The following is a 57671-nucleotide window of genomic DNA, read 5'->3' as shown; positions in this document are numbered from 1 at the left end:
GCCCTACGCGGCAAAAGACAGTAACGAATCTGACATTAAACGTAATAATTTTCTGGCGCTGGTTTTTTGTCTCATGATGGGAACCGCCGCCCTGCCACATGTATTGATACGCTACTACACGACACCCTCAGTACGTGAAAGTCGTGAGTCGGTATTCTGGTCGCTGTTTTTTATTATGCTCTTGTACATCACGATTCCTGCACTGGCTATTCTGGTGAAATACGACATCTATAACTCGCTCGTCGGAATGGAATTCTCTAAGCTTCCGTCATGGGTCACCTACTGGGCCAGTATCGATAAAATTAATCCGCTGGTCAATATCACTGACATCAATCATGACGGCATTGTTCAGCTGGCAGAGATTGCGATTGATGGCGATATCGTGGTGCTGGCGACACCGGAAATCGCTGGTCTGCCTTATGTAATCTCCGACCTCGTTGCCGCTGGTGGGCTGGCCGCGGCCTTGTCCACAGCGGATGGTTTGTTACTGACGATTTCCAATTCTTTATCTCACGATATTTATTACAAGATTGTTGACCCAAGCGCGTCGACACAAAAAAGAGTCACGATTTCAAAACTCTTGTTACTAGTGGTTGCGCTGGTGGCCGCCTATGTCGCCTCCTTAAAACCCGCCGACATATTGTCGTTGGTCGGTGCCGCATTTTCTCTTGCGGCGTCGGCGCTATTCCCTGCACTGGTATTGGGCATATTTTGGAAGCGGGCGAATCACCAAGGAGCAATCACCGGAATGATCGCGGGGTTTATCGTTTGTGTGTTTTATATGCTCAACACACATCCGTTATTCGGTGGTAGTGTTGCTAATCAGTGGTGGCATATTGCGCCGATTTCTGCTGGTGTATTTGGCGTACCGGCGGGTCTGATCAGTATGGCGGTCGTCAGTCTGATGACGCCTAAACCCGACCCGCATACGCTGGACCTGATTGATTTTATTCGCGCGCCATAGCCGCTGTCAGACCGCTTTTGATCACGCTGGCATGCTTCTTGATAGTACGTACTCAAACAACAGCGAACTAACATCATGGCAAAATTTTTCAATGAAATGACTGCTGATGGCATCGATGCAGCAGGTAATATCCGTGAACACTATCGTGAGTTCAGTACCTGGTTAAAGCAGCAATCGCCAGAGACCATACAGCGTAAGCGCGCTGAAGCTGATCTGACTTTTCGCCGCGTCGGCATTACCTTTGCCGTCTATGGTGACGATGCTGGTACTGAACGCCTGATCCCCTTTGATATTATTCCCCGCATTATTCCTGCATCGGAATGGGCGCAATTGCAGACTGGTCTGGTACAGCGAGTTAAAGCGCTGAATATGTTTATTCATGACATTTACCATGATCAAAACATCATCAAGGCAGGGATTATTCCAGCCGAGCAGATTTATAAAAATGCGCAATACCGGCCGGAGATGCAAGGGATCTCTGTCGCATCGGATATCTACGCCCATATCGCCGGTGTCGATATCGTCCGCGCCGGCGCCGGTGAGTTTTACGTGCTGGAAGACAATCTGCGCGTACCGTCCGGCGTGTCCTACATGCTGGAAGATCGCAAGATGATGATGCGTTTGTTCCCCGACTTATTTGCGCGCAATAAGATTGCGCCGGTCGACCATTACCCTGACATGCTGCTAGACAATTTACGCTCAGTTGCCCCGATGGGTGTCAATGATCCGACCATCGTCGTGATGACACCGGGAATGTATAACTCAGCCTATTTTGAACACGCATTTCTAGCACAGCAAATGGGTGTCGAGCTGGTTGAAGGCAAGGACTTGTTCGTCAATGACAACGCCGTGTATATGCGCACCACACGCGGTCCTAAGCGGGTCGATGTTATTTATCGCCGGATTGACGATGACTTCATGGATCCCCTTGCATTCCGTCCTGATTCTTCCCTAGGCGTCCCTGGCTTATTGTCCGTCTATCGTGCTGGCAGAGTTACATTGGCGAATGCAATTGGTACCGGTGTTGCGGATGATAAGTCGATCTATCCTTTTGTTCCGGACATGATCAAGTTCTACCTGACGGAAGAGCCGATACTGAATAACGTGCCAACCTATCAGTGCCGCAAACCCGAAGACCTTGCTTATACACTGGCGCATTTACCTGAACTGGTCGTTAAGGAAGTTCATGGAGCCGGTGGCTACGGCATGCTGGTGGGTCCGGCATCGACCAAGGCACAGATCGAGGATTTCCGGCAAAGACTGATTGCCAAACCGGATGGCTATATTGCCCAGCCGACGCTGGCATTGTCCGCCTGCCCTACCTATGTCGAAAGCGGTATTGCCCCTCGCCATATTGATTTAAGACCATTCGTACTGTCAGGCAAAACTATCTCAATGGTGCCGGGCGGACTCACCCGTGTGGCGCTGCAAGAAGGATCACTGGTAGTCAACTCATCCCAAGGCGGCGGCACCAAAGATACGTGGATACTCGAAAAATAAGGGTATGCGAGCGGATCGCCGGATCCCACCGTTTTTGAAAATAATCATGGCATTGCGCAGGAGAAGAACTCATGTTGAGCCGCACCGCAGATCACTTATTCTGGATGGCACGTTACACCGAACGTGCTGAAAATACCGCCCGCATGCTTGATGTCAACGTGCAGACATCGATGCTGCCTCAATCCGCTGAAGATGCGGAACAAGGCTGGCGCGCCATGCTTGGCATCTCAGAACTACAAAGCGCATTTGATCATAAGTATGGCTTGCTGAATGCAAAAGACGTGCTCGATTTCATGGTGCGCGATCCGGACAATCCATCGTCCATCGCCGCCTGCCTGACCGAAGCCCGCGAAAACGCACGTGCCGTGCGGGGCACGCTGACAACCGAAGTATGGGAAACCCAGAACGCTACCTGGCTCGATATGCAAGAGCGACTGAGTAGCGGCTTGCTTGAAACTGATCCGAGCCAATTTTTTGAGTGGGTCAAATACCGGTCGCATTTATCACGCGGCGTGACACTAGGCACGATGCTCAAAGATGAGGCGGTGCATTTCATACGGCTAGGTACTTTCCTGGAGCGCGCCGATAATACTGCCCGGATTCTGGACGTAAAATTCCACGCGGCAAAAGATATCAACAGTACCGACGAAGCCGTACAACGTGATTTCTATTACTGGGCTGCGTTATTACGCTCGGTATCGGGCTTTGAAATTTACCGCAAAGTGTATCGTGACGTCATCACACCAGAGCGCGTGGCCGAACTCCTGATGCTGCGTGGCGATATGCCAAGATCCTTACTCGCCTGCATGGATGAAGTCGTCCATAACCTCAAGGAAGTACGCAATGATGTGTCCTCAGACACAGAGCGCTTCGCGGGCAAACTGCACGCAGAATTACAGTTCGGGCGTATCGAAGATATTCTGGCAGCAGGCTTGCACGATACGCTGACGGAGTTTTTGGAGCGCATCTTTGCACTAGGCAACCGCGTCAGCCGCGACTTCCTGGTACCACTTGCCGCATGATGTACCAACTGACAATAGCAGCATACTCCCGCTCAGTATTTTTATATCGCGTAGTATAGATTAGCGGATTCAACCTGTTTTAATGGAAAAGGGTGGGAGTATATAAATTATGCAACTATCAATACGGCACGAAACCACATATCGCTATACGACTCCGCTGGCATATACGATCCAGCAATTGCGCCTGACGCCACGCGTAGAGTCGCAACAGCGCAGCCTTTCATGGCAAATCGAGACAAGTGGCAATCGCCACGCCTACACCGATGCCTATGGCAATCTCTCGCACATGCTCACCATCAATGGTCAACTGGAAACGCTGAGCATCGTCGCACAAGGCGTGGTGGAAACCGTCTTCCCTTATCAAGGCAGGTTAAATTTAATTGAAACCTTATCGCCGTGGATTTTCACGGTACCGACACCGCTGACAGAGCCGACACCGAGTATCGTCGCCTTTTCTGCCAACTGTCTACCAGCCAGGCCCGAACAAACCCAGACCAAGCATCTCATGAAAATGGCAGAGCACATCTTTGGTGCAGTAGCGTACCGAAGTGGTGCAACCCTTGTCACAACCACGGCAAATGATGCTCTGATGCTAGGGTTGGGCGTATGTCAGGATCACGCCCATTTGTTCCTCGCCTGCTGCCATGCGCATGGGATTCCGGCACGCTATGTCAGCGGCTATATTGATCCGGGCTCGACCGACCATGCTGCCAGTCATGCCTGGGTTGATGTCTGGGTAGAAGACAGCGACTTCTCCGGCTGGGTCAGCATCGATGTCACGCATGCGCGACTGATGACCGATGCCTATTGCCGCTTGGCGATTGGTCGCGACTACGATTCCGCCGCCCCTATTCGCGGCGTCAGGCGCGGTGGCGGTGATGAAATTCTGGATGTCAAAGTACAGGTTGTACCGATTTATGAGAACTAGGATCGGCTGGTGCCCCGTAGTTACGAGGCGTAAATTGCTTAAATAATTTAGCCTTAGGGTAAAATAAGGCTTTTATAAAAGACTCTTGCAACAATGACATATTGTGTTGGCATGCGCCTCGATGCGGGGCTGGTTTTTCTCTCCGACTCCCGTACCAATGCGGGCGTTGATCAGGTCGGCACTTTCAGAAAAATGAGCGTGTTTGAAAATCCTGGCGACCGTATGATGGTCCTGATGACCGCCGGAAATCTCTCTATTTCACAATCAATTCGCCAACTCGTCTCTGAGCACGTATGCGCCGATGGCAGCACAATCTGGAATGCGCCGAATATGTATGAGGCTGCCCGCATTCTCGGCGAGGCCGTGCGTACAGTGCACAAACGAGATGCTGCCTCTTTGTCGGAATTTGGTATCGACTTCAATGTCAGTATTATTTTTGGCGGTCAGATCAAAGGCGAGCGTTGCCGCCTGTTCCAAATTTATGCCGCTGGCAATTTCATAGAATCGCATAACGAAAATACCTATTTTCAGATTGGTGAAGCCAAATATGGCAAGCCGATTATTGACCGCGTAGTTACGACAGCGACACCGTTGGATGAAGCGGCAAAGTGTGCACTGATTTCTATGGATTCAACCTTAAAATCCAATGTATCGGTAGGCCTGCCACTGGACTTGCTGGTGTATGAAAATAATAGTCTGGCAGTTACCCGCTTTGTAACGATAGACGAAAAAAATCAATACTTTCAGATGATACGCAGCACCTGGGGACGTCAGTTGAAGAGCGTGTTTGAAGGTATCGATGACCCAGTATGGGACGCGGCACCCGATGCGACGAGCAATGTCCTGTCATCGACAAACATGAACAGCAAACCTGTCCGTGTAGCGATACCAAGTCATGTCAGTGCGACAGGCATGGATAAAGCTCCTCTGCAAAGTCTGGCCCAGCAATTTAATAGCAAGCAACAATGATGTGCTGAGACGGATTGCGCAGGTAGCATCATTAAAAAAATGGCACGAAATTCGTGCCATTTTTCTTTTTAAGCGACGCGACAAAATCAGTCCTTAAGATTAGCCCTAAACTTAGTCGCTAGGTACGCCAGGCACAATCTACAGCATGATCCTGCACCATGCCAATTCCCTGCATATACGCATAAACAATCGTCGATCCAACAAACTTAAATCCGCGCTTACTCAGGTCTTTCGATATACGGTCAGACAATTCCGTTTTAATAATCCGGTCGCCATTATTACGAATCGGCTTGCCATTTATATGCCCCCATAAATAAGCATCTAACCCTCCAAGTTCATCACATAAACGCAAATATGCCTGCGCATTAGTGATCGCCGCTGCAACCTTAAGCCGGTTCCGCACGATGCCTGGATTGGCTAATAACTGCGCAACTTTCTCCGCATCATATACCGCGATTTTCTTTGCATCCCAATGATCAAAAGCGATGCGATAATTTTCACGCTTGTTGAGTATCGTTTCCCAGCTCAGCCCCGCCTGCGCGCCTTCAAGATTTAGCATCTCGAACAAAAGTACCTCATCATGACAAGGCACACCCCACTCATGATCATGGTAATGAAGATAAAGAGGATTCGATGGATTAGCCCAGGAACAGCGTTGCGTAGACATGGAATTTTTCATTTAAAAACATGATGAGACAGGCATTCTCACACACAATCTCACGATCTTAAAACATCACTACGCGCCCCAGTAGTTTTTTGATTATTCATGTCAGCTCCCCAAAAAACGCAGGAGATACCTGCGCTTTTAAAAACAACATTCCAAGAAAAACTCAAGACTTGGGCAATATCTCATGCAGTTCGTAACTCATCAAAGCAAGGAAAGCGACCAAACCCAGATACAGCGCGCCATAGTTGATACGTGTATTCGTCGGAACCTGATAATAATCTGCAGGCAAACCCTCAGGAGCTTCTTTGGAAAATGCTTGCTTTAACTGCGGATACGCCAGAATCGCAATCAAAATCAGCATAGGACTTGGATTGTAGAAAAATAAGGCAATCAGCAATGGAATACCTGCCAGCCAGACTTTGGGAGAAATGATGGCGGTGATGCGGCCACCATCTAGTGGCGAAATCGGGATGAGATTAAACAAGTTAATCATAAATCCCGAATAGGCTAGCGCTAGCATCAAATTACTTTCATAATTTCTACCCACCCAATAACATGCTAACGCTCCCATACTCCCAGCGATCGGTCCGGCAAATCCGATATACGCTTCTGTCTCTACATCATGTGGCAATTCTTTAAGCTGTATCCAGGCGCCGACAAAGGGGATAAACGTCGGTGCACCAACGTCTAGTCCCCGCTGACGAGCTGCGATGAAATGCCCCATTTCATGAATAAAAATGAGTAAAACAAAACCTACTGCATAACGCCACCCAAAAATCCATGAGTAGACAATCATGGAGATGAGCATCGTGCCGCCCGTCGTCAGCAACTTCCCCAGCTTGCCAACAGCGAATAGCCACGTCAACAACTTAACCATCCTGAAATCCTCTAATCAGTTTTTGTTTTAAATGTGCAGTAATCGCGCCCACATCTATACTCACGCTTGCCCTGCATCGCCATCCTTCTTTTTACCAAACAGCTTGGCAATCCCGGCGCCAGCAGCGGCAAGGCCTACTAAGAGTAATTTTTTAAAAGCCAGCAACATCGCAAAAATTTTACCGAAAAAACCTAATTTGGCAGCGACTCCGCCAGCCACCAGAGCGGCTAAGCCGTACTCGGCAACCTTATCACTTTTCGCATCAAAGTCAGCATAACGATTGCCGTCTGCGAACTCAGTAAAAGCAACAACGTTTTGCATTTCTTTTTTCACTTCCGTGATTTGCTCCATGCCTGCTACAGCATTCAACACCAGCACGCCCTTGCGACCAAGAACACGGATGTTGTAATTCAATGAATTTTCTCCGGCCTTGCTGCCAGCGAATTCCTTCGCCCAATAAAATTTGTGGCTCGTTTTGTCATAGCTTGGCTTTTCCGCCCAGCCGACCAGCGTCATAGGAGAATAACCCGCTTTTTTACGCTCTTCATTCGCGGCGACATTTGCCTCCTTCATATCCTTGAGCAAGTCATCGTAGTTAATACTGTCCGCATCATCATCCTTGACATGACCGTCTTCATCATAGGTCACAACCACACCCCAGCTTGCCGAACTGAGGGGACTGACATTCGAAGGAAAAATCATACCCAAGGTTTTTGCGCCTGGCGGATTACCCCAGGCATCGACCAATACTTTTTCCGTATCTTCTGGGGACAAATAGCGAAACGATGGTGACAAATTCAAATTTGCGATGCCGTTTGGCAGCGATATTTTGCCCTGCTGGAATTTCAACGACGCCACGAATTCTTCAGCTGTCATTTTCTTTTCTGGCGCATCGGCAGCTTGTATCGCCGGCGTCAACAGCATTGAAAAAGCAATGGTGGCAATCATTCCTAATTTTTTAAACATGGTTTCCCTTTGTGGTTTTATGATTTTGCGGACAGTTGATCTGCCCTCATCGAGATAAACGACAGATATTATCAAATTAACCACACCAATAGCGCCCTTGACGGAAATATATTTGCTGAATTTTGTAAGCTTGTGCGCTTATTGCAGACTAATCTGAAATATATAGCTGAAGCCATTCTTTTATCTTCAATTTATTTCTGATTCATAAAGCAACGAAGTCAAACACGCGCAAGGACACATCATGAACCGACGACATTTCATCCAGAACCTGGCGATCTCAGGCTTTTCCATGGCAAGTTCTGGTGTCATGGCACAAAATAACAAAGAGCCCGCCAGATATACGATGCTGGGCACAGATATGAATGGTAAAAAATTTGATCTGAACGATCTATCCGGCCAGACTGTACTTGTCAGCTTTTTCACTGGTGGCTGTAATCTTTGTACCCGCGACTTGAAATTAATGCGTGAATTTTATGTCGGCAATTCGAGACGAAAATTCGTCTTGCTCGCCGTGAATATTGATCAGGATAAAAAAGATTTTGATACCTATAACCAGTTCGTTTCACTGGCGATTCCAAAAGAGCAGCGCTTCCCCACCATATGGCGAAATGCGCCTGGCCACAAAGACAATTTCGGCAGCATCGTCCGCGAACCTACGCATTTTGTGTTGAACCAAAAAAGCGAATTGGTATTTAAACGCGAAGGGACTTTTCAACCAGATGACTGGGACAATCTTTGGCTCTCTCTTAGTTAATTTTTCCCAAAAAAATATACGCAAAGTAGTACCCAATTCTTCTGGTACTCTTTATATTTTCTACGTATTTCCTTGTTTATTCCGCTACTAAATTCGCAGTACTTAGGTCTAGGGGGTAATATGAATCGAAGAGATTTCATTCAGTTGACGAGCATTGCTGGCTTGATGTTGTCGTCACCAATCGTATCAGGGCAGCCAAAAATTGAGTCACTTAAATACACGCTGCATGGTACAGATATCACGGGGAAAATAATCGATCTCAAGGACTTTGCAGGTCGTACGGTATTGGTCAGTTTCTTTACCTTCGATTGTGAACTCTGTAGCCATGATCTGAAATTGATGCGAGAGTTTTACGTCAGTAATTCGAAGAAAAAATTCGTACTGCTGGGTGTAAATATCGATCAAAACAAAAAAGACCTGGATGAATACAACGACATCACCACGCATGCCTATCCCAAAGATCAGCGTTTTCCTACCGTATGGCGCAATGCGTCCGGCCACAAAGATAATTTTGGTAACATCGTGACGCAACCAACTCACTTTGTTCTCAACCCACAACACCAACTAGTATTTAAACGTGAAGGTACGTTTCAGCCCGGCGACTGGGATAAGCTCTGGCTGTCATTGGAATAGTCCTCAAAAAGTCACCTTACCTGCACTGACGACTGCTACATCAAAGTCTAATCTGTATTCAGTCAGAGTTCGTCAAGGCGAGCACGTAACAGTGCTGCTCGATCGGTAAAACCTTGGACAGCATCTGCGTCCATTTTCTCTAACTGGCGGTACACCATGCCAATACGCGGATTGTTTGCCAGACGGTCTGCATTACGATAAAAGAAGTCCCAGTACAGCGCGTTATAGGGGCAAGCCCGTTCGCCGAGACGGGCTTTTTTGTCGTAATGACAGCCCTTGCAATAATCACTCATTCTGTCGATGTAAGCAGCACTCGATACATAAGGTTTGGTTGCCAGAAGTCCGCCATCAGCAAATTGACTCATGCCCAGAGTGTTCGGCATCTCCACCCACTCAAACGCATCGATATAGACGCCGAGATACCAGCAATGCACGGCATGCGGATCCAGTCCGGCTAACAGCGCAAAATTACCGATCACCATCAATCGCTGTATATGATGAGCATGCGCCTGTTCCAGGGATTGTCCTATTGCATGAGACAGGCAACGCATCTTGGTTTGCCCTGTCCAAAACCAGGCGGGCAAGACAGTTGAGTGACCGAACACATTATGATGACCGTAATCCGGCATATTCGTCCAATACACACCGCGCACGTATTCACGCCATCCCAGAATTTGGCGGATAAATCCTTCCGCCGCTGCTAACGATGCATGACCTTGTTGATATGCGGCCTCTGCTTTATCGACGACTTCACGCGGATTCAGCATTTTGACATTCAATGCGAATGATAATAGTGAGTGGAATAAGCGCCAGGCATTGCTGCTCATTGCGTCCTGAAAATCGCCAAAATGTGGCAAGGCATGATCGATAAAAGTATCGAGTTGTTGCAATGCTTCAGCACGGTTCAGAGCCCATGCCAACTGATCTGCCTTAGGGTTGCCAAAACTTTTTACACCTGCAGCGACTATCGCATTCCAAAGGACAGAATGATCGTGACAGCGGCGTTGATCGACAGGCTCCTCCGGCGTACCACGCCAAGGTTTGCGATTGTCATGATCATAGTTCCATTGACCACCGACGGGCTTCTTCGCGTCTTCCATCAGGATCTGATGTTTGACTCGCATTTGCCGGTAAAAATACTCCATCAGCCATTGACGGCGGCCCGTGAAAATATCGGCGGCTTCTGAGCGTGTTGTATAGAAATGCTCGCTGTCGACCATCACCCAAGCGACTGGCGAACGCCGTCCATGTTCATATAATTGCTGATCAAGCCGCCATTCATCAGGCGCCTGATATTCAAAACTGCTCGCCTGATAATGCGCAATAAGATGATCAATATTGGCAGGTAATGATTGCAGATTAGTGGCATCATCAATCGTCAGATAATGTACACGTTGGCCCTGCTCTTTTAACTGGCGCGCCATATCGCGCATTGCTGCAAAGATGGCCAGAATTTTTTGTGCGTGATGTAAAACATAGTCGGTTTCCTGACGTACCTCCATGAAGACATACACAATATCGTCCGCTGATTCGGAGAACCAGCGATGCCGGAGATTCAGTTGATCGCCAAGAATTAATCGTAATATTGTCATAGAGGTGCCAGGTATGCTGTGGGAGATGCGCTAACACCATGTCAACGCACTGTTGAAACTGATTAAAACTGGTTAATACTGTTAGAGAGAAATCAGAGGCTCAGCCAGCGCCGGCGATAACTGCCATCCGCATCATGATCCCGTGTTTGCTTTTGCGGGTTAAAACGTCGCCCGTTACGCGGATCCGTACCCCGCCCAGAAATATATAACCAGTTGCCTTGATTGCTGTAGACGTCATAGTCAATCAATTGCGACTCAAACCAGGCCGCTCCAGCCCGCCAGTCGCAAGCGAGATTATGGATCAGGTAGCTGGCAACAACTTGCCGCAACCGGTTCGACAAATAACCTGTCATGGCTAATTCGCGCATTCCGGCATCCACTAGTTCCTCGCCCGTTTCTCCTTTGCACCAGCGTACAAAGGCCTCGTCATCATGAGGTGGCGCAGGCAACTCCGATAAGCCGCGAGCAGCATATAAACGCCGTCCGTATTTGAGATGAAGAAAACGGAAATAATCCCGCCACAACAGTTCGAACCATATCCAGTAACTGCCGTCATTGGCGCCCTGCTCCTGCTCAAAGGTTTTCAGCTCTGCATAAATGGATCGGGCGGACAGCGCACCTGAGGCCAGCCATGGTGAGAACTTGGTGGAGTAATCCGTGCCCGTCAAGCCATTGCGGGTGAGTTTGTAGGTATGCGGCAGTTTTCTCGCGAGATACTGACGCAGATGCGCATTCGCTGCGCTCGCGCCGCCCAAAAATTCTGTCTTATTGTAAGGAAATGAGGAGCGGTCATCTCCAATGTGACTGGCGCAAACAGTAATGGATGTGGCCCGACGTTGCTCAATCAGAGCCATCTGCTCAGGCAAGGGCGGCACAGATAGCGGTACGCCAAGCGGACGTGGCGGCTTCATACCAGCGGCCTCAATCGCCGTGCGGAACTGCGTGAATACGTCAGGCAGTTCCTGCTCAGCAAATGGCAGATCGTCAGGATCCAGCAAACTCGATTGCCAGCTCGCGATCACTTGCACGCCCTCATGCCGCAAGGCGTGTAGCGCTGCCTCTTCTTCGGGTGCTGCAATCGCCTCACAGAAAACGGCTGCTGCATCATATTTACGAATTAAGTCCGGCAAAACCTGGCGAGCTTCACCATGAAGCTCTAGCAAGGTGCTGCCATAAGATTGCAGATGCGTATGGAGGTCATTTAAGTTCGCGGATAAAAATTGTTGCCGGTGTGCTCCCATCCGATCAAAACCCCAGATCGTTTTTTCCGATACATCAGGGTCATGACAAAAAACCGGAATCAATCTGTCCGCCCGGCTGCAAGCACTTAAAAATGCCGCATTATCCGCAAGGCGCAAATCGTGACGGAACCAGTAAATTAATGTGGTCATGTGGTACTCCGGCTATCGCGACGGCAGCGTTCTGAGCAATATTTGACGTCATCCCATACTTTTTCCCATTTCTTGCGCCAGCTAAACGGTCGCTGGCATTGCGTGCAGGTTTTGCAAGGTAAATCGGATTTTTTACGCATTTTCATTCAGAACTCCCAGCTCAGTTGCGGTGATTTTTTCGTACTGGTTTGTTTGCGCTTTGAGTGAGGCTGGCTTTTTTTCCTTGACCCATGTTTTTCAACAATCGCTGCTTTCGCCGACTTCACCGCAGGCTGGCCTCGCAGAGCAAAGAGACGCGCCTTGGCTGCTCTTGTCGCCTGCTCCAGGTCCACCACTGGCACAGGAATATCCTCGCCAACCGTAACACCACAGTTCGCCTGCATCTCGGGGGGCATACGCCAGGGCTCAAACAACCAAGAGTCTGGAACGCGGCGCATGGCTGGCAACCAATGACGGACAAAACGTCCTTGCGGATCATGGTCCATCGCCTGTTTGATTGGATTGTAAATACGCGGGATATTAATGCCCGTCGTACCCGATTGCATTTGCATCTGACTCCAGTGTATGCCCGGCTCATAGTCCAGAAATTGACGCGCCAGCCAATGGCCTACCGGCCGCCAGTCCAGCCATAAAGGATAAGCAGCCACTGACACGAGCATGGCGCGCATACGAAAATTTAGCCAGCCGGTTTCACGTAACATGACGACACACGCGTCAACCAGTGGCCAGCCCGTGCGTGCTGTGGTTAAGGCCGTGAAATGATCCGGGTTCCAGTCATGCTCACGCAGACCGTCGTAGCCGCGATGCAGGTTGCGGTATTCCAGCTCTGGCTCGCTCTCTAACTTTTGGATGAAATGACAGTGCCAATACAAACGACTGATGAATGCGCTCAATCCTTGTTTTTGACGCAATGCTGTGACCGGCAGCTGCGCACTCTGCTTCAGGGTTGCCTGTACGATTTCGCGCAAACTCAAACAACCATACGCAAGATAAGGAGATAAGCGGGAACAGGCGGTCGGAGCTGATAAAGGCGACGAAATACCGCCGCGATACTGATTGCTGCGATCACACAAAAAACTCTCCAGCACCGCGACACCGGCAGCGCGTCCGCCTGATTGCCGACGAGGCGGGTCGATTAACTGCAATCCCAGTTCCTGAGGTGCCGGAGGACGCTGCCGGTCAAGCGGCAAGGTGACGAAACTTTTGCTGTTTAACAGCGGGACTGGCAGACAGGGTTGCTGTACATGTGCATCCCAATGCGTATGCCAGGCATTGCGGCTGGCAAGCCGTCGCACGACACCAAATTGCGGAAACTCTTGCCAGGTGACTTGCTGTTGACGACACCAGCGTCCGAGTGCCAGATCGCGCTGGTAAGTAAGCGCATTACCAGTTTCTTCATGGGAGCAGATCGTGTGAAAAGGCAAAGCCGCATACAACTGCTGGAACACTTCGGGGACATCCCCCGTCAGCACATGCAACTGACCGCCTGACTGGCGTAGCGCGGTGTACAACTCGCGCAAACTTTCCAGCACAAATTGATAATGTTGATTCGCCGCATCCGCATGACCCCATATACCTGGCTCGATCACGTACATGCACAACACCTGCCCATGAGCGGCGGCCGTGTGAAGCGCGAGGTGATCATGTAACCGCAGATCACGTTTAAACCAAACGATGCTATAACTCATGCTTTGCATTATACAAATGCGAGGCAGCAGGATTTTTGCTGTATCAGCGACGAACCTGAGAGAAGCGGGTCAAGAGAGGGACAAGAGCGTAATAAGATGATGCCGGATGTAACAGCACGAACCAGGCTACGCCGAAACAAGCAAAGGCTAACAGCAATAAAAAAAGCGCATGATGCACATGCGCTTTTTTATAGGATTGAACGGATAAAACGATTGTTCTTGGTTTATCTCAGATGACAATCGTCTGATGCTCGTCACCTTCACGTGCATGGATAGTACCGATACGTGCCACAGTTTCGCCTGCAGCTGTCAGTTGTGCCATCGCAGCATCCGCGTTTTCTTTCGACACGATCACGACCATGCCGATACCGCAATTGAATACGCGGTGCATTTCTGCATCGGCAACACCGCCATGCTGTTGCAACCAAGTAAACAAAGGTGGCAATTCCCATGTACTGCTGTCTAATACGGCAGTCAAGGTGTCGCCCAGTACACGCGGCACATTTTCGACCAGGCCGCCACCGGTGATATGCGCCATGCCTTTGACTTCCATGCTCGCCATCAATGCCAGTAAAGGTTTTACATAAATACGAGTAGGCGCCATCAGTGCATCCGCCAGACTGCGTCCGTGGAAATCGGCATTCAAATCCGGATTGGCAACGTCAATAATCTTACGTACCAAAGAGAAACCGTTTGAGTGGATACCAGAAGAAGCCAGACCAAGGATCACGTCACCCGGAGCGATCTTGGTACCGTCAATGATGTTGGATTTTTCTACCGCACCGACCGCGAAACCGGCAAGGTCGTATTCACCATCCGGGTACATCGACGGCATCTCCGCCGTTTCGCCGCCGATCAGGGCACAGCCTGCCTGTTCGCAACCAAAAGCGATACCTTTGATTACATCAGTCGCAACGGCAACATCGAGTTTGCCGCAGGCGAAATAATCAAGGAAGAACAAAGGTTCAGCACCTTGCACCAGAATATCGTTGACGCTCATGGCGACCAGATCAATGCCAACGGTGTCATGGCGATTCAGGTGGAAGGCGAGCTTCAGCTTGGTACCGACACCGTCAGTACCAGAAACCAGAACAGGTTCCTTATATTTTTTACTGATTTCAAACATGGCACCAAAACCGCCGATGCCAGCCATGACGCCTTCGCGCATTGTGCGTTTAGCAAAAGGCTTAATCGCGTCGACTAGCGCATCGCCAGCGACCATATCGACGCCAGCGTCACGGTAAGAGAGGGAAACATTGCTTGGTGTGCTCATGATATTCGTCAATAGGGGCTTGAGGCGGTAAAATAGGGGGATTGCCGTTGAATCCTGCAAATTTCAGCGGCAAAACCGCTATTTTAACAAAACGCTCGCTCCGCTCCTAGTTTTTAGGGGCTTTAATTCATACTAGGCCAGATACTTGCCTGAATTATTACCTGAGAGCGAAGACAACATTGCCACTCTGGCACTGTAAAATTTGCTAAGAATTTTTGACCTGACGCCACCTAGCCAGCCTATGCCATTTTCTTTTACTGCCGAGCAAAAACAGACCACCCTGTGGTTGCTAATCGGATGCGCACTTCTTTTGCTGGTATCGATGCTAGGCCCTATTTTGATGCCATTCATTGTGGCGGGCATCATGGCATACATCCTCAACCCTTGGGTAGATCGTCTGTGCACCTTACGCATCAAGCAATTCCGGCTACCACGAGCTCTGGCGGCAAGCTTAATCATTGCGCTGGTAATCCTGCTCATTTTGACCATGCTACTAATCATGACGCCGATTTTGCAAAAACAAATTCCGCAGCTACAAGATCAGATTCCACGTTTTTTTGATAAAGCCAATGATTTGCTGGGACCGATGTTAAGTGATCTGGGAATCAAAGTCAGACTGGATAGTTCCGGCATTAAAACTATGTTGACGCAGCAATTGGAGACAAGCGGCGATGTCATTGGCAAGGCCGTTCTGTCGTCGATACGGGTAGGCGGTACGGCGGTCATCGGGATGGTGGCGAACCTGCTGTTGATTCCTATTGTCTTGTTTTACCTGTTAATGGATTGGCATCCGCTGATGAACAGGCTGGAACAATTCATCCCGCGTCGCTGGGTCGACGGTGTGAAATCGGGCGTCATCGAAGTCGACAGTATCCTGGCGCAGTATCTGCGCGGACAAATTATGGTCATGATCGTTCTCGCGATTTACTACTCTGGCGGACTGGCACTGGCGGGTTTTGATCTGGCGCTACCAGTCGGCATCATTACAGGATTTTTAGTGTTTATTCCTTACCTTGGCTTTGGACTTGGTCTTGCACTAGCTTTGATTGGCGCAGTAATTCAATTTGACGGCCTGCATGGCTTGGTTGCTGTCGCGGTGGTCTATAGCATTGGTCAGATACTCGAGAGTTTTATCCTGACCCCACGGCTGGTCGGAGAACGTATAGGCCTGCATCCGCTGACGGTGATTTTTGCCTTGATGGCATTTGGTCAGCTGTTTGGTTTTATCGGTATTCTGGTCGCACTACCTGCCTCGGCAATTCTCGCCGTGGCGGTCAAACATTTGCGTGTTTCTTATTTTAATAGCTCTCTTTATCGTCAACCATGAGGCAATTACTGCTTGATCTGGATGCGGAAAAACTGCCATCCCTAGATACCTTTGTGGTAGGACAAAATGCGGAACTCGCCCAATTGCTGAGTCTGTTTTCCCATCGCACGCCAAGTCAATATGGTGAACGTTTTGTCTACCTGTGGGGCGAAGCTGGTGCGGGTAAAACACATCTGCTACATGCGCTGGCTACCAGCGGGCAAGCGCGTTATATTAGTGCCGACGCACCCGGTAGCGCCTTTGATCACACTCCGGAAATTAGTTTATATTTGCTCGATGATTGCGAAAATTTGCCTCCACAATCCCAGATCGACGCCTTTAACCTGTTCAATGAAACCCGCGCCCATGGTGGTTTTCTGGTTGCTGCCGGCAATCATCCGCCTATGATCCTGAATGTCAGGGATGATTTACGTACCCGCCTCGGCTGGGGCCTGATCTATCAGGTTGTGGGATTGACGGATGAGGATAAAATAGACGCGCTGGAGCGTTCGGCGAATGCGCGTGGCATGAGCATCTCAAGTGGCGTGTTACCCTACCTGATTACGCATTACCAGCGCGATATGCGCTCACTGACCTCCATGCTTGATCAACTGGATCACTACTCGCTGGAAACCAAGCGGGCGATCACCTTACCTTTACTGCGCGAGCTGCTACAACAGCAACAAGCCTATACCAATTAATGCCTACCAACGACTCACAGCCCTTGCCATCCGCCACCATGCGTAACATCGCTTTATTCGATCTTGACCACACTCTGCTTCCTATCGATTCGGATTATGAATGGGGCCAGTTTTTAGCACGTACCGGTGCTGTTGATGCCGATGCGTTTGCACGGCGTAACGCAAATTTTTTTGCGCAATATCAGGCCGGCACTCTGGATCCAGTTGAATATCTGGAATTTGCACTTGGCACTCTGGCACAATTTCCCAGCCATCGACTTGATGCAATGCATCAGCAGTTTATGCATGAGGTCATTCACCCGGCGCTATTGCCAGCGGCCAGAGATTTATTACAACAACACAAGGAGCAGCAAGACCTGATCGCCATCATCACGGCGACCAATCGTTTTGTGACAGCACCGATCGCCAAAGCTCTAGGCGTAGAACATCTGATCGCCGCCGAGCCGGAACTGAACAAACAAGGAAAAATCACCGGCAAACTGCTAGGCATCCCCACCTCCGGTCAAGGCAAAGTCACTCACCTGCACCAATGGTTAGCTTCTCAGGGCAAGCAGCTCAGTGATTTTCCGCGGAGTTATTTTTACAGCGATTCACAAAACGATATTCCTTTATTGTCGATTGTGAGTCATCCTGTCGCCACGAATCCTAATAACAAACTACGTGCCCACGCCGAGCAGCTCGGCTGGCCGATTATTCATTTATTTGACGCGCAATGATCAAGAAATTTATCCGCAAGATGCTGGGTGTCAAAAACCCGCCAGAACCCGCAGGAACGAAGCGCAAACCCACTGTGCTCAGCGCCAAAGAACACGGCATCAATCCTGAATTGCTGTCATCGAATGCCGTTCGGGTCACGCAGACTCTGCAAGAAAACGGCTTTAAAGCCTTTGTCGTAGGCGGTGCAGTGCGGGATCTGCTGCTAGGTGTCAAACCCAAAGATTTTGACATCGCGACGAACGCCACGCCGGAACAAGTCAAGCGGCTATTTCGCCGTGCCTTCATCATCGGCAGACGCTTTCAGATTGTGCATGTCATGTTTGGTCAGGATTTGCTGGAGGTCACCACTTTCCGCGGTGCGGCGACTGACGGCGCACCCAAGGATGAACATGGTCGCGTGTTGCGCGATAACACCTTCGGTGAGCAGCATGAAGATGCCGCCCGACGCGACTTTACAATCAATGCGATGTACTACGATCCCGCCACGCAAACGGTGCTGGATTATCACGGCGGGATTGCGGACATCCGTAAAAAAATCTTGCGTATCATCGGTGTGCCTGAGGCACGTTACCGCGAAGATCCGGTGCGTATGCTGCGTGTCGTGCGCTTCGCTGCAAAACTGCAATTCAGCATCGACGAAGCAACGCGCGAGCCTATCCCGGTCATGGCACCTCTGATCAATAATGTACCGGTCGCCCGTGTATTTGATGAGATGCTCAAGCTACTGATGAGCGGGCACGCAATGGCATGCCTGCAGCAACTCCGCAAAGCCGGTCTGCACCATGGCTTAATGCCTTTACTCGACGTCGTACTGGAGCAGCCGCTGGGTGAAAAGTTCGTCACTCTGGCATTGGCCAATACAGATGAGCGAGTACGACAAGGCAAGCCCGTTTCACCAGGTTTCCTGTTCGCCTCTTTGCTCTGGCATCAGGTTCTGGAGAAATGGGAAGCCTATAAAGCCGCAGGCGAAATGGCGATTCCCGCGCTGCATCTGGCTGCTGATGATGTGCTGAATAAACAGACCGATAGCCTGGCCTTGCAACGCAAGATAGGATCAGACATGCGGGATATCTGGGCGATGCAACCGCGCTTTGAAAAACGTGTAGGCAAGTCTCCTTACAAATTGCTGGAGCATCCGCGCTTGCGTGCTGGTTATGATTTCCTGTTACTACGCTGCGCCTCTGGCGAGATTGATGCGGAGATTGGCGAATGGTGGACGGCCTTCATGGAGGGTGACGGCAGCGAGCGTGAACATTTGTTGACGGTCAAACCTAAGGACGCCGCGGGAGAAGTAAAAAAACGCCGCCCGCGCCGCCGCGCGCCGCGCAAAGCGGCGGCTGCCGAATAAATGGTGACGACAATCCAGGCATGTATTGGCATAGGCGCCAATCTCGGCGATGCACGAGGCACCGTCGAGCAGGCAATCATTCGGCTGGCGGCACTGCCTGCCTCGCGTTTACTGGCACAGTCGGGCCTGTATCTGAGCGCCCCGATTGAATCCTCTGGCGACGATTACATCAATGCCGTCGCGCAGATCAGCACCAGTCTGACTGCTCATGAGTTGCTCAAGGCATTGCAAGAAATCGAATTGGCATTCGGACGTGAACGTCCCTACCGGAATGCGCCGCGCACGCTTGATCTGGATTTGCTATTGTACGGACCGGAACAGATTGATCACGAAGACCTGACCGTGCCGCATCCAAGAATGACTGAGCGGGCTTTTGTCTTGCTGCCCTTATTACAAGTGAATCCCGACGCGGAGATTCCCGGCAAAGGCGCGGCACGTGATTTTATAGAACTGGTCAGGGGTCAGTGTATCCAATTTCTGGGCTAACTTATTTATACTCCCCACCAGTACCATTAATTTTCAGATGAATCCGCAATATTGATGGACGTGATAGAGCAGCAAAGAGAGATACTCCCATGCAAATACCTGTCATTCTGCAAACCACCGGCCTGCTGATTTTATCCAATGTGTTCATGACCGTGGCGTGGTATGGGCATTTAAAAAGCTTATCCAGCAAAGCTTGGTGGATTGCCGCGCTGATCAGCTGGGGCATCGCTCTGTTCGAATACCTGCTGCAAGTGCCTGCTAACCGTATCGGCTATACGCAATACAGTCTGGCACAATTAAAAATCTTGCAAGAGGCGCTGACACTGATCGTTTTTGTGCCTTTTGCTATGCTGTATATGGGACAGCCGTTTAAGCTCGACTATGTATGGGCTGGCTTATGTTTAATCGGTGCGGTGTATTTTATTTTCAGAAGCTGACACTCAGTATGAAGAATCAATATATCAATACTATTCTGGAGAATTATCTTGGCTGAATATTTACAAGATCGTAAAGCGATCAGCATCCCGGGCTTGATCGCGCAACGCCAGCAAGGCGAAAAAATCACGATGCTGACTTGCTATGACGCCAGCTTTGCGGCTTTGATGGATCGCTGCGGTGTTGAGGTGTTGCTGATCGGCGATTCCCTTGGCATGGTATGCCAGGGACACAACTCAACTTTGCCGGTCACCGTGCAGGATATTGCCTATCACACGGCAAGTGTGTGCCGTGGCAATAAGAGTGCGCTGGTCGTCGCAGACATGCCATTCGGCAGCTATGCCACCCCAGAATCTGCCTTCAACAACGCCGCGCAGCTGATACAAGCAGGCGCGCAAATGGTCAAGCTCGAAGGTGGCGCCTGGCTGGCACCGACGATTAAATTTTTAACGGAACGGGCTGTGCCTGTCTGTGCGCATCTGGGCCTGACACCGCAATCCGTGCATCAGCTTGGCGGCTACAAAGTACAGGGCAAAACCACTGCTGCAGCAGATTTACTCAAAGCAGATGCGCTGAGCTTGCAGGCGGCGGGAGCCAGCGCGCTGGTGCTCGAAGCGATTCCCGCAGCCCTGGGTAAAGAAGTCACCGATATACTGGCAATACCGACGATCGGCATCGGCGCAGGCCCGGAATGCTCCGGACAAGTCCTGGTCATGCATGATTTGCTGGGCGTATTCCCTGGACGCAAAGCGCGTTTTGTGAAAAATTTTATGGATGGCCAAACAACGATTGATGCCGCTGTTCAAGCGTATGTAGCTGCGGTCAAGGACAAGTCCTTCCCTGCTCCTGAGCATTGCTTCTAGGCGCGCATGGTGACCGGTGCGCTTACTCACCAGCGATCGCATTCTGTGGTAAATCATCTGGCGATCACTAAATACCGGTTATGGCCTCAAGGTCTGCTACGACAGCGATTAATTCACTTCACCGGTTTACCTCGCTAAAAACGAGGACATATTACTGGAAACGCGCTGCACTATCGGGCAGCGTGTTACGCCATAAGAATGTGCCGGAATTTATTTCGCCAGCAGAGTGTTTTCATCTTGAAAACGCGCCAGGCTGGTTTCAAGATGCTGCGCCAGAGTATCAACTGAATTCACCCGCATCCCAAGTTCACGCAATAAGCCGTCGTGCAGGCCGTACACCCAGCCGTGAATCGTGAGGTTCTGTGAACGTTCCCAGGCATCTTGCACAATCGTAGTCTGACAAAGGTTCATGACTTGCTCAATCACGTTCAGCTCACATAAGCGATTGCTCTTTTCACGTTCGGTATAGATATCACCAAGATACGCTTCATGCTTCTGATGCACGTCCTGGACATGCCGCAACCAGTTATCCGCCAGGCCAACACGACGGCGCGTCAGCGCTGCATGCACGCCGGAACAGCCATAGTGTCCGCAAATGATGACATGCTTTACGCACAGGACATCAATCGCAAACTGCAATACGGATAAACAATTGAGATCGGTGTGAACAACGACGTTCGCGATGTTCCTGTGGACAAATAACTCACCTGGTAACAACCCTAATAATTCGTTGGCAGGAACGCGGCTGTCAGAGCAACCGATCCACAGATATTCCGGAGATTGCTGTGAAGCGAGTTTTTTAAAAAAGTCAGCGTCTTTGGCATTAATTGCATCTGCCCATTGACGATTATTCTGAAGAAGTTGCTCAGGAGATAGAATGGATTGGTCTTGCGTGCTCATACTTGCCCTTCATTTTGAACAGGCGTGATTTTAACCGAGAATCCACTCTAAATTTAAATCCATTGAAAAGAAGTCCATAGATCGTTTCGTAAAGAAAATAAAAAACGCGGCAGTCATTTGACTGCCGCGTTTTTGAACTTAACCGATTCCGTTTAGATCAATCTGTGAGGCTGGTTTTCAACTACTCGCAAGGATTAACCCACAGAACTAAGCTCTAGGACTAGCAAACAGAATTAGCGAAAGCTGCTTTTTTCTTCGCCAGTATCAGCCAGCATCGCTTTTTTCAGAGAACTATCGACTGGTTTTTCACCAAGCCAGATACGTAATAAGGCGTTATTGAAGGCGATATCAGGATATGGCTCACCGAGTTTTTTACCGTTTAAATAAAAAGTCGTTCCTACACCAGGCACCCAGTCGGTCAGCATGATGTCACCTTTTTTCAACTCAGGCACAGAGGCAAATAATTCGCCCAAGCGCAGAAATTGCATGGTCAATTTACCCTTTTCGGCCTTATCGGTATTTTGTTGAATACCGGACATGAAACCCCGGCCGAACTCCTCATTACTCAAATCACGCAACATCACAAGTGTGACGCGTCTGGGACCAGTGGACGCCAGCACATCAGGTACTGTCGTCTTTTTACTCGATAAGTAAAGGCCTGCAGCGTAAACTTTAAAAATCGCTTTGTAACGAATACCTGCACCGTTGAGTTTTAAATCTGTATTTGCCAGATGCACCGTATCTTCAAACTTCGCGCCTGCCACTTCTGTCGTTGCTGCATGCGTAATCAGACTTGCAGACGCAAACAATCCAGCGACCAACAAACGCTTACTTGTATTCCAAACCATATTTATCTCCATTAATTTTTTACCCTTATTTTTCGCACGGGCGTCTTATTATGCAATGCGAAGTTAGAGTAAGCCCACTAAGCAGTCGTGACGAAAGCAATTCGTTGCCACCTCACCACATAGCTCAGCTTAACTGAAATTAGTGGGGCTCGCCTTGCTTAAATAAAGTGCAAAAAGAAGAAATTTATATACGAATTAGCAGAAAATATGGAATTTCAATAAGATATGCGATGACTGACATGATGGATTGTCAAGCTCCGACTCAAAATACAAAACGTAGACGTAAAAAAACCTGCCAGATTATTGGCAGGTTGCGGATTCATCGACCGTCATCGGATGACAGTCAATAGGCCTTAAGCGCTCGTTGGTTATTCGAAAAACTTTTTGACCTTATCCATCCATGTCTTGCTTTGCGGATTATGTTTGGCACCGCCTTCAACCGTGAGTTGCTCAAAATTACGCAGCAATTCTTTTTGTTTGTCCGTTAATTTAACAGGGGTTTCAATCACGACATGACAAAACAAATCCCCTGCATAGCCTGAACGCACGCCCTTCACACCCTTGCTACGTAAGCGGAAAGTCTTACCAGATTGGGTGCCTTCCGGGATCGTGAATGAGGCTTTGCCACTTAAAGTGGGAACCTCGATATCACCACCCAATGCGGCCTTTACAAATGAGATAGGCATTTCGCAATGCAGATCATCACCTTCCCGCTGGAATACCGGATGTTGCTTGATGTGGATTTCAACATATAAATCACCTGGAGGGCCACCGTTCACGCCAGGCTCACCATTACCCGATGAACGGATGCGCATACCGTCGTCAATACCTGCCGGTATTTTGACTTCCAGAGTTTTGTTACGCTTAATGCGACCGACGCCAGAGCAGCTAGTGCAAGGTTCTGGAATCATCTTGCCTGTGCCATGACACTTGGGACAGGTTTGCTGAATACTAAACAATCCTTGTTGCATGCGTACCTGACCATGTCCGGCACAGGTGCTGCAAGTGACAGGCTGAGTACCGGGCTTGGCACCTGACCCATGACAGGTTTCACACTCATCCCAGCTCGGTACACGTATCGTTGTATCGAAGCCGTTAGCCGCCTGCTCTAAGCTGATTTCCAGGTTGTAGCGTAAATCAGCACCGCGATAGACTTGTGGACCGCTACTGCGACCACGACCACCGCCGAAAATGTCACCAAAAATATCACCGAAAGCATCAGCAAAACCAGCGCCGCCAGCACCGCCGCCGCCCCCCATATTCGGGTCAACGCCTGCATGCCCGTAACGATCATAGGCGTCACGCTTTTGCGCATCGGACAGCATCTCGTAGGCCTCTTTCGCCTCTTTGAATTTTTCTTCCGAAGTTTTGCTATCCGGATTACGGTCCGGATGGTATTTCATCGCCAGTTTGCGATATGCTTTTTTGATTTCATCTTCCGTGGCATTTTTTGCTACGCCCAGAATTTCGTAAAAATCACGCTTCGCCATCTCTTTACACCTTGTTCTTTGCGCCTTATTAACTCTCAGCGAATTAAGCAAAAAAGCCGAGCAGGGAAATCGCGACTACGATCAACCTGCCCGGCGAGTCTTGGCGGGGATTGCCCGCCGGACTAATTACTTACCGTCTTTGACTTCTTTGAAGTCTGCATCGACAACATCATCGTCTTTTGCATGCGCGTCAGCTGTACCGGCGGCACCTGCTGCACCGCCCGCTGCAGCCTGCTGAGCTTGCATATCGGCATAGACTTTTTCACCCAGCTTTTGTGACGCTGTGGACAAAGCACCGATTTTGGTATCGATCTCAGCCTTGTCACCATTCTTCAGAATATCTTCCAGATCTTTGATAGCGGCTTCGATTTTTTCTTTCTCACCCGCCTCCAGCTTGTCACCATGTTCGCTCAAGGCTTTTTTAGTCGAATGAACTAATGCATCGCCTTGATTGCGGGATTCTGCCAATTCCTTGACCTTTTTATCTTCTTCCGCATTCAACTCGGCATCTTTCACCATTTTTTGAATTTCTTCTTCAGTCAAACCGGAATTTGCCTTAATGGTGATTTTGTTTTCTTTACCGGTTGCCTTGTCTTTTGCACCTACATGCAAAATACCGTTTGCGTCGATATCAAAAGTCACTTCAATCTGTGGTGTGCCACGTGCTGATGGTGGAATACCTTCCAGATTGAACTCACCGAGACCTTTGTTACGGGCAGCGATTTCGCGCTCACCCTGGTAAACTTTAATCGTTACCGCAGGCTGATTATCATCTGCTGTCGAGAATACCTGGCTGAACTTAGTTGGAATCGTTGTATTTTTTTGGATCATTTTCGTCATTACACCACCTAGAGTCTCAATACCCAGAGACAACGGTGTCACGTCGAGCAACAACAAATCCTTACGATCGCCAGACAACACAGAACCTTGAATCGCTGCGCCAACGGCAACAGCTTCATCCGGGTTCACATCTTTACGTGGTTCTTTGCCAAAAAATTCTTTAACCAGTTCCTGAACCTTAGGCATACGCGTCATACCACCAACCAGAATGATGTCATCGATGTCTGAGGTTTTTACGCCTGCATCTTTGATCGCCATGCGGCATGGGTCCATCGTCTTCTGAATCAGTTCTTCAACCAAAGCTTCCAGCTTCGCACGCGTGATTTTCAAATTCAAATGCACAGGTGCGCCGTTTGCCATGGCGATGTATGGCTCGTTAATTTCTGTTTGCTGCGAGCTGGATAATTCAATCTTCGCGCGTTCTGCAGACGCTTTGATACGTTGCAAAGCGATAGGGTCTTTAGACAAGTCCAGACCGTTGATCTTTTTGAATTCCTCAATGATGTAGTCAATGATGCGTTGATCAAAATCTTCACCACCCAAGAAAGTATCGCCATTGGTAGACAATACTTCAAACTGCATTTCGCCATCTACGTCAGCGATTTCGATAATCGATACGTCAAAAGTACCACCACCCAAATCATAAACTGCAATCTTACGATCGCCTTTTTCTTTTTTATCCAGACCAAACGCCAGCGCAGCAGCTGTTGGCTCATTGATGATACGTTTGACGTCCAAGCCAGCAATACGGCCAGCATCTTTGGTTGCCTGACGTTGTGCATCATTGAAATAGGCAGGAACAGTGATGACTGCTTCAGTCACTTCTTCACCGAGGTAGTCCTCAGCGGTCTTTTTCATCTTGCGCAAAACTTCGGCAGAAATTTGTGGTGGTGCCAGACGCTTGTCGCGTACGGAAACCCAGGCATCGCCGTTGTCTGCTTTGGAGATTGTGTAAGGCATCAGACCAATGTCTTTTTGCACTTCTTTTTCGTCGAATTTACGACCGATCAAACGCTTGACCGCAAACAATGTATTTTTTGGGTTGGTCACTGCCTGACGTTTTGCAGACGCGCCGACCAGAATTTCGCCATCTTCTTGATAAGCGATGATCGACGGCGTAGTACGCGCGCCTTCTGCATTTTCAATCACTTTTGGCTGGCCGCCTTCCATGATAGCAACGCAAGAGTTGGTGGTACCCAAATCAATACCGATCATTTTTCCCATGATATTTCCCTTTTAGTTTAATTATTTGATATTTATTGAGCTGCTTTACGTTATGTTGCCGCTCTGTTGTTCTGGATATAGGGCAAAAAACCCTAGTTTCAAGCATTTTTTATCGTTTTTTTGCCTGTTTTTACTATTTTCCTTGCGCCACGGTAATCAATGCTGGACGCAATAAACGATCAGCAATCGTATAACCCTTTTGCAGTACCGCTACAACCGTATTCGCATCTTGTTCAGCAGGCACCATAGAAATCGCCTGATGCTTGGCTGGATCTAACTTCTCACCCTGAACAGGATTAATTTCAAGCAAACGGTTCTTTTCAAACGCGGCGCTCAATTGTTTCAGCGTCATTTCCACACCTTCTTTGAGAGACTCAATCGATGGTGTTTCTACTTTTAAAGCCATTTCAAGACTATCTTTAACCGGAACCATTGCTTCAGCAAAACCTTCTATCGCAAATTTATGCGCCTTCGCGATATCCTCTTGGGCACGGCGACGGATATTCTCACCCTCAGCCTTAGCGCGCATGAACGCGTCCTGCAACTCCAGAACTTTGGCTTCCAGCTGCGCTAATGTCTCGTTTTCAGCCTCTGAGGCATCAGCGTCTTGTGCAGCATCATTCACCGATTCCACGACAGGTTCTGCGGGCACTTCTGCATTAACGTTGTCTACAGGCTTTTCTTGGTCTTGCATCGTTTATCTCCAAATCAAATACACATTTCTTAGGAAATGGGGGGTAACCATGTCATTTCAAGGGGTATTCATGAACTTTTTCGGGGTTTAGCGGCGGAGGCAGCGCAAGTAACGACAATATGCTACTTAATTAGACGTTTTGTTACAAATTTTACATGGGTCAGGTCTGGAAAATCTTGGTAAATCCACTACCATTAAGAGTGAGATTCGTGCACTCACCCTGACCACGAACAACTCCTGTCAGCTCACTGAGGAGATTGCGAAAATGAAATTATCTCTTATTTCCATCGTCGTTTGCGCGTACACCGTGATCGTGGTTGCCTGGATTTGCATGTCGCAAGCGAATATTTAACAGCCACAAATAAAGAAGCCGTTTTCATAAACATGCAAAAACACAGCTCACCGCACTCAATTACCCTTAGATGTAAATACAGATGTAAATTCCACTTACAGTTACGATAACTACGCCTTGTGGCGTAAAATTGTCCTTTTTTTCGTATGCGCTTTTAGCAAAAAGGACACAAGCATGATTTTCGTCACAGGTGGTGCAGGCTTTATTGGTGCCAATTTCGTACTCGATTGGCTAGCGCAAAGCGATGAGCCTGTCATCAATTTTGACAAACTAACTTATGCCGGCAATCTGAATAATCTAGCCAGCCTGAAAGGCGATGCACGCCACATATTTGTTCAAGGCGATATTAATTACGGTGAAAAGGTTGCTGCCTTATTGGCGCAATATCAACCGCGAGCAATTCTGCATTTTGCGGCAGAAAGTCATGTTGACCGCTCCATCCATGGGCCTGCTGCGTTCGTAAATACCAATATCAACGGGACGTTTAGCTTATTAGAGGCGAGTAAGGTCTATTGGCAAAATTTGCCGGAACCGCAAAAATCTGCGTTCCGCTTCCTTCATGTCTCTACCGATGAAGTGTACGGCACGCTGAGCGCCGAGGATCCGCCGTTTTCAGAAACAACAGCCTATGCGCCAAACAGTCCGTACTCGGCATCGAAAGCGGCATCAGATCATTTGGTTCGCGCCTATCACCATACCTATGGATTGCCTACGCTGACAACCAATTGCTCCAATAATTATGGCGGTTACCATTTTCCGGAAAAATTAATCCCATTGATGATCACTAATGCCCGCTCTGGCAAGGACTTACCAGTCTATGGCGATGGTATGCAAGTGCGTGACTGGCTATATGTCAACGATCATTGCTCCGCGATTCGCCGGGTTTTAGAAGGTGGAAGAATAGGAGAAACCTATAACGTAGGCGGCTGGAACGAGCAAAGTAACCTAAGCGTTGTACATATACTGTGCGACTTACTTGATCAGCTACAACCAAAAGCTAATGGCAGCTATCGTGACCAGATTAAACACGTCACAGACCGCCCTGGGCATGACCGTCGTTACGCGATCGATGCACGCAAAATCGAAAAAGAGTTAGGCTGGAAACCAACTGAAACTTTTGAAACTGGCTTGCGCAAAACGGTGGCGTGGTACCTGGCTAATGACGAGTGGGTCAGCCAAGTACAATCTGGTGACTACCTGAAATGGGTCAGCCTGCAATACAACAAAAATGCAGAGGTGGCGTAATGACGGTCACTAATCGCAAAGGCATCATTCTAGCCGGCGGATCAGGCACCCGCCTCTACCCAGTGACACAGGCAGTATCCAAACAACTTCTGCCGGTCTATGACAAACCTATGATCTACTATCCCCTGACATCACTGATGCTAGCGGGGATTCGCGACATTCTGATTATCTCTACACCTCAGGACACACCGCGCTTCAAGGAATTACTTGGCGATGGTTCACAATGGGGTATTAACTTGCAATATGCTGTACAGCCCAGCCCTGACGGCTTGGCGCAAGCATTCATTATTGGTCGCGACTTCGTAGGCGACGCCCCTTCCGCGCTCATCCTTGGCGACAATATTTATTACGGTCACGATTTTGAACCACAATTGCGGGCAGCAGATGCCAATGTCAGCGGTGCCACGGTGTTTGCTTATCATGTGCATGATCCCGAACGTTATGGTGTGGTTGAATTTAATCAACAAAGACAAGCGATCAGCATTGAAGAAAAACCTGTTCAGCCAAAATCTAATTATGCTGTCACTGGCCTGTACTTTTATGATCAACAAGTTGTCGATATTGCTGCCAGCATCAAGCCCTCACACCGTGGTGAACTCGAGATTACCGATGTTAACAATGTGTATCTGAAGCAAGGACAATTGAAAGTTGAATTGATGGGCCGTGGCATGGCCTGGTTAGATACCGGCACCCATGAATCCTTGCTTGAGGCGGGTCAATTCATTGCAACTATCGAAAAGCGCCAAGGTCTCAAAGTAGCTTGCCCGGAAGAAATTGCTTATCGCCGCGGTTACATCAATGATGCACAACTGGAAAAGCTCGCACAACCGCTGAAGAAAAATGAATATGGTCGCTATCTGTTGCAATTGCTACAGCATAAAACCTATTAAATTTCAGCGATATCTCAGCAGTTGTCTGAGTATCAGGATCGCCAGACAATACAAAATCAATCCATCTCATCATTACGAAAAATTATGCAAGTAACACCGACCAATTTACCTGAAGTCATGATCATAGAACCACGTGTGTTTGGTGATGATCGTGGTTTTTTTTACGAGAGTTTTAATGCCAAAAAATTTGCTGAACTGACGGGAGTAGATCTGAATTTTGTTCAGGATAATCACTCAAAATCAGCAAAAAATGTATTGCGAGGTTTGCACTACCAAATTCAACAGGCACAAGGCAAATTGGTTCGTGTGATTGCGGGTGAGGTATTCGACGTTGCGGTTGATTTACGCAAAAGCTCGCCACGTTTTGGTCAGTGGACGGGAGTTACACTTTCGGCAGAAAATCAACGCCAGCTATGGATACCACCTGGGTTTGGGCATGGATTTGTCGTTACAAGCGATACCGCAGAATTTCTTTACAAAACTACCGATTATTGGGCGCCGGAATACGAACGCAGCTTGCAATGGAATGATCCGGCTATCGGGATTGACTGGCCACTCCAAGGCGAACCTGTTATGTCTGCGAAAGATCAGCAAGCTAAATTACTGAAGGATGCTGAGGTTTTTGCATGAAAATTTTGCTGACTGGCACAACCGGCCAACTTGGTCATGCCTTGTTGAGCTCGCTTCAATCAGCTGGAACAATTATTGTTCCAGAACGGCATGAGATGGATCTTAGCAAACCAGAGCAATTGCGCACCATCATTAGGCAAATAAAGCCCGACCTGATTATTAATCCTGCAGCCTACACCTCGGTAGACAAAGCCGAGACTGAACCTGAACTTGCGCACGCCATCAACGCGATTGCGCCGGGCGTCATGGCTGAAGAAGCAAAAAATTTGAATGCCGCATTAATCCATTACTCAACAGATTATGTTTTCGACGGTGACAAACGTAATGCTGATGGCGGCCTACAACCCTACGTCGAATCAGACCCTGCTGGCCCCGTCAATGTGTATGGCAAAACCAAGCTGGCAGGCGAGCAGGCGATCCATCAAAGCGGCTGCCGCCATTTGATATTCCGTACGAGCTGGGTATATTCTCTTTTCGGAAAAAATTTTTTACTGACGATGCTCCGCCTGGCCAATGAGCGGGAGGAGTTAAGTATCGTCAATGACCAGTGGGGCGCGCCAAGTCCCACTAACTGGCTAGCAAAAGCAACCGCACATATCATCACACTGTCTCAAAAAACTGAAAATTCAGATCAATGGTGGAATCAACATCAAGGCGTGTATCACATGACGCCGAAAGGTAAGACAAGCTGGTGTGGCTTTGCAGAAAAAATTATGCTTCAGGCATCTGCGTCAGGCTTACTGACTAAAGCAGCACCTGTGGTAAAAGGTATTCCAGCAAGTGAATATCCGACACCGGCAAGTCGACCTGTTAATTCCTGTATGGATACAGAAAAATTAGTTGCACACTTTGGTCTGCTTATCCCGACCTGGGAAGAAGCATTGGTCACATGCATGCAAACTCAAGCTCGCAGCTAAAGTGACACTGATTTAATGTCACTCAAGCGCAACACTATTTGGAATCTGGTTGGCAATGGCTTGCCATTGCTAGCAGCTGCGGCTTGTATCCCTTACACGTTACGTCATCTGGGGGCAGAAGCATTCGGTGTATTAACCTTGATCTGGGCCCTAATCGGCTATTTTAGTTTGTTCGATTTTGGCGCTGGACGGGCACTGACTTATGAGATAAGTCGTTTAATTTCCGGTAATCACGAACAAGCCATTCCAGACGTGCTCAGAGCAGGTTTGCTACTGACTGCATTGACCGGACTACTAGGCACGCTGATCATGTTTGTGCTCGCACCTTTTCTGGCCCAAAGCTGGTTGAAAATTAGCGTGCCGTGGCAACATGATTCACAACTCGCTTTTCAGATTGCCGCCATCGGCGTCATACCTACCACAGTCACTAGCGGATTACGCGGCGCACTTGAAGGAATGGATCGTTTCCGTGCATCAAACCTGAATAAAATCTTCCTTGGATTTTGTCTGTTCATCTTGCCTGCAATCTCCATCTATCTGCACGGACCAGGTCTTTGGCAAATTGCGCTATATCTCGTTATCGCGCGCCTGCTGGTAGTAGCGAGCAGTTTTTTTCAATTACGCGAATTTTTAATTTCTCCAGGTAAGCAGACGATTGCATCGGTTGCTACTGATCAGACTCATCTTGCAACACGTATGCGCAGCCTGATGTCATATGGACTATGGGTAACGGTATCAAGCATCATCAGTCCCCTGATGGTTTTTGGCGATCGTTTTTTTGTGAGTGCTATGGTTGGTGCAGACAAACTGTCCGTATACTCCATTCCACAGGAAGGATTAATGCGCATGCTCATCGTACCAATGGCGATTTGTGGCGCGCTTTTACCCCTGTTTGCGACAATCACGACCGCCAAAGAATTAGAGGCTTGCTACCATCAAAATTACAAGCGTATGGCGCTTATCATGGCAGGATTGTGTATTGCTACAGCGCTCCTTGCTTATCCTGCGTTAAGTATCTGGTTATCGCCGGAATTCGCAATTGCTGCACTGCCCATTACATTTATCCTGACAACTGGTACATTTCTGAATGGCACTGCATTAGTGCCACATACGTTGCTACATGCACAAGGTCGTACAAAACTAACAGCACAGTTTCATTTATTGGAATTAGTTGTATATGTTGCTGTGCTATATGTACTTGCGACAGAATATGGTTTAATTGGTGCCGCATTAGCTTGGACTATTCGTGTCAGCATTGATTGGTTACTTTTGCATTTCGCGGTAAAACGGTCTCTTACGAAAAATTAGTATTACTGGCATAACTAGTATCGGCGGCATAAGATGACATACTTACAATCAAATTCGGTAACACCTGTCATCGCCGCAGTGGTTGTTGGTTTTTTCCCTGAGACAGAGATACTGCAAGCCTTATTGCGTAATCTGAATGGGCAGGTTGATCACCTCTATCTGGTAGACAATGGCGGGTGCGAAGGAATTGACTTCAATGCTATCCCTAGTTGCCAGCATATCAAGCTAGACAAAAACTACGGCCTCGGTTACGCACTCAATACTGGATTTGATGCGGCGAGCCGCAGCGGTGCGACGTATGTGGCGACTTTTGATCAAGATAGCGCACCTCCCAGCAATCTGATCGCCGCCTTATTGCTACAACACCAGACATTGCAGGCACGCGGTATCAAATGCGCTGCAGTTGGCCCTACTTTCTTCGACCGGAGAGAAGCCAATCAAATTTATTTTCCTTTTTACAAAGAGGAAAAAAGAGGTATTACCGCCATCATGCCATCAGAACCCGATAACACGGGTTGCGGGAACGTCGAGGTCGATGTACTGATCACTTCCGGCATGCTAATCCGAACCGATGCGTGGTTAGACAGCCTGCGTTATGACGACGGTATGTTCGTCGATTACACCGATACAGAATGGTGCTTCAGAGCACGCGACAAGGGCTATCAGCTATTTGGTTCTACCGACGTACAAATGGGACATGCTCTATCAGATGCGCCGCCTGTCCGCATTTTTCATTTAAACTTTTTTCATTACTCAGCACTTAGACGGTATTACTACTTCCGAAATACGCTGCTGTTATGTAAAAAACCTTATGTTTCTTACGCATGGAAAAAACGCCTTGTTACCGGTCTGGTATTAAGGCTATTTGTCAGTTTGTTTTATGAAAACAAACGCTTCACCCAATTCAAAATGATGTGCAAAGGTATTTGGTCTGGCCTGAAAAATAAAAACGGCGCCTACCAACCCTAATCTTTGCTGCGCGAGCAATACATCAGACATCTACCTTTTTTATTATGCCTATTCATCAGACATCTCATGACGAGACGTGGCCGGAGCTAGCCACATGATCCATGTCGCCATTGTCAGTCATGGCCATGAAAAACTTCTGATTGACAGCCAGCTTGGCGGCTTAATCAACAATTCTGCAGAAATCACCATCTGGCTAAAAGACAATAAACCATCCGCTGAACTCAAACGCTACTGTGAACAACAAGGCGTGCATTACACCAGCAAGTCGCCGGGCATGGGCTTTGGTGAGAATAATAATTTTCTGTTTGATCTAGTCCGTTCAGAGGCACATTTTTCTGCTGCCGACTATTTTATTGTGATGAATCCCGACATTAGCACCAGTCGTGACATACTCATTGAACTGGTCCATCGCATGAAAAGTGATGCCTGCCCCATCGCTACGATTGACCTCTTTAAAGATCCAGAGCATCGCACTCCCGATGCAAACGTGCGGCAATTTCCAAACTTAGGATCGTTATGGAAAATGACTACGGCACGTTCGCTCACAAAAAATTATGATAAAAAAACTTTTCTTATGCCGTCTACTGTTGATTGGGCATCTGGTGCATTTTTAGCATTTGAGGCTGCGCACTATGAGAAACTGAAGGGCTTCGATACAGCTTACTTCATGTATTTTGAAGACGTTGATATTTGTTACCGCTCGTCCCAGTTGTTGGGTAAAAAAGTTTTATTTTATCCACAATTCAGTGCAGTCCATCTAGCTGCACATAAAAACCGCAACCTGATATCTCAACATGCGTACTGGTTTCTCAGCAGCTTTTTAAGATTTTTGTCACGTCGTTATTTTGTCTACAGACGAGTTATGCCCACGTCCGCTCCTGTCACCACGAAGTAAGGCTATGAATCAAACAATCTTATTAACGGGAGCCACAGGTTTTGTCGGGAAAGCGATAGGAAAGGCACTTCAGCAACGAGCTTGTGATGTCTTGTGTGTGAGTCGCCAACCAGTCATGCATCAAGTCGATTCACCAATGGCTAAGGACGCTCGTTTCAAGTTCGCACAAGTAACTGATACAGGAAAATCTAGCGACTGGAATTCGCTCTTAGCAGGAATCACTCATATCATCCACTGCGCCGCTCGTGTCCACGTCATGAACGAGACGGCTGCCGATCCTCTAGCCTTGTTTAGGGAAGTGAATGTTGATGCTACGCTGAATCTGGCGCGGCAGGCTGCTGCTGCAGGCGTCCGGCAATTTATTTTTATTAGTTCAGTGAAGGTCAACGGCGAAGCGACTGCCAAAGGCTTGCCATTTAGCGAAGATAGCGCCCCTCATCCTGAAGATGCATACGGCATCTCAAAACATGAGGCAGAGCAAGCACTGCTGGCGCTTGGTCGTGAAACGGGTATGGGGATTACCATCATTCGTCCGCCGCTAGTTTATGGTCCGGGTGTGAAGGCGAATTTTTTGAGTATGCTGCGCTGGGTTAAAAAGGGATTTCCCTTACCGCTCGCCAGCGTGGATAACCGCCGCAGCTTTGTCTGTCTGGATAATCTGGTGAGTCTGATCCTGACCTGCATCGACCATCCGAAAGCGATGCAAGAAGTATTTTTGGTGTCCGATGGACAGGACTTATCTACTGCCCAGCTATTAAAATACTGTGCAAGCGCTTTACAGGTGCCGTCGCGCTTATTCCCGTTCCCGCCAGGCGGGTTGATGCTGGCAGCCAGAATCGTGGGGAAACAGTCTGTCGCTGAACGTTTATGCGGGTCTTTACAAGTCGACATCAGCAAAGCGCAGCGCTTACTCGACTGGACACCACCCTGTACGGTGCAGCAAGGCTTGCAGGCAACAGCGGCGGCACTGAAACAACCATCAAACAGCGCCTGAACAATATGAAGGATATTTTTTGAAACGTGCATTTGATCTTTTTCTGGCCTTGATTGCCGCCAGCATCTTATTTGTCCCTATCGTACTGACGGCCATCTGCGTACGGCTTAGCTCGCCGGGACCGATCGTGTATTGGTCTAATCGCGTCGGTCGCTATAATCGCATTTTTAAAATGCCTAAATTCCGCAGTATGCGTATTGATACGCCGGCGGTAGCAACCCATCTGCTCAGCAATCCGGATCAGTATCTGACTCCCATCGGTTCTTTTCTCAGAAAATCGAGTTTAGATGAGCTACCGCAGTTATGGAGCATACTCAAAGGCGATATGAGTTTTGTCGGCCCCCGTCCTGCACTTTATAATCAGGATGATTTGATTACACTAAGGTCAGAGCGTCAGGTTGACCGTATCCTGCCAGGCCTGACCGGCTGGGCGCAAATCAACGGACGTGATGAATTACCTATCCCTGCCAAAGTCGAACTTGATGCCTACTATGTACAGCATCAGTCGTTCTGGCTCGATATCAAAATATTGTTTCTCACTTTTTACAAAGTCGTCAGGCGTGATGGCGTTACTCACTAGCTTAGCAGCCAATGAATACACAATTGATCTCTCGTAAAAACACGCAAGGACAAATTCCTTACTTCGAATAAGAATAAAAATCGCATGCAATTTCTTCTCGCTTTACCCCGTTTAAAAAAGCAAGCCATTGCCGCACTGGCAGATACCGTGTGTTTGCCTCTGACTTTTATGCTCGCGATCTGGCTGCGTTACGATGGTTTAAGTATCGACGTATTGTCGCATTACGCAATATTGATCGTCGCTGTACCGCTGGTGTCTATCCCCATATTTATTCGTATCGGCCTATACCGTGCGGTTATCCGTTACCTTGATCAAAAAATTATTTACATCGTGGTGCTCGGCGTCACCATGTCCGTCTTATTTTTGGCTTTCATCAGTGTAATGACGCACATCATGGCACTGTCTCGTGCGGTGTTTGGCATCTACTGGGCTGGGGCGATCTTATACGTTGGCGCAAGCCGTTTGCTAGTGCGGTCTTATCTACTGGGTGTCAACCGGAATGACGACGCCATCAAAGTCGCCATCTACGGCGCTGGCAAAGCAGGCGTGCAACTCGCTACCGCCTTACGTTCCAGCGATGAATACGTCTGCGTTGCCTTCATTGATGACAATCTGAATGTGCAAGGCTCGCTGATCGCTGGCGTTAAAGTCAGCCCAGCTCAAGCCTTGCATAAACTCATAGATCAATACGAGATCAAAGAAATCCTGCTCGCCATGCCGTCGATTTCTAAAACGAGACAAAAACAAGTGCTTGATGAACTTGAACAATACAAGCTCAAGATCAAAGTCACACCATCAATTAAAAGTCTGGTGAATGGCGAACTCAGGGTACAGGACGTGCGGGAAGTCGGGATTGAAAATTTACTAGGCCGCGATGCGGTCGAGCCAGATACGCGTTTGCTGGCAACCTGCATCACTGATAAAAAAGTTTTGGTCAGCGGTGCAGGCGGATCGATCGGCTCCGAACTATGTCGTCAAATTTTAAACCAGCAACCAGCGCAACTGATTCTGCTCGACATGTCCGAATATGCGTTGTATGCGATTGAACATGAACTCAGCAGCTTGTGCGCGGCAATGAAGTCCCCTTGCGAGATTCTGCCTTTTCTCGGCTCAATTCACGACAGCGCAAAACTAGACAAAATTTTCCAAACCTATCAGATCGACACGGTCTATCACGCCGCCGCCTACAAGCATGTGCCACTGGTAGAACATAATCCAATCGAAGGCATACGCAATAATGTGTTTGGCACCCTGCGTCTGGCTGAAGCCGCGATCAAGGCGCAGGTCAAAAACTTTGTCCTGATTTCGACCGACAAGGCTGTTCGTCCTACTAATGTCATGGGAGCGACCAAACGTCTGGCCGAACTGATCCTGCAAGCCTGCGCACGCAAACAGACGACGACCCGATTCTGCATGGTACGTTTTGGAAATGTGCTGGGCTCGTCCGGCTCCGTGGTTCCCTTGTTCCGCCGGCAGATCATGCAAGGCGGCCCGATCACGCTGACCCATCCTGAGATTACGCGTTATTTTATGACCATCCCGGAAGCCGCACAGCTGGTGTTGCAAGCGGGCGCCATGACCGCCGACGATGGCGGCGATGTCTTCGTACTCGACATGGGAGAGCCGGTCCGCATCATCGATCTGGCACGCCGGATGGTGCATCTGAGCGGCCTCGAAGTAAAATGTGATGCGACCCCTGACGGCACGATAGAAATCCACCATGTCGGCTTGCGTCCTGGCGAAAAGCTGTATGAAGAACTGCTGATCGGCGACAACGTCGAGCGTACTACTCATCCGCTGATTATGCGCGCGCAGGAAAAAGAAATCCCCTGGCCCGAACTGCACGTCTTGCTGCAACAGCTTGATATCGCCTGCACAGAATTTAACTACGAAGAAGTCCGTACTCTCTTGCTAAAAATAGTGGCAGAATACGAACCACAATGCGGTATCGAAGATTTTTTATGGCGGGCCCAGGTTAAACAAAATCCGCCCAAGCCGCACCGGCCCGAATCGATTCAATAAAGTAATGGAAGCTATTATGTCTCTACTCTCCCCCAGCATTTTTAAAGCCTATGACATCCGCGGCATTATTGGCAAAACTCTGGACGCCGATGTCGCCTACCTGATCGGTCAAGCCTTCGGTAGCGCAGCGCTGGCGAAAGGCGAACAAACCGTAATCATCGGACGCGATGGCCGCTTGTCCGGTCCTGACCTGATCAAAGCTCTGGCAAGCGGTCTGCAAGCAACCGGTGTCAACGTCATTGACCTCGGTATTGTTGCCACACCCATGGTGTACTTCGGCACGAATACCTTAGGTGCTGCATCCGGCATCATGGTCACGGGCAGTCACAATCCGCCGGACTACAACGGCTTCAAAATGGTGCTGGCTGGCGAAGCAATTTATGGCGATGCGATTCAGGCTTTGTATCAGACCATCTTGAATAAAGATTTCAAACAAGGCAGTGGTACTTATCAGACGCATGGCATCAAGGCGGCCTATCTGCAACGCATCATCGGTGACGTCAAACTCGTGCGTCCGATCAAGATCGCGATTGATTGCGGCAATGGCGTGGCAGGTGCATTCGCTGGCGAACTGTATCGTGGTATGGGATGCGAAGTGACCGAATTGTTCTGCGAAGTCGATGGTAATTTCCCTAACCATCATCCCGATCCGGCACATCCGGAAAACCTGCAAGACCTGATCCGTGCTTTGCAAAACAGCGATGCCGAAATCGGTCTAGCGTTCGACGGCGATGGCGACAGACTCGGGGTGGTGACCAAAGATGGTCAAATCATTTATCCGGACCGTCAACTGATGTTGTTCGCAGAAGACGTCCTGACACGTAACCCCGGCGCGCAAATTTTGTATGACGTCAAATGCACACGTCATATTTCTGCCTGGGTCAAAGCACGCGGCGGTGTGCCGCTGATGTGGAAAACAGGCCACTCACTGGTCAAAGCAAAATTGCGTGAAACCGGCTCACCGCTCGGTGGCGAAATGAGCGGTCACATTTTCTTCAAAGATCGCTGGTATGGCTTTGACGACGGCATGTATGCCGGTGCCCGCTTGCTGGAGATTCTCAGCAAAGTCAGCGATATGACGGCGACATTAAACAGCCTGCCCCAATCTGACAGCACGCCAGAACTGCAATTACAACTCAATGAAGGTGAGAATTTTGCGATCATCGCCGAGATGCAAAAGAACGCCAACTTCCCCGGTGCCGATGAAGTGATTACCATCGATGGTCTGCGCGTCGAATATCCGGACGGCTTTGGCCTGGCACGCTCATCCAACACGACACCTGTGATTGTGATGCGATTCGAGGCAGAAAATCCGGCAGCACTGGCGCGTATTCAGGCGGCGTTAAAACAAGCCGTGCTGGCGGTAAAACCCGATGCACAGCTGCCATATTAACTGCTCGGCGAAAGGCTAAACAAGCAACGCACGATGACGAAGAACGACGCTCTTATTAATATCTGCACTGAAATTTGCACAGCAATAAGAGCGTCAATGAAAGAGTCATCTCCCCCGCTCCGGATGAAGATATACTCCTAGGTAGTATTTTTCACACCCCTAATAAAGATAAGCGGATAAAGGCCTATTTTTATCATAAGTAGGGGGAGTATATGAAAAAACCCTCTCAACAAGCGATCTTATTGCTGTGAAAATCCTGCTCATCCGCGTCTCATCGCTAGGCGATGTCCTGCACAATATGCCGATTGTGAACGATCTGCTGCGCCACTTCCCCGACGCTCAAATCGACTGGGTCGTCGAAGAAGCCTATGTGCATCTGGTGAGACTCAACCTCGGTGTACAACAGGTTTTTCCGTTTGCATTACGCCGCTGGCGCAAGACCCTGATGAGCAAACCGACGCGTCAGGAGATTCGTGATTTTATCCATCAGTTACGCGCTCAGGAATACGATCTGGTACTTGATACGCAAGGTTTGCTCAAAACCGGCATCATCATGGGCATGGCAAAGATCGCACCAACGGGCAAGAAAGTCGGCCTTGCGAATGGCACAGAAGGATCAGGCTATGAGGGTATTTCCCGCATTTTTCACACTGCCAGCGTAGCGGTCGATCCACGTACCCATGCCGTCTTGCGCGGTCGCCTGGTCGCAGCACATGCCGGCGACTACACCGTCAACACTCCAGCCAGTTTTGGCCTGCGCCAGTTGTATAGCCCATCGCAAACCCGACCGGCGTGGATGCCAGATCAGCCGTATGCCGTGTTCTTCCACGGTACTGCTGGCGCCTCAAAAAAATGGGCAAGAGAAAACTGGATACACCTTGCTAAGACCTTGCAGGCAGCAAATCTGCCTATCTTACTTCCCTGGGGTAACGCGACAGAAAAAGCCGAAGCGGAACAGATGGCAGCACAAATACCCGACGCCACCGTACTACCGCAACTCTCCATGCAAGACGCCATCATCCTCGCTCAAGCCGCGCGCATTGCCATTGGCGTTGATACCGGACTGACCCATATTGCTGCTGCTTACGAAACATCGACCATCGAGATTTATTGCGATTCACCACGCTGGAAAACCGAAGGCAACTGGTCAGATCAGATTGTGAACCTGGGAGATAAGGGGCAGCCTGCCAGTGCTGCCGAGGTGGAGCTGGCTGTGCAAGCCTTACTGAGTAAAACTGTGTCGACTTAAATTGACGCGCGCCATCACAGAACCCTCAAATGAAAGCGTAGCCGATCAAGCCCGATCAGCTAACTGAGATTTTGTGTCACTGATTTCACCTCCCCGTCATCAGCACAGTCTCTTTTTAAGGTATATTCCACCCTTGCCTTCGTTTCCAAAGAGGAAGTTTTTCCTCGCTTCTGATGACTTCCACTCGTAAAAATCTTGACGGCCTTGCTGTCGCGATCATGATCGTGCTCTGTATTTGCTGGGGCTTGCAGCAAGTAGCGATTAAGCTCGCTGCGCCTATACTCAGCTCCAGCATGCAACTGGGTCTGCGCTCTGCTATCGCTGCAATGCTCGTCATGCTCTTGATAGGGGTGCGCCGCATTCCATTTTCCCTACGCGATGGCAGTCTGCTTCCAGGCATTGCCGCTGGCGTGTTGTTCGCGGTCGAGTTCATGTGTATCTCTATCGGATTGAACTACACTTCGGCTTCGCATATGTCGGTGTTTCTGTACACCGCACCGATTTTTACGGTAATGGGCTTACATTGGCTGATACCAGCAGAGCGCATGCAAACCAGCCAGTGGCAGGGTATCATCTCGGCATTTATTGGCGTGGCAATTGCTTTTTCAGCCGCATTTCAAACCAATGCACATGATCTCGGCGATATGCTGATTGGTGATGCGCTAGGTATTTTAGGCGGCATCTTATGGGCAGCAACGACGGTTGTGATACGTCGCTCCAAACTATCCGAGGCACAGCCGACCACGACCTTGCTGTATCAGCTGACAGGTGCGGCAGTATTGCTGCTTCTGTTTTCGGCAGCGAAAGGTGATTTTCAGTTGCACGCCTGGGATGCCCATATCTGGATCAATCTTTTATTTCAGTCGGTTGTGATTGCATTTATCAGCTACCTGACCTGGTTCTGGTTGCTGCGCCGCTATCTGGCATCGCGCTTATCGGTATTCTCTTTTTTAACCCCCTTATTTGGTGTCGCTGCGGGCGTTGTGTTTTTGCATGATCCCATCAGTCCGCGCTTTGTGATGGGGGCGACACTGGTGCTGACCGGCATTGTGTTGGTCAATTTTCGTCGAAACTGATACTCTGCCGCCATGCGCCTTTTATATTCATTTGTCTGGAGTTTGTCCCTGCCCCTCGTCCTGCTAAGGCTATGGATACGTGGTAGCCAAGAGCCTGGTTATCGTCAGCACATTAGCGAACGCCTGGGATTTTATCCTGTCTATTCCCATCAAAAAACGCTCTGGGTGCATGCGGTATCTGCCGGTGAGACGCGCGCTGCCGAACCTCTAATACGCGCTCTACTGCGGCGCTATCCGCAGCATCATCTGATACTCAGCCATATGACGCCAACGGGTCGGGCTACTGGTGCGCTGCTGTTTGCCGATGTCTCGAACCGGATTACGCAGGTATTTGTGCCTTACGATATTAACTGGATGGTCAAACGCTTTCTGCGTCATTATTCGCCCTCCTTGTGCGCCTTGATAGAAACCGAAGTCTGGCCAAATCTGGTCGCGCAATGCAAGCAATTTGGCGTGCCCGTCGCCTTAGTCAATGCGCGGCTCTCTGACAAGTCATTAAAAAAAGCCCTGAAGCTATCTTCCCTGATTTTGCCTGCGGCCAGTGCGATTACCTGCGTAGCAGCGCAATCCGGTCCCGATGCAGAGCGTTTAAAAAGTCTGGGTGTGAATCAGCTGGGGGTGACCGGCAATATGAAGTTTGACGTAACACCGCCGGAACATATGGCGGAACGCGGCGCACGCTTGCGGCACTGGTTGGGTGACCGGCAAATTTTCTTATGTGCGAGCACCCGCGATGGCGAAGAAGAATTACTGCTGAATGCGTTTGTCGCGTACCGCAAAGCAAATACCCTGCTCGTACTCACGCCACGTCATCCGCAGCGCTTTGACCAGGTCGCAGCGATGCTGACCCAACATGGCTTGAGCTTCGTACGTCGCTCGGTCATGGATCTGGACGCTGGCGAGAATCCTTTGCCTTCGTCGGTTGACGTTGTTCTGGGTGATAGTATGGGTGAGATGTACATGTATTACGCCGCCTGCGATCTGGCCTTTGTCGGCGGCAGTCTGGTGAATCTTGGCGGTCATAATCTGATTGAGGCCTGCGCAATGGCAAAGCCGGTGATGACGGGGCCGTACACGTTTAATTTTTCTGAAATCACCGAACAAGCCATCACTGCACAAGCAGCATTACGCGTCGCCAATCCAGACCAGCTTTTTGCACAAGCCTGGGCCTTACTGGATCAACCGGCAACGCGGGCATCGATGGGGCAAAATGCACACGCCTTCTTTCTGCAACATCAGGGTGCAACGTCCAGAACCATGCACATGCTGGAAAAGATCATCAAGACAGCCTGATCACGCTACAACACTAAACACACTATACCTAGTGACAATCACCAAAAGCTACACTACAATTCGCGCCTTTTGCCTTTCTTGAGGGGTATCAAGGCAAACTCGGAACGGAGGTTTATAATGAATCCTCTGTTTGAAAATTTCCTGCCTTTTTACTAATTTATTGCGTTTGGTTTGCACTTTACATTGGCATCGCAGGTGGCTGCGCAGTCACCCGGCACATCTACATTTGCAGTAATACCTCCCAATATTTGCATCCCCTATTTTTTTGCTTTACATGAATGAACGGAATCAGAGAACTATGAACGCTAACGACAAAATGCTCGGCATCACTGAAATGCCAACCCAGGAAATCTCTCTCGACGTCCTCCTCGAAAAATATGCCAAGGGCAATGAATCAAATATTCTTGAAGTTCAGCAGCGTGTAGCCAAAGCACTGGCGTCGGTAGAGGGCGCAGATTTTCATGGTTATTACGAAGAAAAATTCTTGTGGGCGCAACAAAATGGCTTCGTGCCTGCTGGCCGGATCAATTCTGCTGCCGGTATGGATTTACATGCCACGCTGATTAACTGCTTCGTACAACCAGTCGGTGACTCGGTCTCCAGTACCACTAACGGCAAACCGGGCATCTACACCGCCTTATCCGATGCGGCAGAAACCATGCGTCGTGGTGGTGGCGTGGGTTACGATTTTTCTACGATACGCCCAAAAGATTCTCTGGTGCGCGGCACTCGTTCACGTGCGTCTGGTCCAGTCTCGTTTATGCAGGTATTCAATGCGTCCTGCTCCACCGTCGAGTCGGCGGGTGCGCGTCGTGGTGCGCAAATGGGTGTATTACGCGGCGATCATCCGGACATTCTGGAATTTATCCGGTCTAAGGATCAGGGTGGTCTGACTAACTTCAATATCTCGATTGGCGTGACCGATGAATTTATGGAGGCCGTCGCCAACGACAGCGATTATTGCCTAGTGCATAGAGCCGAGCCGGGTGATGAGAAAAAAGAAGCCGGTGCCTATCAACGTGAAGACGGTATCTGGGTACACCAGACGGTGCGCGCCCGTGCGCTCTGGGACGAAGTTATGCGATCGACTTACGATCACGCCGAACCTGGCATCCTGTTCCTGTCACGCATGAATACAGAAAACAATCTGTACTACTGCGAAAAAATTGAAGCGACCAATCCTTGCGCTGAACAACCGCTGCCCGACTACGGTTGCTGCTGTCTGGGGTCAATCAATCTGACCAGATTTGTGACAGCGCCATTCTCTGATGCGGTGAGTTTTGATTACGATAAATTTAAAACCGTCGTCAGTATCGCCATTCGCATGCTGGATAATGTACTGGAAGCGACGGCATGGCCCTTGCCGCAACAAGAAGCCGAGGCACAATCCAAACGCCGCATCGGCTTAGGCTATCTCGGTATCGGCAGCACGCTGGTCATGATGGGCTTGCGTTACGACTCAGACGAAGGTCGCGCAGTCGCACAAAAAATCTCCGAAGTCATGCGCGATGCCGCGTATCTAGCCTCATCCGAACTCGCAAAAGAAAAAGGCGCATTTCCTTTGTTCGACAGTGACAAATATTTGGCAGGTCTGTTCGCCAAGCGCTTACCAAAAAACATCCGCACTGCGATTGCCAAGAACGGACTGCGCAATTCTCATCTGCTATCCATTGCGCCAACAGGCACGATTACGCTCGCGTTTGCCGACAATGCTTCGAACGGGATTGAACCAGCGTTCTCATGGGTCTATAACCGCAAAAAACGCATGCACGATGGCGAAAGCAAAATCTACGAAGTCGCCGATCACGCATGGCGTTTGTATCGCCACATGGGTAATGACGTCAGCGACGACAGCAAATTACCAGCACAGTTTGTCACCGCACTGAACATGTCGGCAACTGACCATATGAAGATGCTGCAAGTGGTACAGCCATACATCGATTCTTCGATTTCAAAAACGGTCAATGTCCCCGCAGATTATCCGTACGAGGACTTCCAGAATCTGTATATGGACGCCTGGCGCGCTGGCCTCAAAGGTCTGGCAACCTATCGCCCGAACAGTATTCTAGGTAGCGTATTATCCGTCGCAACAGAAGCGGCAGCACCGGTAGTCAATATGGTTCCTGATGACGACCTGCTACGCAAACAATTCGACGGCCGCCCTTTTGGCGATCTGGAATCAGTGACCTCTAAAGTCCAGTACATGACCTACGAAGGAAAGAAAACCGTCTACCTGACAGTCAGCTTCATCCACTTACAAGGCATGGTCGGCGGCGAGCGCGTCACGATAGAACGCCCATTTGAATTCTTCATGCCAGCAGGACAAAAGAACGATGGCCAGCAATGGATTTCAGCAAGCATGCGCCTGCTATCAATGGCAGCACGCTCCGGCGGATCTATCGCCAAAGCACTAGCCGATATGCGTGAAGTGGTCTGGGACAAAGGCACGGTACGTTGTGGCACCATCACCAAAGAAGATGGCACGCAAGCACCGCTATTTCACGAATCTGAAGTCGCAGCAATTGGCTATTCTCTGCAACGTATTCTGATCAAACGCGGCTTTATAGACGCTTCAGGCAATCAGGTACCGGTAACCGTATTGGCAGAACAGTTCCGCAGCAAAAGCCTCGCTTACGGCATGGACGACCTGGCCTACGAAGGCGAAACCACCCCGATCAGCTACGTCGCCACTGGCAAGAAATGCCCGGATTGCGGCGCTTACGCCTTGCAGAAAATAGACGGCTGCAGTCGTTGCGTGTCTTGCGGCTATGTGGGTGCTTGCGGTTAATTCGAATAGCGGTACAGGCTACAACTTTGTGGGTTATACCATAAGCTGCAAGTCATTTAAATGAGCCGTGAAGAAACTTAATACCGTTCAGTAAAAAGCTGAACGGTTTTTTTTTGAGCTTTTTTTACTAGGAGTTATGTACAGTCTTTTTCGTTTTTTGGCTCATTTATTGCGTACCATTTATGACGATTCAATTTTCTCATTCTAATAGCTGTTTAATTGCTTTTAGACCTTATGCCGTCAGCATTGCATTCATTACTGCAGCACTCACAACGCGACTCCGGTGGATCTTCAAATTCGAATCTAAGCATGGGAATGAGAATTAAGCATAATGCAGAGATGAAGGGATCGCCTTCACAGGTTTAAATAAATTTATTTTCATCACTAGCGATTCCCTATCGATCGTCCTGTTATGTCTTGATTTTATTGAGACGATACTGCATTTCATTCCTAATACCTTCATCTTGGCTAGTCGAAAATTTCCTAATTAAATCGAAAGCTTCGCAATTGCCAATTTTAAACAAAGCATGACTAAACCACTTCGCGATCACATCTGAATCTGAGCAGCTGTAATCTAGATGATCGAAACCGCCTGTCAAAACATCGTTTATAAAATTAACGCTTGATGGATGTCCAAACTCCTGAATAGCTTTAGTTATTTCTTGATGTCGATGATGCCCCTTAATTACAAGAAGGCGATTAAGGGCATCAACTTGAGTAATGTTATTTTTTATCTCAAATGTCGCGTCGATCAGAAATTCGATCTGGTCTTCATCTTTATTGGCAATCGCATCTTGAACCGCATCAGCTACAAATTGTGCTTTACTTTCTTCGCCGATATTCATCGTGCCCCAAAATTCCTCGACTTTTTTGCGATACTGTTTGTATGACTCTTGAAAGTCACTATTCATGGGCATTTCCTAATGAGACATAACGTTTAACTGAACGGCTGGCCGTCCAAAATAATAAATTGTCCTGCACCATTTTCGGCCAGTCCGTTTTGAGTGCAATGTTATAAGTCTTCACGGTGCAGGTTCAACTCTCAAGTCGATGATTTCAGAATTTGATTTCAAGATTTCTTCAACAGACACAGTAAGTTTATTAAGCGAACAGTGAACATCTTTTTGGTTAAATAATTTTTGTAAAAAATTTGGTTCTGCGGCGATGAATACGACCCAATTGTTTGGAATGTGCCTATAGTCATCTCCTTTTTGAGTTCCACAACCAACCCATAAACGAAAAGGCTTTCTTTGCACCATTACTAACCATCCCCAATCCTCGGCAATGACTTCCTCATTGATAGAAACGCTCGATGCCGTCAACTTTTGTGACATCCACGCCGCCAATGATTTCCCATAACACTCTGGATTTGTTTCACTTTCCTCACCACGTTCAATGGGAAACATGGTCGAGGTGAACAGGTATTGGTCGCTTGTTACCATGACTTATAACTTTAATTAGGCGGACAGATACCGTCCACCTAATTCAATTGGTTGCCACCTAATTCAACCAATCAAATCCATGAAGAGGCTTGTCACACGGTCGTTTGAACAATGTACTGCATATAAAAACAGTACTAAATAACCATGAAAAACGTCACTCCACATGTACAGGCTTCAGACGAGATTTTAAAACCAAAATTGCTCGATCAGCTCAAACGTTGCATACGAGATAAGTATTATAGCCTACGTACCGAAGAAGCCTATGTCTATTGGGCACGTTGGTTTATTCGCTTTCACGGCTTGCGCCACCCTGCAGAAATGGGTGCTGCCGAGGTCAACGCCTTCCTCTCTTATCTCACCAATGAGCGGCATGTGGTAGTTGCCACTCACAAGCAAGCCTGATGCGCATTACTGTTTTTGTATAAATAGGTTTTGCAAATCGAATTAGCTTGGCTTGATGAATTACATCGTCCAACACGCGCGCCGTGTCGGCCAACTGTATTGACCGCGAATGAGGTGGCGTCTGTGTTCGAACACGTGTGCGGTACACGCCTTGATGGCAAAGCTCATATATGGCACTGGAATGCGTTTGATGGAATGCATGATATTGCGGATCAAAGATGTCGATTTTGAACGGCGTGAAATCACGATCCGCCACGGCAAGGGGGCAAAGATAGCATGACGATGCTGCCGCTTTTGCTGGCTGTGTGCGAAAGCACGTTTCCATATTTCTTTGTGAATGTCGGGGAAATTTACAGTAGCTTGTGCATTTCTTCATCTCAACCACAAAACCCTGGTAAGTCTATGATTCAAAAGCCTTTTTTTAATGGCGCAAATTTTGCTGTTTGATCTCAGGTTAATTCTCATTGGACATCTAAACATACCTAACGGTAAGCGAGAGGAAATATATGTCATTTAGCAAATTTATCATGCGTGAAAAACTTTGCAGTGCACTGTTTGCGGGTCTGCTCATAGGGTCTTTTTCGACGTCTGCCAGCGCGACACCCTATTTGTACGAAACTTTTGGCGGCCAGAACGGTGAAATTGCCGCCCTGAACCTAGGAGTTACGACGGAATACAACGCGCACAGTGGCAACATCGGTTCGGTCGTAGCTGGGGGTGGCAAGGTTTATTGGACAGAGGGAAAGAATCTTTGGTCTGCTAATGGCGATTTGAGTAACGCTAGCATCTTGCATGTCAACGGCCTCGCTCCAAACGGCCTGGCATTGGATGTGCCATCGGGCTATTTATACGAAACGTTTGGTGGTCAGAACGGTGAAATTGCCGCCCTGAACCTCGGGGTTACAACGGAATTCAACGCACACAGTGGCAATATCGGTTCGGTCGTAGCTGGGGGTGGCAAGGTTTACTGGACCGAAGGGAAGAACCTTTGGTTTGCCAATGGTGACTTAAGCGACGCTAGTATCTTGCATGTCAACGGCCTCGCTCCTAACGGCCTGGCATTGGATGTGCCATCGGGCTATTTGTACGAAACGTTTGGTGGTCAGAACGGTGAAATTGCCTCCTTAAACCTAGCAGTTACGACGGAATTCAGCGCACATAGTGGCAACATCGGCTCGGTAGTAGCTGGGGGGCGGCAAGGTTTACTGGACCGAAGGGAAGAACCTTTGGTTTGCCAATGGTGACTTAAGCGACGCTAGTATCTTGCATGTCAACGGCCTCGCCCCTAACGGCCTAGCATTGATGCTGGATGTCCCGACGGAATCGGTACCTGAGCCATCTGTTCTCATGCTGGTTGGAGTGGGACTAGTAGGATTGGTTCGTAGCCGCCGTCAAAAAATGTGTGTCGCTTAACTGCAAACTGCTAGGTATCAGTATAGAGTGCCCAAAACCATGCGGGCTACCCACAAAATAGATAACGAGTTCCGCCTTATCGCTGAGCCGAGATTGACAACCATAGGTTGCTATTAATATGTCTTGAAATTAAATGATGCCAGTGAAATTCGCTGGCATTATTTTTTTCATATAGTCAAAAATTTCGGATGTTAAATTTTACTAACATCCAGCTCACGTTAGTCTATTTATACACCTCACCCAACAGCACAAACGTCGGTATCAAGCGCCATGGCGCGCGAGAGCATGTCTCTTTCCTTGCTGGTGTAGAGCGAATCCTCATAGGACATCAGGAATGCATGATTACGCATCGATTGATACCAAGGCTCAATGACATTCTCGACAAAATTAAAGATCTCTTTGGCACACATCGTCACAGAGTGTTCGTCTTCAGCATATTGAAATACGTTAGTCCTCTCACTGTCTAGCCCACACCGATATTGCTCGCCGACCAAGTCGTTTAACCCTAATGTATTCCAGGCATCATCCACAATGTGCATTCCCATCGTGATACGAAAAGATGTGTCGGTGGTGACGTGGTGGAGATGAATGTACTCAAGATGTGGAAGTGAGGTACGAATGAAGTACATCGATTTATTCCTGAGAAATCCTTTCTGCTGAAGCAGTGCGTCCAGTCGACGCAACACTTTTTCCTTATTATTACGGGAAAGCTTTTTATCCATTGTGGTGTCTTAAAAAGTACGTCGATGTAGAAGAAATAGTATTGCTGTATAGAGCAGTGGTTATTTCAATAATAAATTGTAAAGATCTATCTTCCAATCGTTATTTATACATTTGCTTACAAATTACAACATTTGGTTGCATTTACATCTCGTTGTTAAAACTAAAAAGCATGAAGAGGTGGCGGCGCAACTCCTTCAGGATAAGGAAATGTGTCGCGGGAAGGAATTATTGATGTCCAAATTTTTGCAGTAACGCCAGCCGCAACCAATATTGGGCATCACGGGTTACTCAGTGACTCACGAGGCTCATACAGAATTTGGATGATTGAGCGTGACCAATCGTGTTGACGTTGTCACGGAAATTACCGTTCTCTCTTAAACCCATAGCGGTAAAATTGTGAGATGAAAATTACCGTACTTTTCCCTACACAAACAGAGGCCAGCTTGTTTCAACGAGATGGCGTTCATACCATCATCTCTGGTGTTGGACTTACTGCAACGACCATGGCAACGCTGAAAGCAATTCAGTCTGACCAGCCGGACATTCTGATTCTGGCTGGAATTGCCGGCGTCTACGAACACTCGTCGCTCAAACTATTTGACGTAGTGCTGATTGAGAGTGAGCTCGAAGCGGATTTAGGCTTCTTTACGGCAAATGGATTTGTGCATATGGCACATTTGCCTATCGCAATGGAATTTGAACGACGTCATACGCTGCACTGTCCTCACGTTCCTGTTCATACGCCGTTTAAAAGAGCGACCAGCTTGTCGTTGAATGCGGCTCTTGCGCCATTTGTTGATACCAGCAACGTCGATATAGAGAATATGGAAGGTGCGGCATTTTTCCATGTTTGCCTGGTTGAGAATCAACGTTTCCTAGAACTGCGTGCCATCTCAAATATGGCAAAAATTGGCGATGACAATTGGGATATGACGACTTCTGTACAAGCACTGACCGATGGCCTACATAAGTTGATCGACAGCTTGCAGGGGACCTGAATTTTACTCACTCGGTCGTACACATCAGCACAATAAATTGACCAATTAACCTAATAATTTTCAGTATTTTAGCGACCCAAATCAATGATGCCCACAACTAATCTGGAACCAGATGATATCAACAGGATTATCCAGATGGCCTGGGAAGACCGGACTGCGTTCGATGCCATCAAAGCACAATTTGGCTTGAGTGAATCCGATGTGATCAAGCTGATGCGTGGCAATTTAAAACGCTCAAGTTTCACGTTGTGGCGAGCGAGAGTGACCGGGCGCAAAACAAAACATCTTGCCTTGCGCCCGGTTGGTATGACGCGCTTTAAGTCTAGGGATCAGAAGGGATAAAAATTTTGTGGCTTAGTGATTAAGTTGTGTGTGCAAAAATGAAGGAGAAAATATCTGCCATTTTTGCCATGCCATTTTTACGCGACGTAGCAAAATGCCCTGTCTCATAGTCGACTCTCAATAAAGCACCGGGGACATTGGTAGAGGCTGCCTGTAAGCGAGCAGCGAACTTACCGATTTGCCAAGGCTCAACCCTGAGATCATTTGCGCCAGTAATCAATAAGATGGCAGGATATCGAGTGCCATCTTTTACTGAATGATAGGCATCCATTTTTTGCAGCGCATTGAACTTATCTTCTTTTTTTACGGTACCAAATTCAGCATCACTACCCGGTCCGTTTGCAGTTAATTCAAATCGCAAGGTATTGAATAACCCAACCTCGCCGATTGCGGCAGCAAACAAATCCGGGCGCTCAGTAATCGCTCTGCCGACCACGATACCTCCAGATGTACCCCACAGAGCGAGGTATTTTTTAGCTGCCCAGCCTAGCTTGATCAGATGCTCTGCCGAGTCAATCGCATCGCGCCAGGTATTTGGCTTGGTCGCTTTTTTTCCCGTTACATGCCAGGCTTCGCCAAGCTCACCGCCGCCACGTACGTGCGCATAAACAATCGCACCACCGACCTCCAGAAACGCCAGATTACTGGCGCTAAATCCGGGGTCAAGAATGGCACCATAGGATCCGTAGGCGACGATCAGTAAAGGATTGCGACGGTTTAATTTGATATCCTTGCGATGCAGGATTTCCAACGGTACTCGCACGCCGTCGCGGGTTGGGGCATCAATACGGGTCGTCTTGAACGTGGCGACATCGAAGCTCGGGGGCTTTGCAAAAACAAACTGTTTTGTAGTCAAATCAGTCGCGTTCACTTTGTAGGTAACACCTGGCCAGATCAGGTCGTCCATTTGAAACCACGGACCATCTTCATCTTGTGTAGCAAATACATTCCAGACCGCGCCAGATTTCTGCAATTGAACCCGCTCGATTTTTCCGTCAAATGAAACACGTCGTAAGCCGTCCAGACCTTTGGTCAGGTCGTGGACATATACGCCATCGCGGGCAACCTCCATCGTGTCAATTACTCCTTCGCCGACGGGTAATACGACTGTTCCATTTGTAAAATCACCGGTGCTGGCGTCCACCTTGACAAGCTCTCCATTACTCTGGCGGCCTTTCGCTTAAATATAGACGGTGTCACCAACCAGTTTTGCACTCATCACGTCTGCAGCACGTCCGGCAATCTTGCGCCACTGCGGCTTACCACTGAAGAGGTCCTGCGCTTTAGTGACGTACACCATCGCGATATCATTTCCGTTCAACAGATGCAGCCCGAGTACCCTGTTACTATTCATTGCACCTTTGACCTGCGGTGTGTCGTCTTCCATATGGGCTCATAATCCGGCCCCTCCGCCTCACGAAACACCTCGACATCTGTTGCCGTTGGCGTACCTAGCCTATGCATCCAGCAACTTGCGCAGCGACCAAAATCCTGGGATCCCAGAATGGCATCAGCTCACACCCGATAATAAAAAAATCGCGTCCCGTCAGCACTCCATCCACTACCGCGAAACAAAATACGGGTAATCTCAACGACGTCACCGCTCACCACGTTTTTGATATTGCTCGTTGTAACTTCTGAGCCTCCGATAGATATGCCGTAAGCGATATGACTACCGGTGTGACAAGGCAACACATAATCCAGAGTCGCTGGCGGCTCATCCGCTTTACGACCAGCCAATGGGTCGATCAGAACACGCTCAACTCCATCAGCTTTATCCCTTACGAATACTTTAAATCCCTGCTCTCCCCCAAGCCGCTTGTAAATAAACAGACGACCACCTGCGGGAGCAACATATTGCAAAGCGTCTGTTTCGGAACCATAAAATTCCAGACGCTTCAATATCGCGGCGCGTTTTGGCAAACTATCGAGAGTTGAACGTGCATATTCACCTTGCTGACGTAGCCAGGTTTCCCACTCGGCTGTTTTAGGCTGGGCCTCCATCCAGCGATAAGGATCTGTCACGTCGACACCCCAATAGCGATCCGTGACAAGATCAACTCTTGTCTTCGGGGGGAGTTTGCTCAGCGTTGCGGGTTCTGGTGCCGGAACCTTTGCGGAGCTTGCCCAGGCAGGCATTGCACTCCCTGCGGCGGTAAAAGCGAAAATTGACGTCGTGAAATAGCTTTGAACATGAACCAACTCCTTACTTGTGAGAGGCAATGCGCACGATCCAAGCACGCTTGCCATTGCGTCGCGACAAACCCCGTTCATAGCGTATGGGGCCGATGAAAGGCTAAGTGGTTCGGTCAAAAGCTTAGTTGTCTTTATTGTCATTTAACATAATAAAGACCACAAGATGTTCTGCTTATTTTCTGTGCGATGTATTGATTGGTTTTGAGCAAGTGTCGAAGGATAAAAAAAGGAGCCGAAGCTCCTTTTTTATTCAAATGAATGACGATCTGTGAAAATTATTTCTTCTCTGGTTCTGCCGCCTTTACTTCGGCAGACGCAGCACTTGCAGACGCTGAACTTGCTGCCGGAGCAGATGCAGGTGCAGGTGCAGGTGCAGGTGCAGGTGCAGCAGCTTTTACCATTTCAATTTTTGCTTTGGTGTGAATATCATCCAGCAATTTTTTCAGACTTTCTTGCTGTACTTGCTGTTTCAAACCATCTTTGATCTGCGCCAGAGGCGGGATCACTTTGGCACGGGAATCTTCTAACAAAATGATGTGATAACCAAACTGTGATTTGACTGGCTCTTGGGAGAATTTGCCTTTTTCCAGTTTAGCGACAGCGTCGCCAAATTCAGGCACCATGCGCTTAGGATCAAACCAGCCCAAATCGCCGCCATTTACTTTTGAACCGGCATCCAGGGATTTTTGTTTCGCAATCGATTCAAATGCGCTGACATCTTTTTGCAACTTCGCGATGATCTCTTTGGCATCCGCTTCTTTCTCTACGAGAATATGGCGAGCCTTGTACTCATTGCCGCCCAATTTCGTTTTCAGCTTGTCGTATTCTGCATTGAGTACATCATCAGAAATCGCATTGTTTTTCAGATAATCCTGAATAAACGCATTCGCTAAAATTGATTGTTTGGTCAATTCACTCTGATCCAGAACTTCCTGAGATTTGTCCAGACCCTTTTTTACCGCTTCCTGCGAAATCAATAACTGCATTGCCAGGTGATCGACGATTTCTTTGCGTGCTTCAGGCGTGTCTGGCTGCCCTTGCGCTGCACGTTGCTTCATCATTAAATCTACGCGGCTCTCGCTGATCGCTGTACCGTTGACAGTAGCTGCCGCTGGACCTGTCGCAGCAACTTCTGTTTTATTACAGGCAGTCAGTGCCAGCATAGACATAGCACTTGCCAACAAAATACGCTGAGTCATACGAGATTTGATCGTCATCTTTTCATTCCTTTTCAATAAGTGGGCTTAGGTGTGCAGGCATCAGGCAATATAACAGCTCGATGCAGCAAGCCGCACATATTAGCAGGATTAATTCTCTTGCAATACCCATCGTGGGATTTACGATTCAAAAGTCGGTAATCAAACTTTAAACGAGCCTTTGAATCGAGTACCGGAATTAGTCGCGCTCAGTTAATTGCATTTAACCAAATACATTAAACCAAGTCATTAACTACTCAGACTCCACACGTACTGTATTTTGGACCAGGACTTTTGTGCTTGACCGTTCAGAGTTGCAGGTTTGAATTTACACAAACTCAAGCCTGCTACAGCTGCCTGGTCCAACTCTTTATATCCACTTGATTGCTCTATACGTGCATCAACGACTCTGCCGTCTATGCCGATGAGTAAGGCCAATGTGACCGTCCCGGTGTATTCATTACGTAAGGCATTCCGGGGATACTCAGGTTTTTCACAAGACTTTGCTTCGACAACAGCACCGATAAACACCGGCATGGAATCCGCCTTCGTTTGCGACATCTCAACCTGACCAGTACGATTTCCATCATCCGGAGGATTGAACTCAGTTCTTCGAACGACGGTAATGCTTGGTGCTGGCTCAGGAGAAACGATCACATCAGGTGGCACAACAACCGGTATAAGTGGATCCTTTAATGCTTGCCGCGGCAACAACTCCTTTGGCTCAGGGAAGGGTTCAGGCTTTGTCGGCTCAACGTAGACGAAATCCGGATCCATGCGTGGCAAACCTGCGGGCGGCTTCAATCCGTAGAGCAAACCGCCCAAGAGTAACAAGTGCAATAGACCCACGACTAAAACACCTGATATTGATGTCGGTTTTTTCTTTCCAGAAATAGAAAATTCCATATATTTCCCCTTTGGCTAAATTTAAATACTTTTAAATAGCAATTAAATTGCCACTTAAAAGCAAATATATAACCGAAAATAATAAATATCAACTACTTAAAAGTATGTTTTTATTCTCAATGTAGAATTAAGATTGCTACCAATCAGCAAAAACTTAATAAATCATTAATGTATAGGTAACCATTAAAGGGAATTAAAGTAAGAAATAGCGATTTCTTCTTTGCAAGGCATAAATACCGCTTACAACTCAAATAGCAATTACATAAAATATGCTCTATAGAAGTATAATTTATACTCCTATAGAGAAAAATAAAGCATCCATGCAAGATTCCCTCACTACTATTCGTATCCTGTTTGCGGATGATCATCCGATTGTCATGTCTGGATTTGCCATGTCCTTACAAGGCGAGGATGTTGATGTAATCGGACAAGTAAAGACAACTAAGGAAGCTATCGAACAATTCAAAGAATTGCTGCCCGATGTATTGATTCTCGATATTCGTTTTGGCGAACAGCTTTCAGGGTTCGATGTCGCCAAACAAATTCTCGACACACACCCTGCGGCGAAAATAATTTTTTTAAGCCAATTTGATCAGGATAGTTTTATCAAAGAAGCGTATCGCCTTGGCGGCAAGGCGTTTGTGACGAAGGATTGCAATCCACAAGACTTAGGGACAGCTATCCGAAAAGCACATTGCGGTGAGTTATATTTTTTACCCGCAATCGCAGAACGGCTCGCCAATTTATCCGTTAAAGGTGATGCATCTCCCCAGTCGCTTTTAGATGAACGATCACTAGATATATTTACCCTGATTGCAGAAGGATTTACGAATGTGGAGATCGCTGAAAAATTAGATATTTCTACTAAAACAGTCAGTAATACTAGTCAGATGATCAAAGAAAAATTAGGCATCCATAGACAAGCAGACATGACCAAGCTAGCTCTTAAACATGGCTTGATACAGGCATAAAAATGCTGAAATATTTAGTTGGATTCATCAAAAAATTCAAAACAACGCAGTATTGGAGCATACGGCAGCGCCTTCTATTTATTACGCTTGTCCCAGTGAGCTATCTCTTTTGCATGCTGGTGTGGCATTCATATTGGCTGCACACACAAGAAGTTAAAAATGAAATAGAGGAACGCGGCAATATTATTACCAAGGTATTGGCCGAGAGTAGCGAGTATGCACTAGCATCGGACAAACTCCCTGACCTGAAACTATCGCTAGATGGGTTGGTGCAGTCAGAAAGAGGTATTTTGAGTATTGATATTTTAGATGCTAATCGAAAAGTTTTACTTCATAGCCAGTCAAAAGAAAACAGAGTATCCGACCATCGGATTTTTGATCTTCCCATTAAAAAGCGCCTGACATGGGTCAACGTGATACCAAGCGTTGCAGATCCAGTCGCGCAAAATGACAATCTGTTACCAACACCAAAAACACAACTAGCAGGCTATGTTGTCGTTGTCATGTCCTTTGCCGAACTGGAGAACAAACAACAACATCGATTTGCGATTGAGTTAGCTGTCGCAGCACTGGGCTTGATTATCAGTGCATGGCTTGCTGTGCATCTATCAAGAACGCTATCAGTCACGCTTGCACAATTCATCGATGCCTGTCGATCCATCAGAAGTGGTAATTTCTCTATTGACCTGACGGTGAAAGATGGCGGTGAAATCGGCGAATTACAAACCTCTATCAAGGAAATGGCGGATAGCTTACAGCGATCTACAACCGAACTAGGGAGCCGCGTTGCAGAGCGTACCGTAGAGCTGGAAACCTCCCGCAACGAGGCAATCAAAGCGAACATGGAAAAAAGAAAGCTAATCCAAAAAATTCATGGCATTGTTGAAGAAGAAAGGAAGAGTATCGCATTAGAGGTACATGACGAGCTGAATGCATCGTTGATTGCAGTACGCCTAGAATCACAGCGCATCATTGATTTAAGTCAACAAATATCACCTTCAACTGGACGGGATAAAATTCAGCAACACGCCCAATCGATTAATAAAAGCGCACTCGATTTATATAATAACGGCCGCGCCTTGGTACGTCGCTTACGACCAGAAGTGCTAGACATGCTAGGGCTGGAAGGAGCAATCTCGGAAATGGTCTCCAGCTCCCAAAATAACTACCCGAGCTGCGATTTCAGCTATTCATCAGAAGGAAATTTTGACAGCTTAGATAACGCCTCTGCAATGTCAATTTATCGCATTGTTCAGGAAACCTTATCCAATGTCATCAAGCACGCTAATGCGCGACATGTAGAAATCATTCTGCAAAGAGATGCTGTGACCCATGCGGTTCATCTTCTCATTTCTGATGACGGCACAGGCTTTGATCAAGCACTAACGACATCAGGCCTTGGCCT

At 48.3% G+C, this 57671-nt stretch carries 59 protein-coding genes (2 of these 59 cut by a window edge); 38 read left to right on the top strand and 21 right to left on the bottom strand.

The features are described from left to right. From ACO0LE_RS13200 to ACO0LE_RS13180, 5 genes are all read left to right on the top strand, one after another. Nucleotides 1–964, top strand: the final stretch of a protein-coding gene (locus tag ACO0LE_RS13200; protein ID WP_422960810.1) for a sodium:solute symporter family protein. 1073 nt of this gene lie to the left of the window's left edge; 964 of the gene's 2037 nt are visible here — the last part of the coding sequence; the start codon falls outside the window, past its left edge; its stop codon occupies nt 962–964. A 75-nt stretch (nt 965–1039) separates the two neighbouring features. Continuing rightward, nucleotides 1040–2464 carry a circularly permuted type 2 ATP-grasp protein gene (locus tag ACO0LE_RS13195; protein WP_422957589.1) on the top strand — a complete coding sequence of 475 codons (1425 nt, stop codon included), beginning with the start codon at nt 1040–1042 and terminating at the stop codon, nt 2462–2464. A 71-nt stretch (nt 2465–2535) separates the two neighbouring features. Next, a complete protein-coding gene (locus ACO0LE_RS13190) occupies nt 2536–3486 on the top strand; it encodes an alpha-E domain-containing protein (protein WP_422957590.1) in 951 nt (316 codons plus the stop codon). A 109-nt stretch (nt 3487–3595) separates the two neighbouring features. Beyond that, nucleotides 3596–4414 carry a transglutaminase family protein gene (locus tag ACO0LE_RS13185; protein ID WP_422960809.1) on the top strand — a complete coding sequence of 273 codons (819 nt, stop codon included), beginning with the start codon at nt 3596–3598 and terminating at the stop codon, nt 4412–4414. A gap of 93 nt (nt 4415–4507) precedes the next feature. Then, on the top strand, nt 4508–5383 hold the full coding sequence (locus ACO0LE_RS13180; protein ID WP_422957592.1) for a peptidase: 876 nt from the start codon (nt 4508–4510) through the stop codon (nt 5381–5383). A 118-nt stretch (nt 5384–5501) separates the two neighbouring features. Here the strand turns inward: ACO0LE_RS13180 and ACO0LE_RS13175 are convergent, their stop codons facing one another. The 3 genes from ACO0LE_RS13175 to ACO0LE_RS13165 form a co-directional block, all read right to left on the bottom strand. Then, nucleotides 5502–6050 (bottom strand): DNA-3-methyladenine glycosylase I, encoded by a 549-nt coding sequence (locus ACO0LE_RS13175; protein WP_422960808.1) that lies wholly within the window; start codon nt 6048–6050, stop codon nt 5502–5504. A gap of 163 nt (nt 6051–6213) precedes the next feature. Continuing rightward, the gene (locus ACO0LE_RS13170) at nt 6214–6927 is read right to left on the bottom strand and encodes a site-2 protease family protein (protein WP_422960807.1); all 714 of its coding nucleotides are present in this window, start codon (nt 6925–6927) and stop codon (nt 6214–6216) included. Nucleotides 6928–6987: 60 nt separating this feature from the next. Further along, on the bottom strand, nt 6988–7893 hold the full coding sequence (locus ACO0LE_RS13165) for a DUF2167 domain-containing protein (protein WP_422960806.1): 906 nt from the start codon (nt 7891–7893) through the stop codon (nt 6988–6990). A gap of 241 nt (nt 7894–8134) precedes the next feature. Between ACO0LE_RS13165 and ACO0LE_RS13160 the strand changes: the two genes are divergently transcribed. Both ACO0LE_RS13160 and ACO0LE_RS13155 read left to right on the top strand, forming a co-directional pair. Continuing rightward, nucleotides 8135–8647: a peroxiredoxin family protein gene (locus ACO0LE_RS13160; protein WP_422960805.1), complete on the top strand. Its 513-nt coding sequence runs from the start codon at nt 8135–8137 to the stop codon at nt 8645–8647. Nucleotides 8648–8767: 120 nt separating this feature from the next. After that, nucleotides 8768–9280 (top strand): TlpA family protein disulfide reductase, encoded by a 513-nt coding sequence (locus ACO0LE_RS13155; RefSeq protein WP_422960804.1) that lies wholly within the window; start codon nt 8768–8770, stop codon nt 9278–9280. Between the two features lie 62 nt (nt 9281–9342). Here ACO0LE_RS13155 and ACO0LE_RS13150 read toward each other — a convergent pair whose 3' ends face one another. The 5 genes from ACO0LE_RS13150 to purM form a co-directional block, all read right to left on the bottom strand. Then, on the bottom strand, nt 9343–10872 hold the full coding sequence (locus ACO0LE_RS13150) for a cryptochrome/photolyase family protein (RefSeq protein ID WP_422960803.1): 1530 nt from the start codon (nt 10870–10872) through the stop codon (nt 9343–9345). A 92-nt stretch (nt 10873–10964) separates the two neighbouring features. Further along, a complete protein-coding gene (locus ACO0LE_RS13145; RefSeq protein WP_422960802.1) occupies nt 10965–12263 on the bottom strand; it encodes a DASH family cryptochrome in 1299 nt (432 codons plus the stop codon). After that, a complete protein-coding gene (locus tag ACO0LE_RS13140; RefSeq protein ID WP_422960822.1) occupies nt 12260–12403 on the bottom strand; it encodes a DUF2256 domain-containing protein in 144 nt (47 codons plus the stop codon). Before ACO0LE_RS13140 ends, ACO0LE_RS13145 begins: the two co-directional genes overlap by 4 nt. 6 nt (nt 12404–12409) lie before the next feature. Next, on the bottom strand, nt 12410–13951 hold the full coding sequence (locus tag ACO0LE_RS13135; RefSeq protein WP_422960801.1) for a deoxyribodipyrimidine photo-lyase/cryptochrome family protein: 1542 nt from the start codon (nt 13949–13951) through the stop codon (nt 12410–12412). A 229-nt stretch (nt 13952–14180) separates the two neighbouring features. Further along, the gene (gene purM, locus ACO0LE_RS13130; protein ID WP_422960800.1) at nt 14181–15224 is read right to left on the bottom strand and encodes a phosphoribosylformylglycinamidine cyclo-ligase; all 1044 of its coding nucleotides are present in this window, start codon (nt 15222–15224) and stop codon (nt 14181–14183) included. 241 nt (nt 15225–15465) lie between these two features. On the opposite strand from purM, the gene ACO0LE_RS13125 reads away from it, so the two are divergent. The 7 genes from ACO0LE_RS13125 to panB all read left to right on the top strand — a co-directional run bounded on the left by ACO0LE_RS13125 (nt 15466) and on the right by panB (nt 21080). Next, a complete protein-coding gene (locus tag ACO0LE_RS13125) occupies nt 15466–16551 on the top strand; it encodes an AI-2E family transporter (RefSeq protein ID WP_422960821.1) in 1086 nt (361 codons plus the stop codon). Beyond that, nucleotides 16548–17231, top strand: a complete 684-nt coding sequence (gene hda / locus ACO0LE_RS13120) for a DnaA regulatory inactivator Hda (protein WP_422960799.1) — start codon at nt 16548–16550, stop codon at nt 17229–17231. The genes ACO0LE_RS13125 and hda overlap by 4 nt, the downstream gene beginning before the upstream one ends. A gap of 38 nt (nt 17232–17269) precedes the next feature. Further along, the gene (locus tag ACO0LE_RS13115; RefSeq protein WP_422960820.1) at nt 17270–17947 is read left to right on the top strand and encodes an HAD family hydrolase; all 678 of its coding nucleotides are present in this window, start codon (nt 17270–17272) and stop codon (nt 17945–17947) included. Beyond that, nucleotides 17944–19296: a polynucleotide adenylyltransferase PcnB gene (pcnB, locus tag ACO0LE_RS13110; protein WP_422960798.1), complete on the top strand. Its 1353-nt coding sequence runs from the start codon at nt 17944–17946 to the stop codon at nt 19294–19296. Before ACO0LE_RS13115 ends, pcnB begins: the two co-directional genes overlap by 4 nt. Continuing rightward, nucleotides 19297–19782 carry a 2-amino-4-hydroxy-6-hydroxymethyldihydropteridine diphosphokinase gene (folK, locus tag ACO0LE_RS13105; protein ID WP_422960797.1) on the top strand — a complete coding sequence of 162 codons (486 nt, stop codon included), beginning with the start codon at nt 19297–19299 and terminating at the stop codon, nt 19780–19782. Nucleotides 19783–19871: 89 nt separating this feature from the next. Further along, a complete protein-coding gene (locus tag ACO0LE_RS13100) occupies nt 19872–20219 on the top strand; it encodes a DMT family protein (RefSeq protein WP_422960796.1) in 348 nt (115 codons plus the stop codon). A 48-nt stretch (nt 20220–20267) separates the two neighbouring features. Beyond that, a complete protein-coding gene (gene panB / locus ACO0LE_RS13095) occupies nt 20268–21080 on the top strand; it encodes a 3-methyl-2-oxobutanoate hydroxymethyltransferase (RefSeq protein WP_422960795.1) in 813 nt (270 codons plus the stop codon). Nucleotides 21081–21290: 210 nt separating this feature from the next. Here the strand turns inward: panB and can are convergent, their stop codons facing one another. From can to grpE, 5 genes are all read right to left on the bottom strand, one after another. After that, on the bottom strand, nt 21291–21980 hold the full coding sequence (gene can / locus ACO0LE_RS13090) for a carbonate dehydratase (protein WP_422960794.1): 690 nt from the start codon (nt 21978–21980) through the stop codon (nt 21291–21293). A gap of 233 nt (nt 21981–22213) precedes the next feature. After that, nucleotides 22214–22828 (bottom strand): chalcone isomerase family protein, encoded by a 615-nt coding sequence (locus ACO0LE_RS13085; RefSeq protein ID WP_422960793.1) that lies wholly within the window; start codon nt 22826–22828, stop codon nt 22214–22216. A 368-nt stretch (nt 22829–23196) separates the two neighbouring features. Beyond that, the gene (gene dnaJ / locus ACO0LE_RS13080) at nt 23197–24318 is read right to left on the bottom strand and encodes a molecular chaperone DnaJ (protein ID WP_422960792.1); all 1122 of its coding nucleotides are present in this window, start codon (nt 24316–24318) and stop codon (nt 23197–23199) included. 126 nt (nt 24319–24444) lie between these two features. Next, nucleotides 24445–26382 carry a molecular chaperone DnaK gene (gene dnaK / locus ACO0LE_RS13075; RefSeq protein ID WP_422960791.1) on the bottom strand — a complete coding sequence of 646 codons (1938 nt, stop codon included), beginning with the start codon at nt 26380–26382 and terminating at the stop codon, nt 24445–24447. Between the two features lie 133 nt (nt 26383–26515). Continuing rightward, the gene (grpE, locus tag ACO0LE_RS13070; RefSeq protein ID WP_422960790.1) at nt 26516–27076 is read right to left on the bottom strand and encodes a nucleotide exchange factor GrpE; all 561 of its coding nucleotides are present in this window, start codon (nt 27074–27076) and stop codon (nt 26516–26518) included. Nucleotides 27077–27215: 139 nt separating this feature from the next. Between grpE and ACO0LE_RS13065 the strand changes: the two genes are divergently transcribed. The 16 genes from ACO0LE_RS13065 to ACO0LE_RS12990 all read left to right on the top strand — a co-directional run bounded on the left by ACO0LE_RS13065 (nt 27216) and on the right by ACO0LE_RS12990 (nt 45677). Then, nucleotides 27216–27428: a hypothetical protein gene (locus tag ACO0LE_RS13065; RefSeq protein WP_422960789.1), complete on the top strand. Its 213-nt coding sequence runs from the start codon at nt 27216–27218 to the stop codon at nt 27426–27428. A gap of 174 nt (nt 27429–27602) precedes the next feature. Next, the gene (gene rfbB / locus ACO0LE_RS13060; RefSeq protein ID WP_422960788.1) at nt 27603–28673 is read left to right on the top strand and encodes a dTDP-glucose 4,6-dehydratase; all 1071 of its coding nucleotides are present in this window, start codon (nt 27603–27605) and stop codon (nt 28671–28673) included. Next, nucleotides 28673–29563 (top strand): glucose-1-phosphate thymidylyltransferase RfbA, encoded by an 891-nt coding sequence (gene rfbA, locus ACO0LE_RS13055; RefSeq protein ID WP_422960787.1) that lies wholly within the window; start codon nt 28673–28675, stop codon nt 29561–29563. The genes rfbB and rfbA overlap by 1 nt, the downstream gene beginning before the upstream one ends. An 84-nt stretch (nt 29564–29647) precedes the next feature. Next, nucleotides 29648–30193, top strand: coding sequence for a dTDP-4-dehydrorhamnose 3,5-epimerase (gene rfbC, locus ACO0LE_RS13050; protein ID WP_422960786.1), 546 nt, complete (start codon nt 29648–29650; stop codon nt 30191–30193). Further along, complete coding sequence (rfbD, locus tag ACO0LE_RS13045) at nt 30190–31110, top strand: dTDP-4-dehydrorhamnose reductase (protein ID WP_422960785.1); 921 nt, start codon at nt 30190–30192, stop codon at nt 31108–31110. The genes rfbC and rfbD overlap by 4 nt, the downstream gene beginning before the upstream one ends. A gap of 15 nt (nt 31111–31125) precedes the next feature. Then, on the top strand, nt 31126–32418 hold the full coding sequence (locus tag ACO0LE_RS13040; RefSeq protein WP_422960784.1) for a flippase: 1293 nt from the start codon (nt 31126–31128) through the stop codon (nt 32416–32418). Between the two features lie 33 nt (nt 32419–32451). Then, on the top strand, nt 32452–33387 hold the full coding sequence (locus ACO0LE_RS13035) for a glycosyltransferase family 2 protein (protein WP_422960783.1): 936 nt from the start codon (nt 32452–32454) through the stop codon (nt 33385–33387). 94 nt (nt 33388–33481) lie between these two features. Continuing rightward, entirely contained in the window at nt 33482–34282 is an 801-nt protein-coding gene (locus ACO0LE_RS13030) for a hypothetical protein (protein ID WP_422960782.1), read from the top strand. 4 nt (nt 34283–34286) lie between these two features. Next, nucleotides 34287–35276, top strand: coding sequence for a UDP-glucose 4-epimerase family protein (locus ACO0LE_RS13025; RefSeq protein ID WP_422960781.1), 990 nt, complete (start codon nt 34287–34289; stop codon nt 35274–35276). A 19-nt stretch (nt 35277–35295) separates the two neighbouring features. Further along, nucleotides 35296–35856: a sugar transferase gene (locus ACO0LE_RS13020; protein WP_422960780.1), complete on the top strand. Its 561-nt coding sequence runs from the start codon at nt 35296–35298 to the stop codon at nt 35854–35856. An 84-nt stretch (nt 35857–35940) separates the two neighbouring features. Then, a complete protein-coding gene (locus tag ACO0LE_RS13015) occupies nt 35941–37878 on the top strand; it encodes a polysaccharide biosynthesis protein (RefSeq protein ID WP_422960779.1) in 1938 nt (645 codons plus the stop codon). A 16-nt stretch (nt 37879–37894) separates the two neighbouring features. Beyond that, nucleotides 37895–39271: a phosphomannomutase/phosphoglucomutase gene (locus ACO0LE_RS13010; RefSeq protein ID WP_422960778.1), complete on the top strand. Its 1377-nt coding sequence runs from the start codon at nt 37895–37897 to the stop codon at nt 39269–39271. 247 nt (nt 39272–39518) lie between these two features. Further along, the gene (waaC, locus tag ACO0LE_RS13005; protein ID WP_422960777.1) at nt 39519–40520 is read left to right on the top strand and encodes a lipopolysaccharide heptosyltransferase I; all 1002 of its coding nucleotides are present in this window, start codon (nt 39519–39521) and stop codon (nt 40518–40520) included. Nucleotides 40521–40690: 170 nt separating this feature from the next. Beyond that, the gene (locus ACO0LE_RS13000) at nt 40691–41596 is read left to right on the top strand and encodes a DMT family transporter (RefSeq protein WP_422960819.1); all 906 of its coding nucleotides are present in this window, start codon (nt 40691–40693) and stop codon (nt 41594–41596) included. Between the two features lie 12 nt (nt 41597–41608). Continuing rightward, nucleotides 41609–42889 (top strand): lipid IV(A) 3-deoxy-D-manno-octulosonic acid transferase, encoded by a 1281-nt coding sequence (waaA, locus tag ACO0LE_RS12995; protein ID WP_422960776.1) that lies wholly within the window; start codon nt 41609–41611, stop codon nt 42887–42889. Nucleotides 42890–43187: 298 nt separating this feature from the next. Beyond that, entirely contained in the window at nt 43188–45677 is a 2490-nt protein-coding gene (locus ACO0LE_RS12990; protein WP_422960775.1) for an adenosylcobalamin-dependent ribonucleoside-diphosphate reductase, read from the top strand. Nucleotides 45678–46087: 410 nt separating this feature from the next. Here ACO0LE_RS12990 and ACO0LE_RS12985 read toward each other — a convergent pair whose 3' ends face one another. Continuing rightward, entirely contained in the window at nt 46088–46588 is a 501-nt protein-coding gene (locus tag ACO0LE_RS12985) for a hypothetical protein (protein ID WP_422960774.1), read from the bottom strand. 111 nt (nt 46589–46699) lie between these two features. Continuing rightward, entirely contained in the window at nt 46700–47083 is a 384-nt protein-coding gene (locus ACO0LE_RS12980; RefSeq protein WP_422960773.1) for a hypothetical protein, read from the bottom strand. A 180-nt stretch (nt 47084–47263) separates the two neighbouring features. Here ACO0LE_RS12980 and ACO0LE_RS12975 point away from each other — a divergent pair, with 180 nt between their 5' ends. The 4 genes from ACO0LE_RS12975 (at nt 47264) to ACO0LE_RS12960 (ending at nt 48934) form a co-directional block, all read left to right on the top strand. Continuing rightward, the gene (locus ACO0LE_RS12975) at nt 47264–47521 is read left to right on the top strand and encodes a phage integrase N-terminal SAM-like domain-containing protein (protein ID WP_422960772.1); all 258 of its coding nucleotides are present in this window, start codon (nt 47264–47266) and stop codon (nt 47519–47521) included. A 109-nt stretch (nt 47522–47630) separates the two neighbouring features. Beyond that, nucleotides 47631–47801: a tyrosine-type recombinase/integrase gene (locus ACO0LE_RS12970; RefSeq protein ID WP_422960771.1), complete on the top strand. Its 171-nt coding sequence runs from the start codon at nt 47631–47633 to the stop codon at nt 47799–47801. A 226-nt stretch (nt 47802–48027) separates the two neighbouring features. Beyond that, the gene (locus ACO0LE_RS12965; protein WP_422960770.1) at nt 48028–48765 is read left to right on the top strand and encodes a hypothetical protein; all 738 of its coding nucleotides are present in this window, start codon (nt 48028–48030) and stop codon (nt 48763–48765) included. Between the two features lie 58 nt (nt 48766–48823). Next, the gene (locus ACO0LE_RS12960; protein WP_422960818.1) at nt 48824–48934 is read left to right on the top strand and encodes a PEP-CTERM sorting domain-containing protein; all 111 of its coding nucleotides are present in this window, start codon (nt 48824–48826) and stop codon (nt 48932–48934) included. Nucleotides 48935–49170: 236 nt separating this feature from the next. Here ACO0LE_RS12960 and ACO0LE_RS12955 read toward each other — a convergent pair whose 3' ends face one another. Beyond that, on the bottom strand, nt 49171–49656 hold the full coding sequence (locus tag ACO0LE_RS12955; RefSeq protein ID WP_422960769.1) for a hypothetical protein: 486 nt from the start codon (nt 49654–49656) through the stop codon (nt 49171–49173). Nucleotides 49657–50058: 402 nt separating this feature from the next. Here ACO0LE_RS12955 and ACO0LE_RS12950 point away from each other — a divergent pair, with 402 nt between their 5' ends. Both ACO0LE_RS12950 and ACO0LE_RS12945 read left to right on the top strand, forming a co-directional pair. Beyond that, nucleotides 50059–50655 carry a hypothetical protein gene (locus ACO0LE_RS12950; protein WP_422960768.1) on the top strand — a complete coding sequence of 199 codons (597 nt, stop codon included), beginning with the start codon at nt 50059–50061 and terminating at the stop codon, nt 50653–50655. 87 nt (nt 50656–50742) lie between these two features. Then, nucleotides 50743–50997 (top strand): TIGR03643 family protein, encoded by a 255-nt coding sequence (locus ACO0LE_RS12945; protein ID WP_422960767.1) that lies wholly within the window; start codon nt 50743–50745, stop codon nt 50995–50997. Between the two features lie 19 nt (nt 50998–51016). Here ACO0LE_RS12945 and ACO0LE_RS12940 read toward each other — a convergent pair whose 3' ends face one another. From ACO0LE_RS12940 to ACO0LE_RS12920, 5 genes are all read right to left on the bottom strand, one after another. Then, nucleotides 51017–52141, bottom strand: a complete 1125-nt coding sequence (locus tag ACO0LE_RS12940; RefSeq protein ID WP_422960766.1) for a prolyl oligopeptidase family serine peptidase — start codon at nt 52139–52141, stop codon at nt 51017–51019. Between the two features lie 36 nt (nt 52142–52177). After that, the gene (locus tag ACO0LE_RS12935; RefSeq protein ID WP_422960765.1) at nt 52178–52384 is read right to left on the bottom strand and encodes a hypothetical protein; all 207 of its coding nucleotides are present in this window, start codon (nt 52382–52384) and stop codon (nt 52178–52180) included. Nucleotides 52385–52512: 128 nt separating this feature from the next. After that, nucleotides 52513–53271 carry a hypothetical protein gene (locus ACO0LE_RS12930; RefSeq protein WP_422960764.1) on the bottom strand — a complete coding sequence of 253 codons (759 nt, stop codon included), beginning with the start codon at nt 53269–53271 and terminating at the stop codon, nt 52513–52515. Between the two features lie 197 nt (nt 53272–53468). Then, the gene (locus ACO0LE_RS12925; RefSeq protein ID WP_422960763.1) at nt 53469–54410 is read right to left on the bottom strand and encodes a peptidylprolyl isomerase; all 942 of its coding nucleotides are present in this window, start codon (nt 54408–54410) and stop codon (nt 53469–53471) included. A gap of 228 nt (nt 54411–54638) precedes the next feature. Continuing rightward, the gene (locus tag ACO0LE_RS12920) at nt 54639–55295 is read right to left on the bottom strand and encodes an energy transducer TonB (protein WP_422960762.1); all 657 of its coding nucleotides are present in this window, start codon (nt 55293–55295) and stop codon (nt 54639–54641) included. A 269-nt stretch (nt 55296–55564) separates the two neighbouring features. On the opposite strand from ACO0LE_RS12920, the gene ACO0LE_RS12915 reads away from it, so the two are divergent. Together ACO0LE_RS12915 and ACO0LE_RS12910 are read left to right on the top strand one after the other, a co-directional pair. Next, nucleotides 55565–56266 (top strand): response regulator, encoded by a 702-nt coding sequence (locus ACO0LE_RS12915; RefSeq protein WP_422960761.1) that lies wholly within the window; start codon nt 55565–55567, stop codon nt 56264–56266. Nucleotides 56267–56268: 2 nt separating this feature from the next. Then, nucleotides 56269–57671, top strand: partial view of an ATP-binding protein gene (locus ACO0LE_RS12910; RefSeq protein ID WP_422960760.1) — the 5' portion only. The gene runs 97 nt beyond the window's last position; the window shows 1403 of its 1500 coding nt (coding positions 1–1403); it begins with the start codon at nt 56269–56271; the stop codon falls past the right edge of the window.

Origin of the sequence: Undibacterium sp. Xuan67W (assembly GCF_049340165.1) — a bacterium.
In the GTDB taxonomy this organism is placed as follows: Bacteria; Pseudomonadota; Gammaproteobacteria; order Burkholderiales; family Burkholderiaceae_D; genus Undibacterium.
Note: the sequence above shows the minus strand (reverse complement) of the source record. Positions and strands in the feature narration are given on the sequence as shown.

Bases quoted from the DNA above. Each gene is read 5' to 3' on its own strand.
- ACO0LE_RS13010 (WP_422960778.1), top strand. From the start codon at position 37,895: ATGTCTCTACTCTCCCCCAGCATTTTTAAAGCCTATGACATCCGCGGC.
- ACO0LE_RS12950 (WP_422960768.1), top strand. From the start codon at position 50,059: ATGAAAATTACCGTACTTTTCCCTACACAAACAGAGGCCAGCTTGTTT.
- ACO0LE_RS13025 (WP_422960781.1), top strand. From the start codon at position 34,287: ATGAATCAAACAATCTTATTAACGGGAGCCACAGGTTTTGTCGGGAAA.
- dnaK (WP_422960791.1), bottom strand. From the start codon at position 26,382: ATGGGAAAAATGATCGGTATTGATTTGGGTACCACCAACTCTTGCGTT.
- ACO0LE_RS13040 (WP_422960784.1), top strand. From the start codon at position 31,126: ATGTCACTCAAGCGCAACACTATTTGGAATCTGGTTGGCAATGGCTTG.
- hda (WP_422960799.1), top strand. From the start codon at position 16,548: ATGAGGCAATTACTGCTTGATCTGGATGCGGAAAAACTGCCATCCCTA.
- pcnB (WP_422960798.1), top strand. From the start codon at position 17,944: ATGATCAAGAAATTTATCCGCAAGATGCTGGGTGTCAAAAACCCGCCA.
- ACO0LE_RS12960 (WP_422960818.1), top strand. From the start codon at position 48,824: ATGCTGGATGTCCCGACGGAATCGGTACCTGAGCCATCTGTTCTCATG.
- ACO0LE_RS13165 (WP_422960806.1), bottom strand. From the start codon at position 7,893: ATGTTTAAAAAATTAGGAATGATTGCCACCATTGCTTTTTCAATGCTG.
- ACO0LE_RS12915 (WP_422960761.1), top strand. From the start codon at position 55,565: ATGCTCTATAGAAGTATAATTTATACTCCTATAGAGAAAAATAAAGCA.
- ACO0LE_RS12970 (WP_422960771.1), top strand. From the start codon at position 47,631: ATGAGGTGGCGTCTGTGTTCGAACACGTGTGCGGTACACGCCTTGATG.
- ACO0LE_RS13155 (WP_422960804.1), top strand. From the start codon at position 8,768: ATGAATCGAAGAGATTTCATTCAGTTGACGAGCATTGCTGGCTTGATG.
- ACO0LE_RS13140 (WP_422960822.1), bottom strand. From the start codon at position 12,403: ATGCGTAAAAAATCCGATTTACCTTGCAAAACCTGCACGCAATGCCAG.
- ACO0LE_RS13145 (WP_422960802.1), bottom strand. From the start codon at position 12,263: ATGACCACATTAATTTACTGGTTCCGTCACGATTTGCGCCTTGCGGAT.
- waaA (WP_422960776.1), top strand. From the start codon at position 41,609: ATGCGCCTTTTATATTCATTTGTCTGGAGTTTGTCCCTGCCCCTCGTC.
- ACO0LE_RS13100 (WP_422960796.1), top strand. From the start codon at position 19,872: ATGCAAATACCTGTCATTCTGCAAACCACCGGCCTGCTGATTTTATCC.
- ACO0LE_RS12925 (WP_422960763.1), bottom strand. From the start codon at position 54,410: ATGACGATCAAATCTCGTATGACTCAGCGTATTTTGTTGGCAAGTGCT.
- ACO0LE_RS13150 (WP_422960803.1), bottom strand. From the start codon at position 10,872: ATGACAATATTACGATTAATTCTTGGCGATCAACTGAATCTCCGGCAT.
- ACO0LE_RS12920 (WP_422960762.1), bottom strand. From the start codon at position 55,295: ATGGAATTTTCTATTTCTGGAAAGAAAAAACCGACATCAATATCAGGT.
- ACO0LE_RS12965 (WP_422960770.1), top strand. From the start codon at position 48,028: ATGTCATTTAGCAAATTTATCATGCGTGAAAAACTTTGCAGTGCACTG.
- purM (WP_422960800.1), bottom strand. From the start codon at position 15,224: ATGAGCACACCAAGCAATGTTTCCCTCTCTTACCGTGACGCTGGCGTC.
- ACO0LE_RS12935 (WP_422960765.1), bottom strand. From the start codon at position 52,384: ATGGAAGACGACACACCGCAGGTCAAAGGTGCAATGAATAGTAACAGG.
- ACO0LE_RS13185 (WP_422960809.1), top strand. From the start codon at position 3,596: ATGCAACTATCAATACGGCACGAAACCACATATCGCTATACGACTCCG.
- ACO0LE_RS13030 (WP_422960782.1), top strand. From the start codon at position 33,482: ATGATCCATGTCGCCATTGTCAGTCATGGCCATGAAAAACTTCTGATT.
- rfbD (WP_422960785.1), top strand. From the start codon at position 30,190: ATGAAAATTTTGCTGACTGGCACAACCGGCCAACTTGGTCATGCCTTG.
- ACO0LE_RS13160 (WP_422960805.1), top strand. From the start codon at position 8,135: ATGAACCGACGACATTTCATCCAGAACCTGGCGATCTCAGGCTTTTCC.
- ACO0LE_RS13175 (WP_422960808.1), bottom strand. From the start codon at position 6,050: ATGTCTACGCAACGCTGTTCCTGGGCTAATCCATCGAATCCTCTTTAT.
- ACO0LE_RS13180 (WP_422957592.1), top strand. From the start codon at position 4,508: ATGACATATTGTGTTGGCATGCGCCTCGATGCGGGGCTGGTTTTTCTC.
- ACO0LE_RS13170 (WP_422960807.1), bottom strand. From the start codon at position 6,927: ATGGTTAAGTTGTTGACGTGGCTATTCGCTGTTGGCAAGCTGGGGAAG.
- can (WP_422960794.1), bottom strand. From the start codon at position 21,980: ATGAGCACGCAAGACCAATCCATTCTATCTCCTGAGCAACTTCTTCAG.
- ACO0LE_RS13115 (WP_422960820.1), top strand. From the start codon at position 17,270: ATGCGTAACATCGCTTTATTCGATCTTGACCACACTCTGCTTCCTATC.
- ACO0LE_RS13135 (WP_422960801.1), bottom strand. From the start codon at position 13,951: ATGAGTTATAGCATCGTTTGGTTTAAACGTGATCTGCGGTTACATGAT.
- ACO0LE_RS13195 (WP_422957589.1), top strand. From the start codon at position 1,040: ATGGCAAAATTTTTCAATGAAATGACTGCTGATGGCATCGATGCAGCA.
- rfbA (WP_422960787.1), top strand. From the start codon at position 28,673: ATGACGGTCACTAATCGCAAAGGCATCATTCTAGCCGGCGGATCAGGC.
- ACO0LE_RS12930 (WP_422960764.1), bottom strand. From the start codon at position 53,271: ATGAACGGGGTTTGTCGCGACGCAATGGCAAGCGTGCTTGGATCGTGC.
- ACO0LE_RS13015 (WP_422960779.1), top strand. From the start codon at position 35,941: ATGCAATTTCTTCTCGCTTTACCCCGTTTAAAAAAGCAAGCCATTGCC.
- folK (WP_422960797.1), top strand. From the start codon at position 19,297: ATGGTGACGACAATCCAGGCATGTATTGGCATAGGCGCCAATCTCGGC.
- ACO0LE_RS12985 (WP_422960774.1), bottom strand. From the start codon at position 46,588: ATGAATAGTGACTTTCAAGAGTCATACAAACAGTATCGCAAAAAAGTC.
- ACO0LE_RS12955 (WP_422960769.1), bottom strand. From the start codon at position 49,656: ATGGATAAAAAGCTTTCCCGTAATAATAAGGAAAAAGTGTTGCGTCGA.
- rfbB (WP_422960788.1), top strand. From the start codon at position 27,603: ATGATTTTCGTCACAGGTGGTGCAGGCTTTATTGGTGCCAATTTCGTA.
- ACO0LE_RS13035 (WP_422960783.1), top strand. From the start codon at position 32,452: ATGACATACTTACAATCAAATTCGGTAACACCTGTCATCGCCGCAGTG.
- ACO0LE_RS12945 (WP_422960767.1), top strand. From the start codon at position 50,743: ATGCCCACAACTAATCTGGAACCAGATGATATCAACAGGATTATCCAG.
- ACO0LE_RS12990 (WP_422960775.1), top strand. From the start codon at position 43,188: ATGAACGCTAACGACAAAATGCTCGGCATCACTGAAATGCCAACCCAG.
- ACO0LE_RS12980 (WP_422960773.1), bottom strand. From the start codon at position 47,083: ATGTTTCCCATTGAACGTGGTGAGGAAAGTGAAACAAATCCAGAGTGT.
- ACO0LE_RS13190 (WP_422957590.1), top strand. From the start codon at position 2,536: ATGTTGAGCCGCACCGCAGATCACTTATTCTGGATGGCACGTTACACC.
- ACO0LE_RS13125 (WP_422960821.1), top strand. From the start codon at position 15,466: ATGCCATTTTCTTTTACTGCCGAGCAAAAACAGACCACCCTGTGGTTG.
- ACO0LE_RS12975 (WP_422960772.1), top strand. From the start codon at position 47,264: ATGAAAAACGTCACTCCACATGTACAGGCTTCAGACGAGATTTTAAAA.
- grpE (WP_422960790.1), bottom strand. From the start codon at position 27,076: ATGCAAGACCAAGAAAAGCCTGTAGACAACGTTAATGCAGAAGTGCCC.
- dnaJ (WP_422960792.1), bottom strand. From the start codon at position 24,318: ATGGCGAAGCGTGATTTTTACGAAATTCTGGGCGTAGCAAAAAATGCC.
- rfbC (WP_422960786.1), top strand. From the start codon at position 29,648: ATGCAAGTAACACCGACCAATTTACCTGAAGTCATGATCATAGAACCA.
- ACO0LE_RS13085 (WP_422960793.1), bottom strand. From the start codon at position 22,828: ATGGTTTGGAATACAAGTAAGCGTTTGTTGGTCGCTGGATTGTTTGCG.